A 55420-nucleotide genomic window follows, 5' to 3' on the forward strand; every position below is an offset into this window, starting at 1 on the left:
CACGGCCGCCATCTGGCACAACGACCAGACCGGACAACCGATCCACCGCTCACTGATCGCCTACGATCACTGACCCCTTGGAATAGATCATCTAGAAGAGCGCGCTGTACGCGTTCAGCGCGGGCTGGCCGCCCAGGTGGGCGTACAGGACGGTGGAGTCGCGGTCGATCTCGCCCCGTTCGACCAGGTCGATCATCCCCGCCATGGACTTGCCCTCGTACACCGGATCCGTGACCATGCCCTCGGTGCGGGCCGCGAGGCGCATCGCGGCCAGCGTGGTGTCGTCCGGGACGCCGTAGACGCCCGCGTGGTAGCGCTCGTCCAGTTCGACGTCGTCGACGGTCAGCTCCCGCCGCAGGCCCAGGAGCCGGCCGGTACGGTGGGCGATGCGCGCGACCTGTTCGCGGGTCTCGACAGGTTTGGCCGAGGCGTCGATGCCGATGACCCGGCGCCGGCGACCGCCCGCCTCCTCCAGCGCCGCGAACCCGGCGACCATGCCGGCCTGCGTCGAACCGGTCACCGAGCACACGATCACCGTGTCGAAGAAGACGCCCGACTGCCGCTCCTGCTCGGCCACCTCGTACGCCCAGCCCGCGAAGCCGAGCCCGCCGAGCGGGTGGTCGGAGGCGCCGGCCGGGATGGCGTACGGCTTCCCGCCCGACTCCTCGACCTCCCGCAGCGCCAGCTCCCAGCTCTCCTTGAAACCGATGCCGAACCCGGCCCGCACGAGGCGTACATCGGCTCCGGCCAGCCTGCTGATCAGGATGTTGCCGACCTTGTCGTACACGGAGTCCGGCCACTCCACCCAGCTCTCCTGGACCAGGACGCACTTGAGCCCGGCACGGGCGGCGACGGCGGCCACCTGGCGGGTGTGGTTGGACTGCACCCCGCCGATGGAGACGAGCGTGTCGCAGCCCTTGGCCAGCGCGTCCGCGACCAGGTACTCCAGCTTGCGGGTCTTGTTACCGCCGTAGGCGATCCCGGAGTTGCAGTCCTCCCGCTTGGCCCACAGCGCGGCACCGCCGAGGTGGGCGGTGAGCCGCTCCAGGGGGTGCACGGGCGAGGGGCCGAAGAGGAGGGGGTAACGCTCGTACGAGGAAAGGGACATGGGGCGCCTCCTTGAGGTGCGTTCAGTCGGTGTCGTCGTCTGCCAGGTCCCCGAGGGTGTGCCAGATGTCCGCCGTGACCCGCGCCGCCGCCTCCGCGTCCCCCGCCGCACAGGCTTCGATCAGGCGCTCGTGCAGGCCGGCCGAACGGCAGGAACCGCCCTCGCCGAAGCGACGGCGCTCCAGGCGGCGGATGAGCGGGGTGTAGCGGGCGACGGTGGCGGCGGCCGCGCGGTTTCCGGCCACCCGGACCAGCACGTCGTGCAGGTCGTCGTCGGCACGCAGCGCCTCGTCCACGTCACCTGCCTGTACGGCGGCGGCGAACCGGGCGTTGGACACGCGCATCTCGTCCAGGTCCGCGTCCCGCAGCCGGGGTACGGCGGCCCGGGTGACCAGTTCGTGCATGGCGCCGACCACGGCCGCCGCGTCCCGTACCTCCGCGGCCACCACCGGGGTGACCCGGGTATAGCTCTGCGGCTTGCTCTCCAGGAGACCCTCGTCGACGAGCCGCGAGAACGCCTCCCGTACCGGCGCCCGGGACAACCCGAGCCGCTCCGCGAACTCGGCGTCGCGCACCACCGCACCGGGTTCGATGTCACCGGCGACGATGGCGTCCCTGATCGCGGTGTAGGCACGGTCCCTGAGCAGGGTGCGCGGCAGTGGTCGGAGGGCCATAACTGAAATGTTAGATATCAGTGCCCCGGCAGGGCAAGGGGGCGCGAGGGCACGGCTATGGCCCGCACCCCCCGTGAAGGTGCGGGCCACGTTCACCGGCCGGGGCCGGGGTCAGGCCGCCGCCTCCCACGGCCCGTCGGGGTCCCGGGCGGCTTCGAGCAGCGGCACCATCCGGAAGGCCGCGTCGGAGAGGCCGCGGAAGGTGTGCCGGTTGCCCTTTCCGGAGGGGTCGTGGCCCACCCGGTAGCCGGCCAGGTTCCAGGTGTAGACCGGGACGTGTGCCGGGACCTGCTGGGCCGGGTCGCCGTGCCGGTGGTACGCGTACTGCTCGTCGGTGACGATCAGCACCCGGTCCTGGCCCCGGTAGTGCGAGCGGATCGCCTGGACGTGCACAAAGTTCAGCAGCCCTTCTGGCGCTTCCAGGGTCCGGTGATCGCGAGCATGATGCCCGGTGTCTGGATGTTGGCGTACAGGGTTCGGCCGTCGGGCGAGAAGGTGACGCCGGTGAACTCGCTGTACTCGGGGTCCTCTTCGGTGCCGAGGTTCAGTTCGTTGCGGGCGATCGGGTAGGTGCGGCCGCTTTCGGTGGCGCCGAACAGGTGCTGGAGGCCCTCGCCGTCCTCGGCGATGACGAGACCGCCGTACGGCGAGACGGTGATGTTGTCCGGGCCGTCGAAGGCGCCTTCCGCGGACGGGTCCGGGTTGACGCCGATGAGGACCTTCAGGGTGAGGGTGCGGCGCTTCGGGTCGTAGAACCAGACGGCACCGTCGTGCTGGACGGGGCTCTCCGCACGGGCGTAGGAGGAGACGACGTAGGCGCCGCCGTCGCCCCACCACATGCCCTCCAGCTTGCGGGCGCGGGTGATCCGGCCGGTGCCGAACTGCTTGCGCACGGAGACCGACTTCGCGTCGCGGTCGGGGACGTCGACCCAGTCGACGCCGTAGACCGTGCCGATCTTCGTGGCGCGGGACAGGTCGTCGACGAACTTGCCGCCGGAGTCGAAGCACTTGAAGGCCTGGAGGGTGCCCGCGTCGTCGGCGAGGGAGCGCAGCCTGCCGCGGCCGTGGTGGAAGCCCTGCGGCGGGGTCCAGCGGTAGAGCAGGCCGTTGGGGCCCGAGGCGTCCTCGGTGAGGTAGAGGTGGCCGCGCCCGGGGTCGACGACGACGGCCTCGTGGGCGTACCGGCCCAGCTCCTTGAGGGGCTTGGGGTCGCGGTTGGCCCGGCGGTCCTCGGGGTCCACCTCGAAGACGTAGCCGTGGTCCTTGGTCATGCCGTTGGCGCCGGCCTTGTCCTCGGTCTCCTCGCAGGTCAGCCAGGTGCCCCAAGGGGTACTGCCACCGGCGCAGTTGGTGGAGGTACCGGCGATGCCGACCCACTCGGCGACGTGACCGCCGGGCCGAACCTCGACGACCGTGCAGCCACCGGAGGCGGCCGGGTCGTACACCAGGCCCTCGGTGAGCGGCACCGGGTGGTCCCAGTCGGCCCGCGGGCCCTTCAGCTCGTGGTTGTTGACGAGCAGGGTGGCGCCGCGCGGCCCGGCGAAGGTGGCGGTGCCGTCGTGGTTGGAGGGGGTGAACTCGCCGGACTCCAGCCTGGTGCGGCCGCTGTACGTGATGATCTCGTACGTGAAGCCGGCGGGGAGCGCGAGGATGCCGTGCGGGTCGGCGACCAGCGGGCCGTAGCCGACGCCGCGGTGTCCGTGCGCCGACTCGCCCTCGGCGGAGTCGGAAGCGGCGAGCGCGTTCGGGGCGGTGGCGAGGGCGCCGACGCTGCCCGCCAGCGCGACACCGGCACCGGTGATCGCGGATTTCCTGGCGAAGTCCCTGCGGGTGAGCGACATGGTGTCTCCTGTGACGGTCGGAGTGCCGTGGAGGGTGGCGGACCTCAAGACGGCGCACACGCTCCCGGCCACTTCTGAACGCCGGTTGAACAGCGGGCGACACCGGCTCCGGTTTTTCCATGAATCCGTAAGCACCGGCCCACGGGAGCCAAAAGTCACGCCGCGCAAACCCCTCCCGCTCGCTACGCCCCGTGCTGGGAACGCGCCTTGAAGGCCGCCTTCCTGGCCTCCTTCGCCACCTTCTTGTCCGGGTGCAGCCGGCCCATCGCCTCCAGCACCTCGGCCGTGTCCGGGTGCCCCACCCGCCACGCCTCGGCGAAGAACCCGGCGTGCTGCCGGGCCAGCCCCTCGACGAGGGCCTGGAGTTCCTCCGAGTTCCCCTCGGCCGCGAGCTGCGCGGCCACCGTGTCGATGGTCAGCCAGAAGATCAGGTCCTGGGAGGGCTGCGGCACGTCGGCCGCGCCGCGTTCGGCGAGCCAGACCCGGGCCAGACCGCCCAGTTCGGGATCGTCCAGGACCTCGCGCAGGGCGGGCTCGGCCTCGGGCCCGAGCAGCGACAGCGCCTGCTGGCAGCGCAGCCGCCGCAGCGGGGCGCCCGGGTCGGCGCCACGCGCGGCGGACAGCAGCTCCCGGGCGGCGGCCAGGGACTCACGGCGGGCCAGCCACTGCTCGGTCTCGGCCCGCGCGGCTCCCTGCGGGAAGGCGGCCGTACCGTCGAGCAGCGCGTCCGCGCCCTTCTCGGCGAGTTCGCCGACCGCCGGCGCCTCGAAGCCCGCCTCCAGCAGCCGGGCTCGCAGCCCGTAGGCACCGAGCGGGGTGAGCCGCACCATGCCGTAGCGGGAGACGTCGGCCTCGTCGACCGGTCCCGCCGCCGGTTCCTCGTCGGTGTCGGCCATCAGCGCCTCGTCCACCGGCTGGTACTCGACCAGCCCGACCGGCTCCAGCAGCCGGAACTGGTCGTCGAGCCGCATCATCGCGTCGGAGACCTGTTCGAGGACGTCGTTGGTCGGCTCGCCCATGTCGCTGGGCACGATCATCGACGCGGCGAGCGCGGGCAGCGGCACCGGCGCGGCACCGGGTCCGTCCTCGCTCGCCGTCAGCAGGTAGAGGTTGCCGAGGACGCCGTCGAGGAAGTCCGCCTCCGCCTGGGGGTCCCATCCGAGTGACGAGAAATCGACCTCGCCGCCCTCGTCGAGCGCGTCGACAATTCCGTCCAGGTCGGGCACGCTCGCGTCGGCGATCACGGTGTCGAGCGCCGCCTGCCACACCGCGAGGACGTCGTGCGGCGAGCCGCCGGTGAGCTGCCCCAGCTCCTCCCCCGCCGCCACGGTGCCGTGCTCCTCGTCGAGGATCTCGACCAGCCCGGCGTCCACCGCGACCCGCCAGGCCTCACCGGCGTACGCGGCGGCATCGTCCCCGCTGAGGCCGAGCAGCTCGGCGGCGGCCGGAAGCTGTTCCTCGACCAGTTCGCCACCTGCGTCGACGCGGGTGTCCGGGCCGGCCCAGCGGGCGAGGCGGGCGGCCCGGGAGAGCAGCGGCGTGGACAGTGCGGCGCGCGCCAGCTCCGCTTCGGGGAGCAACCGCACCGGCGGCAGGGGCGAGCTGTCTGACATCGGCTGGTTCTCCTCGGATGCCTGGGCGGTCGTGCGGCGACCTGGACGTCGTACCGACATCCGTACGGCCACCTGGACGCCGTACGGCTCAACCGCTCAGCCTAGACGGATTTCCACCCATGCCGACCGGTTCATCTCCCCGTCCGGTCCCACACATGGCCGAAACCTTGACAACTCCCGCCGCCACACAGGAGATTGACGCGCGTAGAAGTTGAGGGGACACCTGTTCACTCTTTGTCTACGCGTGTCACACCCGCGTCGCGTGTCCCGCACGCACGTGTCATGAACGGCCCACGCTCCCCACCCTCGTCCCGGCACGTCCGCATGTCCCCGGAGGGATCCCCTTGCCGAGCAGGTCTTCCGCGCGTCTCGCCGCGCTCACCGTCGCCGCCGTCTGCAGCGCGGCCTCCGCCGTCGCCCTCACGTCGCCCGCGCAGGCCGACGGGCTGCGCATCCACGACGTCCAGGGCACCACGCGCATGTCCCCGTACGCCGGCCAGAAGGTGACGGACGTCCCGGGCATCGTCACGGGCACGCGCACCTACGGCTCCTCCAGGGGTTTCTGGATCCAGGACCCGACGCCGGACGACAACCCGGCCACCAGCGAGGGCGTCTTCGTCTTCACCGGATCCACCCCGAAGGTCGCGGTCGGCGACTCGGTCACGGTCAGCGGGACGGTCTCCGAGTTCGTCCCGGGCGGCGCCTCGACCGGCAACCAGTCCGTCACCGAGATCACCAAGCCGACCGTCACCACCCTCTCCACCGGCAACCCGGTCCCCGCGCCGGTCGTCATCGACGCGCGGTCGGTGCCCCGCCACTACGCCCCCACGGGTGACGCGTCCGCGAACAACTCGATCAACGGCCTGACCCTCCAGCCGGAGAAGTACGCCCTGGACTACTACGAGTCCCTCGAGGGCATGAACGTCCGGGTCGGGAACGTCCGCGTGATCACCGCCACCGACCCGTACGCCGAGCTGTGGGTCACGGTCAAACCGCACGAGAACGAGACCCGCCGCGGCGGCTCCCTGTACGCCTCCTACGACGACCAGAACACCGGCCGTCTCCAGATCCAGTCGCTCGGCGCGACGGCCGACTTCCCGGTGGCGAACGTCGGCGACACGCTGACCGGCACCACGACCGGCCCGCTGGACTACAACCAGTACGGCGGCTACACCCTCGTCGCGAGCGAGCTCGGCACCCTGAAGAGCGGCGGCCTGCAGCGCGAGACGACGAAGAAGCAGGCGCGCGGCGAGCTGGCGGTCGCGACGTACAACGTCGAGAACCTCGACCCGTCCGACGGCACCTTCGCCGCGCACGCCTCCGCGATCGTGAACAACCTCCAGTCGCCCGACATCGTGTCCCTGGAGGAGATCCAGGACAACAACGGCGCCACCGACGACGGCACGGTCGCCGCGGACGTCACGGTGAACAAGCTGATCGACGCGATCGTCGCGGCCGGCGGCCCGAGGTACGACTGGCGTTCCATCGACCCGGTCAACGACCAGGACGGCGGCGAGCCCGGCGGCAACATCCGCCAGGTCTTCCTCTTCAACCCCCAGCGGGTCTCCTTCGTGGACCGCGCGGGCGGCGACTCCACCACCGCGGTGGGTGTCACCAAGGTGCACGGCAAGGCGCAGTTGACGGCCTCCCCGGGCCGCGTCGCCCCGGCCGACCCCGCCTGGACCAGCAGCCGCAAACCGCTGGCCGGCGAGTTCGTGTTCCGCGGCAGGACGGTTTTCGTGATCGCCAACCACCTCAACTCCAAGGGCGGCGACCAGGGCCTGACCGCGCAGTACCAGCCGGTGGTGCGCAGCTCGGAGACCCAGCGTCACGCGCAGGCGACGCTGGTCAACGCGTTCGTCAAGGACATCCTCGACATCCAGAAGAACGCCGAGGTCATCGCGCTCGGTGACATGAACGACTTCGACTTCTCCGGCACCACCGAGATCCTCCAGAGCGGCGGCGCGCTCTGGTCGGCGATCCAGTCACTGCCCGAGTGCGAGCGCTACACCTACGACTACCAGGGCAACCAGCAGGTCCTGGACCAGATCCTGATCAGCAAGGAGATCCGCCGCAACGGCGATTTCCAGTACGACAGCGTGCACATCAACTCGGAGTTCCACGACCAGATCAGCGACCACGACCCGCAGGTGCTGCGCTTCCGCCCGTGAGCGGCAGCCCCCCTCAGGACTGGCCGAACACTCCGTTCAGCCAGTCCTGCCAGGCCGCCTCGTTCGCCGCGGCGTCGGCGTCCGGCGCGAAGTCGTGGACGCTGATGCCGACCGGGGCGCCCCAGTGGTTGCGCCCGAAGAACCGGACGAGGGCGTCGTCGGTGCGCAGCCCGACGAAGTACCGGTCGCGGTAGTCGACCACCGCGTCCAGGGTCCGCCCGCCGGGGCCGGGTACGGCCGCCTTGGCGCCCTCGGCCGCGTCGTCCGGCAGGCCGAGGGCCCGCACCACCGCGTCGAACGCGTCCGGCGCCCGGGACGCCTCCGGCCCGTTCAGCTGGGCGAAGGTGACCGGGCGGGGCGCGAAGTGGGTGAGGTACTCGCGCAGGGTGTGCAGGTAGAAGCCGGTGTGGCGGTTCGCGCCGTCGTACTGGTTGTCCCAGTCGTCGGTGAAGATCCCGCTGTGCACGTAGCGCACCCAGGCGCGGCGGCCTCCGTCGCGCGGCTCGATGAGGTGCTCCAGCTGGTTGGCGCTCTGCGTCGGGAAGCCGACGTCCTCGCTGCGGGTGACCAGGTGGTGCGGCGGGTCGTAGGCGGTGACGGTCGAGCCGAAGGCCGCCGCGCCGCCGACCCTGGGCTCGGGCGGCTCCATCGGCCACAGGTAGCCACCGGTGCCGTGGGTGATCGCCTCCCACACCTTCGCGGGCGTGGCGTCGACCTCGAACTCACGGATGATCTCGAATTCTTTGGACATGACGGGACTCCTGCTGCCTACTGGCCCGGTTCGAGGGCTGTGGGGGCGGTGGGGGCGGTGGGGCCGGCTGCGGCGGGTGGCCCACCGGTCACGGACCCGTCCGGCCGGCCGTCCGCGGGTACGGGGGCGGAGGGCTCCTCGTGCGCGGGGACGGCTGGTTCCCTGAGTACGGGATGGAGAGCGACGACGATGCGGTGGTCCCGGCCGCCTTCCGCGCCGGGCGCGTCGTACTTGCGGATGAGCGCGCTCACGCCCGCCGTCAGCTCCTGCACGAAGGCCGCGCGGTCGGCGGCGGAGGCGAAGCGGACCTCGCCGTCCAGCGCGTAGGTGGCCAACCGCTTGCGCGCCTTCGCGGCGCCGGTGATCAGCGCGCCGACATCCCGCACCAGACGGGCGCCGAGCGCGAGCAGCCAGCGCGCGGAGAGCTGGTCGCGGAAGCGGTCCGGGTCCGGCTGCACGGCGGGCAGCGCGGCCGGTGAGATGACGTACGACGCGGCGGTCGCCCGCATCAGCCGCTCGGTGACGTTTCCCTTGCGCCGCTCCCCCGCCAGCTCGACCAGGCCGTGCCGCTCCAGCGCCTTGAGGTGGTAGTTCACCTTCTGCCGCGGCAGCCCCACCCTGCCGGCCAGCATCGTGGCCGACGCGGGCGCAGCGGCCAGTTCGGCGAGCAACCGGGCCCGTACGGGGTCCAGCGACACGACCGCCGCCTCGGGGTCCTCGATCACGGTCACATCCAGCATGGCCCCACCCTCCCACCGAAAACTTTTCCTGTCCAGATGGTTCAAGTTTTCGGTAGGAGGATGGGGCCCGAGACTGACGGGGGGACCGGAACCACGGCAGGGTCGGCCCGCCCGGCGAAGGTCAGCGGCGCGAACCGCGGCGCAGCACACCCACGGCCACGCCGGCGGCGGCGAGGGCGGCGCCCGCGATCAGAATCTGCCGGGGGCGGCGCAGCGCGGCGCGTACCGCCATGCGCGCGGGCCGCGCGAGAGGCCCCTGGGCGGCGCGACCGGCCTCGGCGACCTTCTCGGAGGCGAGGTGCCCCGCCCGCCCGGCCTGTTCCTGGACGACGTGTCCGGTCCTGAGCGCCCGCTCCTGGACGGTGTGCCGCGCCTTCAGCATCTGCTCCTGCGCGGTGTGGCCGCCCCTGACCGCTCGGCTCTGCGCCTGGTGACCGGCCTTGGTCGCGCCCGAGCGCAGCTGCACGCTCAGGGCACCGGCCTTGTCCATCAGATCGGCGGCGCGCGCCTGGGTGCGCCCCTTGAGGTCGGCCTTCCCCGCCAACGCGCCCGCGGTGCCGGTCAGTCGAGCCCCCGTTCCGCGTGCGGTCCTCTTCGTCATCGGTGCCCCTCCTGAGTGCCATCGGTTTCCACTCCGTTTGACACCGGGTACCCGGATCAGCGGCGCTCAGCCCTGCGCACGCCAGCGCCGGACAGGGTCTTCGTAGCACTGCTAAGAAATGAACCGGAGAAGAATTAAGTAGAGCTAAGCTGACCGCCGTGCCGAGACTACCCCCATGACGACACCACAGGGCGCCACGCCCTCCCCCTCCCCCTCCCCCTCCTCTGCCCTCGTCCCCGCCCCGCGCCCCTTCGGACGGACCCTGTGCGCGATGATCACGCCGTTCACCTCGGCGGGGGCGATCGACCTGGCCGGTGCCGGACGGCTGGCCGCGCATCTGGTGGCGGAGGGCTGTGACGGCCTGGTGCTGAACGGCACCACCGGCGAGTCACCGACCACCACGGACACGGAGAAGGCGCAGCTGATCGAGGCCGTGCGGGAGGCGGTGGGCGAGCGGGTGCCGCTCGTGGCGGGCGTGGGCACCGCGGACACCCGGCACACCGTCGACCTGGCGCTGGCCGCCGAGAAGGCGGGCGCCGACGGTGTCCTGGTGGTGTCGCCCTACTACAGTCGGCCCCCGCAGGACGCGCTGGAGGCGCACTTCCTGGAGGTGGCGGAGGCGGGCGAGCTGCCGGTGATGCTGTACGACATCCCGGGCCGCACCGGCACCCGCATCGAACCGGAGACTCTTGTCCGCCTCGCCGGGCACCCCCGGATCGTCGCCGTGAAGGACTGCTCGTACGACTTCCTCGGCACCCAGAAGGTGCTGGCACGCACCGGGTTGGCGTACTACGCGGGCTGCGACGAGCACATCCTCGCCCTGTACGCGGTGGGTGCGGCGGGCTGCGTGAGCACGGTCGCGAACGTGGTGCCGGGGCGGGTCGCCGCGATCCTGGACGCCTTCGACGCGGGCGACACCGCCCGGGCGGCCGCACTCCAGCTGCGGGCGGTCCCGCTGATCGAGGCGATGACGGCGGGGATGCTGCCGGGCACGGTCACGGCGAAGGCCCTGCTCACCGCGCTGGGCCTGCCGGCGGGACCGGTACGGGCACCGCTCAGGCCCGCCGACCGGGAGACGGCCGACGGGCTGCGGGCGGTGCACGCGGAACTGGTGTCGACGGGCGGCTGATCAGCGCTCGGCGAAGACCGGTTCCCAGCGGCCGGCGGCACCGTGTCCCGTACGGAAGCCGCTCAGCGGGGCGACCTTGTCGCTGCCGATGGTGACGCCGTACGTACGCCTCGGGCTCGTCGATGTGCTGCCAGCGGTCCGCCGCCTTCATCAGGGCGTTCTGCAACAGGTCCTCGGCGGCGTGCCGGTCACCGCCGGTCAGCAGCACGGCGGTTCTCAGCAGCGCCGTGGACCGGGTGTCCACGAACTCCCGGAAGCTCTCCTGCTGTTCCGCATCCATCGTCACCTTCTCTTCCCCCGGGCCCACCTCGTCTCCGGGCCCCGTACCCGTGCTGACGCGCGCGGGGCGGCGCCACTATGCCTGTCCTGCACGGAAAACCTCCACGTGCCCCGTCCACCCGCTGCCGTACGTTGTCCCCATGAGCCGCCCCCTGCTCTTCCTGGACGTCGACGGCCCGCTCAACCCGTACGCCGCGAGGCCCGAGCGACGTCCTGAGGGCTATACGACGATCCGCGCGGCCGTCCGGCCCGGGCACCCCCTGCGGGTGTGGCTGAACCCGGCCCACGGCCCGGCACTGCTGGCCCTCGGCTACGAGCTGTGCTGGGCGACCACCTGGATGGCCGCGGCCAACCGCTGGATCGCCCCGGTGGTGGGCCTGCCGGAGCTGCCGTACGTCGACTTCGGCCGGGGCCTGTTCGCGGAACGGCCGGACGGGGTGCACTGGAAGACGGAGGCGATCGTGGAGTGCGCCGCCGGGCGGGCGTTCGCATGGGTGGACGACGAGCAGAGCCCGGCGGACACGCTGTACGTCCGCGCCCGCCATCCCGGCCCCGCGCTGCTGCATCACGTGAACCCGGGGGTGGGCCTGCGCGAGACGGACTTCACCGCGCTGGCGCGGTTCCGGAGCGGCCTGCCGCAACCCTGAGCGTCCGACTGCCTGAGCGCCCGCCATGACCGGCGTCGGCAAACCGGCGACAGCTCAGCAGAAGGTCTGGGCAGCGGTGATCGGGGCAGGCGGCCGCAGCTCACGGCCGCCCGTGATCAGTTGTGGCTGTTCTGATTGCCATGCAGGTCAGGGGAACAACTTGCCCCGTGGGCCGTGTCGGGGCCGTCTTCGGTGCTCTCCGGGTCCCGGAACACCCGGTCGACGGCGGCCCGGGTGCGCGCCTCGCCGTTCGGCATCAGGTGCGTGGGGAGTTCTCGGCGGCCGTGCCAGGCTCACCGACCCTGGCTCCGAATGACGCCTCTGACCTGCGGTTTCGCTGCATCAACCGCATCGGATCGCTCCTGGGAGCCCTCAGCCTGCCCGTCCCCTCGGAGACGCAGATGTCAACCTCGGTCCGCTGTCCCCTCCGCAAGTCTCAGCGCCGCGGTGTGCACAGCGGACGGCGAAGTCCTGTCCGGCTTGCCCGCGGGGTCCGCTCAACTCTTCCTAATTCTCATGCGTCTCACTGCGGCACCCTCATACGATCCCTTCGCCGCCCGCACACCAGTGCGCATTCGAGCGCCGCATGCGGGCATCCAAACGGGAGGGACCACTTGACCACGTCTTTCGGCCCGCGCCAGTGTGCCGTCCTCGCCCTTCTGGGAGCCCTCGGCCTGTCACTGGCCGCCGCCGCGTCGCCCGCGAGTGCGGCCGGCGGAACTCCCACCACCCCCACCCAGCTGTTCAACGGCAACCGGACCTGCTCGACCGACGCGGACCGGCCCACGTACCTCTGGGCCGGTAACAACGTTGTCGTCGAGGGCGTCCCCGGGACCACCGATACCACCGACAACTCTTCGGTCAGCGTTCGGTACCAGGTCTGGCCGGTCGCCGACCCGTCGCACACCGATACGGTCACCCATGACCGCGCCATCCCTGGATTCGAGTCCGGCAGTCTCCTGCCCGACGACATGCTCGCCGACGGACAGACCTATGCGTGGCGGGCGCAGACGGTTGCCGGGGACGCGGCCTCGGACTGGTCCGTTCCCTGTTACATCACGATCGACGACACCCGCCCGGCGAGCACGCCCGTCATCACCTCGCCGAACTACCCGCCGAACCAGTGGAACCAGGGCGGCGACCCGGTCAGGTTCACTTTGGACGCCAATGGTGACGACGATGTCACCGGGTTCCAGTACTCCTGGACTCAGCCCGTCCCGGCCATCGTCCTCGCGGACATCGGCGACCACGGCATCCCGCAGCCCCGCGACCTGTATGCGGATTCGGCACACTTCGTGCGCGCGGATGCCCCCGGCGGTTCGGCCACGCTGGACCTGATTCCACCGTACAGCGGCGGCGGGACCCTGTCGGTGCGCAGCCTCGACCGGGCCTTCAACCCGTCGGAAACAACCAGTTACAGGTTCCTCGTCAGCAACACGGCACCCACTATTACCCCGGCCGACCCGTCGCCCGAGTTCGGAGATACGACCACGTTCACGCTCCGGCCCGATGCCGCGCTCCAGGCGAGGAGCCCGGTCGTCAGTTACTCCGTGCACACCTCCGGCGGTCCGGACGGCGACAGGACCTTCGACGTCGCAGCGGCGGCCGACGGCACGGCGACGACAGAACTCACGATCGACGGCATCAACGGCGAGCATCTCGACGTGACAAGCAAGAGCGCCAACGGCTGGCTCAGTGATCCGGCATTCTGGGACATCGACTACGACACGACTCCCACAGTCGCCTCCGACATCTACCCCGAGAACGGTTCCGGCGGTGGTGTGGGCGTCCCCGGCGCCTTCACGTTCACGCCGAAGGTGCAGGGGATCGTGAGCTACACGTACACCATCAACGCGGGACCGGAGGTCACGGTCGCCGCGGGAGCCGACGGCACCGCGAACATCGACTGGACCCCGGACTCGGACGGCTCCTACGACCTCCAGGTCTACGCGACGAGCCGTACCGGCATCCAACTGGCCACCTACGACTACTCCTTCACCGTGGACTGAATCCGCGAACCGACAGCCGCTTTCGGCCACGCCCAGGCCCACCGCAGCCACCGGTGGGCCTGGGAGGCTGTGACACTCTCGTCATCGCGGTGAAGTTCTCGCCGAATACGTCGTCACCCGACGAACGTCGTTGGGGCGGAAGGTCCGGGCGGCGAGGCCTGTGTCCGGCCCAGCGGCTGGGCGGCCCCGTCTGTTCCGGGAGCTGATGGGCCCCGGAGCGCGGGCCATACGCGACCTGTGGGGAGGGAAGCCTCAGGCGATGTCATGGACGTTGTGCTCGGTCAAGTCGGATGCATGCCGGGCGATGGCACGGTAGTCGGCATCGTCGTGGAGCACGGCCAGGCCGTGGTGGGCGGCGGTGGCGGCGATGACGAGGTCCACCGCCGAGGCGCTGCGATGCTCCCCGGCCCGCGCCATACGGTGTTGCACCGCGCTGATCCAACGCCCCGCGTTCTTCGGCACGGCCGCATCGGGATAGAGGTCGGTGAACATCTCCGCGATCTCGTCGTACTCGTGGTTGCTCCGGGCGCTGTACAGGAACTCGGCTCGCTGCACGTAACAGGATGCGATGGCCCCGGCGTCGATCGCGTCGTACCAGGCCGCTTGTAGTTTCGGATCCCGAAGCAGCCGGAACAGGCCGGAGGTGTCGAGCAAGTAGATCACCGGCTGTGCTTCTCCGCCTCATGCAGGCGTTCGGCGTCCTCGACGGCACCCCACTCGCGCGCACGCTCGAAGTGACGGCTGATGCGCGCCGCACGCTCCTGCCGCTCGGCGTAGAAGTGCAGAGCGAGATTGACCGCCTCCTTCTTGGTCCTGACCTTGGCCAGCGCCATGGCCCGTTCCAGGGCGTCGTCATCGATGTCGATCTGGGTCACAGACATCGGGCACCTCCCGCGCAATGTTGGTGATGTACATAGAAGAATATGTCACCAACATGGATGACGCCACATGCCACATCTGAACACCGGATCTGCAATCGCAAGGGACACTCCGGGTCATTCCGGCAGGCGATGCCCGTGGGCGGGTCGGCGCTGAGCACCGTGTGCCGTACGGCTCGGCCGCTGGTGGTTCCCGGTGCCCAGAGCGTGCCCGCAGGAACGGGCGACCATGGTCAACAGCGGTGCGAACCACCCCGTGCGACGGTGCCGGCACGACGAATCCGCTCAGTTCAGCGGCTACCTGGCTCCCCGATCGCCGTCGCTTCCCAAGTTGAGAGCGCGAGTTCGATTCGCAGGTATGCACGCCCCATCCGCTCGGCCGGGCTTCCGGCGCACTCGGGCCAGTGCGATGCCGTGGTGATCGGATCGTTGCCGCACCGCGTACAACCGCGAACAGCTTTCCTCTGTCCCACAGTTGGCCGCTGGCGATGAACCTCTGGCCGGTGCGCTCGGGCGCTCGGTCCAGACTGCAGGGGGAAGGATGGGCTCGAAGATGGGGAAGACGATGTGGAGCGCCGTGGTGGCCGGTGGAGCGGCACTCGTGTTCACATGGGTGGCTGCGGTGCCGGCCGGGGCGGCAGAGGGCGGGGTCTCCTTCAGCCGGGTCACGGTGAACGGCGGGAAGCCGATCGTGATCGGGGTCGAGGAGGAGGTCGAGGTCAGGGCGGCCTTCCGGATGACGACCACGCTCAAGTACGAATTCGGGCCGAAGGCGTTCCCCTACCGAGGGAAGCTCGACTCGGGGGACAGGTTGTACAGCTCCGTCATCACCAGCGACTGCGAGGTCGTGAACAAGGCGAGGGGGATCTGTGACTTCGACGAATGGCTGTACATCGACCCGCGGCACGTCGACTTCGGGAACGAGGACGCCGGCACCTGGAAAACTGCCGCTCAGGTCTTTCTCGCCGGTGACGCCCAGGACACCGACGACGTGAACCTCCCGTTGCAGGTCAAGCGGGCCACACGCGTCACCGTCAACGCCTCGCCGGAGCCGGTCGTGGCAGGAAAGACGATCACCGTGACCGGACGGGTCACGCGAGCGAACTGGGACACCCACACGTACCAGGGGTACGCCGGCCGCACGGTGAGCCTGCAGTTCAAGGCGGCGGACGCCTCCTCGTACACGACGGTCAAGAAGGTGACGTCCAGTAGTACGGGGGCGCTCAAGACCACGGTGAAGGCCACCGGGCCGGGGACATGGCGGTGGACGTACTACGGGAACTCCACCTCTGCGGCGAAGTCGTCGACCGGGGATTACGTCGCCGTGCGGTGAACGACGTGCGCGGACCGCCTCGCCTCACAGAAGCGTCACCACAGTGCGTGGCACAGAACCCTGAGAGCGCTGCTCGGGCAGGCTGGCCGAGCAGCGTTCCTCCGAGCAGACGCCGACCTCCGTCACCGAGGCCGCGCCGCTCGTCACGGGCTTGTCCGCGATGGCGGACGTCGGATCGGCCTCGGCACGCCCGCGAGAGCGACCGGTGGCTCGTGAACCGTGAGTTTCGGGTGGTCGACGTCAGGGAGCCAGTCACGCTGCGGTGTGTAGTCCAGCCAGCGCCGAGTACGGCCGACTTCGGTGAAAGCTCGTAGCACGGTGTCGAGTCCGGGGTGCCGGGAGGACTCGCGCCAGGCCAGCGACCACGCGTACAGCGGTGTCGGGTCGGCGAGGGGAATACAGCGCAGGCCCGCGTGGTCCGGCAGCGGTGCGTCGGCGGGGAAGAGGGTGAAGGCGTCGGGCTCGGTGCGGATGTGCCGCACGAGATGGTCCAGGCCCAGATTGGGGCCGTCGTGCCGGCGCGCTATCCGGAATTCGTCGGAGAAGCGGCGCAGGAAGTCGAGGCGGGTCAGTTCCGCCGGACACCACAGCACGCTGTCGCGCAGGTCCGCAGGGCGCAGTACGTCGGCGACGGCCAGTGGGTGGGACGGGCCGACGACCGCGTCGACGGGTTCCAGTCGTACCAGCCGCTGGGTGAGGCCCGCGGCCCGGCCGTCGAGGAGCGCGTGCACCCGGCCGAATCCCAGATCGGTGTCGCCGCGCAGCAACGCCCCCGCCACCGACGGCCAGTCCCGTCCCGGGCTCGGCTCCCACCGCACCGGGCCGAGTGCCTGTACTGCGTCGGCGACCGTGCGCATCGGCGCGTACAGATGTCCCCAGGCGTCGATCCGTACGACCGGTCCGGCACCCGTCACTGCCGCGATCGCGCGATCGCCCGCAGCGAGCGCCTCGCGTGCGGTCGGCAGAAACCGCTCCCCGGCCTCGCCCAGCCGGACCCCGCCCTGGCGCTCGAACAGCTGCACGGACAGCGGCTTCTCCAGCCGCGCTATGCGCTTGGACAGTGCCTGCTGACTGGTGCCCAGCTCTTCGGCGGCCCTCCCGAAGTGCAGGGTCCGGGCTGTCGCGACAAAGGCGCGGACCAGCGCGAGATCGAGGTCCATGCCATTGACCATATGCGACAACCGGGCGTTGTCGGCCAAGCAGATCCGTTGTTGGCCGAGCCCCGCTCCGCCCGGTCGGATGGTCCCGAAGACACCGCCCCCGAGGGGATGATCACGATGAAGGCATTCATACCGACCGGAGATCCCTCGGAGCCGGTCGTGCTCGCCGATGTCGCGGAGCCGACGCCTAGAGCGCGGCCGAGGCTTGGGCATGGTCAGCGCAATCGCCCATCGCGTCGTCGTCCACGAAAGTGACGGAGGCTACACAGCCACCGCCGAACTGTTCGCAGGCCGACCGACCGGAGGTCAGGCGTGCTGATGGACGAGCCACAGCGGGGCCACTGGTGCGAGTGCTGGACCGAGGACATCACCGACGGGACGGGGTGGCCGGCGCTCCGGGTCTCCTTCGACGCCTACTCCGCGCCCCAGGCAGACAGATGGGTCGCCATCGCACTCCGCACCATCTCACCGGCACTCGACCCCGATGCATCCCAGGACGCGTGGGAGTGGCTGTACGACGGCCGCATAGCGACCAGGAAAGCCCTCCTGCGAGCCGAGCCCTGCACGGTGACAGTCACCCAGGCCAGCACCCGCATCACATGGACGATCCAGCCCGTGATCTTCCTGCCACTGGCACACCGCCAGGGAGCGGAACTCCCATCCTGCACACGGGACTTCAAACCGCACACAGCACCCAAGGCACCCCACGCGCCCGTGTCGGATCCCAGCTGATGCCTGACGTTCTGGTCCCAGGCGATGCTTGACGGTGGGCCTAGACAACGTAGAGAGCCCCGTGGCGCTTGTCCGCTTTCACGGTACGGACCGGGACGTCGGTCGTGTGCCGGATCACCCGGACCTGCCCGTCCAGCTCGACGGTGACCGTGGAGTCCGACGCGTGCACGGGCACGGTCTGAGCTCCGTAGGGGCGGCCAAACAGCCGATGCTCCGGCCGGCACCGGCTCCGCAGGAGATGTAGCGGTAGAGCAGATGGAGTCAGCCGCTGTATCCGAGCTCGCGCCGCTCTGTCCCCGCGCGTGGGTGAACGAGGTCTCCACCTCGAAGGCCGATTGAGTGACTGGGGCGTCACGTTGCGTATGTGGGCGCGCCACATATGGTGCGATGCCCACGTCAAATCCGGTTGGCCGGGCTCGGACAGTGACGCCCGCCCTGGATCCGTGGACGATTGAAGGGAAGCCCATGGTGCTCCGCTTGCTGGCGGCGGCTGGTGTCGCCACATCATTGTTCGGCTCGTCGGCCTTCGGAGCCAGCGCGGCTCCGCCCCCGCCGCCGGACCGGATCGTCATCGACAGTGTGGCGGCCAACGGTACCGGCTGCCCGCCGGGGACGGCCTCCGTGGCCGTCTCCCCTGACAGCACCGCCTTCACCGTCACCTACAGCAACTACCTCGCCCAGGTGGGGCCCGGCTCGCCGCCGTCCGCCTCCCGGAAGAACTGTCAGCTCAACCTGCGCGTGCACGTCCCCGGTGGCCTCACTTACGCGATCGTGTCCGCCGACTACAGCGGCTTCGCGTCACTGGCCCCGGGTGCGTCCGGGACCCAGCGGGCCAGCTACCACTTCCAGGGCAACGCCACCGTCACCAGGACTCATCACTTCACCGGCGGGTTCACCAACGACTGGCAGACGACCGACACCGTGCCCGCCGCCGCCCTGGTCTTCGCCCCCTGCGGGCAGGAGCGCAACCTCGACATCAACACCGAACTACAGGTCGACCCCGGCACCTCGAGCCCGAGCGCCACCAGCTTCATGGAGATGGACTCGACGAACGGCACGATCAAAACCGTGTATCACGTGGCTTTGAAGCAGTGTCAGTGATCTCCTGGCGCTGCGATCGGCGGGTGCGTCCAGGCCAACGGCTCTCGTCATCGGTCCTAGCACCATGCAGTGATCACTGGAGGAGGGAGGCGCCTGCTGAACAGGGGTAACTCGGCTCACCCGCGCATCTCCCTCTTGCTGCATGCGAACCGCCCGGCGTCCCGCCACGCGCCACAACGAGCGCAAAGAAAAGCCGATAACGGCCACTGTCAACCATCAGCTGGGACCGAAGTGTCAAGCATCTACCGGGACCGGACACACCCCCGCCAGGCCACTGCCGAGGAAGCTTCCCTCCTCGGCATCCAGAAGGCCGCGCTCGTCACCCACATCCAGCGGACCTACTACAGCGACCAGGGACGCCCCGTCGAGACCGCGGACATCATCGTGCCTGCCGCCCACTGCGAGATCGTCTAAGAGATCCCCATCAGTCGATAGCTCGCAGCCCTGACGCTGCCGACAAGTTCGCTGCTGCTCCCGTGGATTCTGATGGCGGCTCGGGAGGACACAGGCCGATGTCCCGCCCGGAGGAAGCACGTGAGCGCCCTCCCCCAGGCCGTCCTCGGGCCGTGGAAGGGCGCTCAGCGGTGACCAACGTCGACAGCTGCCGACAGCTCGGCAGCAGGTCAGAGCGATGATCGGTCAGGCGGCCGCAGGTCACGGCCGCCACGCTCAGTTGTGGCTGTGCAGGATCTCGTTCAGGCCGCCCCAGACCGCGTTGTTCGGGCGGGCCTCGACGGCGCCGGAGACCGAGTTGCGGCGGAAGAGGATGTTGGAGGCGCCGTTGAGTTCACGCGCCTTGACGATCTGGCCGTCGGGCATGGTGACGCGGGTGCCCGCGGTGACGTACAGGCCGGCCTCGACCACGCACTCGTCGCCGAGCGCGATGCCGACGCCCGCCTCGGCGCCGATCAGGCAGCGCTCGCCGATGGAGATGATGACGTTGCCGCCGCCGGACAGGGTGCCCATGGTGGAGGCGCCGCCGCCGATGTCCGAACCGTCGCCGACGACGACGCCGGCCGAGATACGGCCCTCGACCATGGACGTGCCGAGCGTGCCGGCATTGAAGTTGACGAAGCCCTCGTGCATGACGGTGGTGCCCTCGGAGAGGTGCGCGCCGAGGCGGACCCGGTCGGCGTCGGCGATCCGGACGCCCTTCGGGACGACGTAGTCGGTCATCCGCGGGAACTTGTCGACCGAGGTCACCTGGAGGTGCAGACCCTCGGCGCGGGCGTTCAGCCGGACCTGCTCGATCTCGTCGACGGCGACCGGGCCGAGGGAGGTCCACGCGACGTTCGCGAGGAAGCCGAACTGGCCCTCCAGGCTCAGGCCGTGCGGCTTGACCAGGCGGTGCGAGAGCAGGTGCAGGCGCAGGTAGACGTCGTGCGCGTCGATCGGCTTCTCGTCGATCGAGGCGATGACCGTGCGGACCGCGACGACCTCGACGTTGCGGCGGGCGTCCGGGCCGATCGCTTTGGCCGCACCCGCGCCGAGGAGTTCCACGGCCCGCTCGGCGGAGAGCGTCTCGGTGCCGGCCGGGCCGGGCTCGGCGACCAGCTCGGGGGCGGGGAACCAGGTGTCGAGAACGGTGCCGTCGGCGGCGATGGTGGCGAGGCCGGCGGCGACGGCTCCGGTGGGGCGAACGTTCGTGTCGGTCATGCTGAGAAACCTAACGTGAGCTGGGCACCCAGAGCGAACCACGTCTCACGTGCCGGTACCGGAAACGGAGACCGGGCGGGTGGTGGTGACGTGGTCCGGGCAGGTACGGGCAGCATGCTCCCGACCGGCGGAGCGATCCGAGCCGGTGCCGGGAGCCAGGTCCCGACCGGCGGAGCGACCCGCGCCAGTGGCGCCGACCGGAATCTCCGCGCCCACCCCAGGAGCGACGAACGCGTCAGTACCGGTGGCGTCCGCGCCCACACCGGTAGCGGCGCCCGCGCCGGCCCCTAAGCGCCGCGTGGGCCGATCACCCTCGCCAGTGCCTCCCTGGCGTACTCCTCGTCGTACTCCGCCCCCGTCAGCAGCACCTGGAGGCAGATCCCGTCCATGAGCGCGACCAGTGCCCGTGCCGTGACCGGATCGGTGCGGTGGGCGAGGCGGTGGGCGAGGTCGTCGGCCCACTCGGCGGCGACGGGGCGCAGGGCGGGGCGGCGCAGGGCGGCCAGGTAGAGCTCGTACTCCAGCTCGACGCCGGTGCGGTCACCGGCCAGCCACTCCCCCAGCCAGCCCGCCAGTTCCGTCGCCAGGTCGGTCCGCGGGTCCTCGAGGCCCCCGCGCGAGGCGATCACCTTGGCGAAGCCCTCGCTGGCCTGGCGCAGTGCGGCGACCATCAGCTCGTCGAGGGTGCTGAAGTGGTAGGTCGTGGAACCGAGCGGCACGTCCGCCGCGGCGGCGACGGAGCGGTGGCTGAGGCCGGCAAGCCCTTTCTCGCCGACCACCCGGATCGCCGCCTCGATGATCCGCTGTCGGCGCTCCGGGTCGTAACGGCGGGGCATCAGTGCGCACCTCCCAGGTTCAGGACCACCACTCCCCCGACGATCAGCGCGATCCCGGCGACCTTGGCCAAGGACAGGCCCTCGCCGAACAGCAGCAGGCCGAGCACGGCGATGGTCGCGGTGCCGACCCCGGCCCAGATCGCGTACGCCGTGCCGATCGACACGGTCTTCAGGGTCTGGGCGAGGAGCAGGAAGGAGACGACGTACCCCAACGCCGTCACCAGCGTCGGCCAGAGCCGGCTGAAGCCGTCGCTGTACTTCATCGCCGTCGTGGCGGCGACCTCGGCGGCTATGGCGCCGGCGAGCGTCAGGTATCCCATGTGTACGAGTGTACGCAACGTTGTGTACGACCGTACACAACCGGCCGTCCGGCACTCGGGCGGCACACCCCACCCCCCAAGTAGGTTCAGAAGCCACGCAGTTGAGGCCCCAGGACAGTCGGCTACGGATGGGTCACGAACTCCCCTGCCGTCACCCGAGGATGTTTAATGCTCACAGAAAACGCTCGCTCAAACGGCTCCCCGCAGCCCCATGGCTCCACTAGTGTGTGCACCTCTGTGATCCACCCTTGCTTCACACCTCACCCACTTCACCCTCACACCCCCGGCTGCCGCTGCCTTGGCGCCGCTGGAGGAATTGCGCATGCCAGAAACCACCCCCCAACCCCCGCCGCACCCCCAGTGGGAGGACGGCTGGGGTCCCGACACATCCCGGGCTCCCGGGACCCGAAGACTCTGGCTGGCCGGGACACTGGCCATCGCCACGGTCGTCGCCTGTGTCACCGCGATAGCCGTCAGCCACCACACCACTGACCAGGCGTCGACTCCGCCGGTCACCGGCGCGGCCCTCGACAACGGCCCCGGTCTGCTCTCCTTCGCCTCGCCGACGACCTCGGGCGAGGCCACCCAGCCGAAGGGCACCTCGGGCATGTCGTCGGCCTCCGCGACCGGCAGCCCGTCCCCCGAGGCGACCGGCGGGAAGCACGGTACCAGCGGCGCGAAGGCCTCGCCGTCCGCCGCGAAGCCCTCCGAGTCGTCGGCCGCGGGGGGAAGTTCCGGCGGCGCGGGCGGCTCCGGCGGTTCAGGCGGCTCCAGCAGCTCCGGCGGTTCGAGTACGTCGACGGGCTCAGGCGGCACCTCGGTCCGCTCGGTCAACTACCCGGACCGCTACTGGCACGTGAGCGGCAGCTACGTCAAGCTGGACCAGCCCCGCGGCTCCGAGTCCCGGCAGGACTCCACTTTCTCGCTGGTCAAGGGCCTGGCGAACAGCTCCTGTTACTCCTTCGCCACGCACGACGGGCTGTATCTGCGCCACCAGAACTTCGTGCTGCGCGCCGAGCGGAACGACGGCAGCGGACTGTTCCAGCAGGACGCCACCTTCTGCCCCCAGAGGACGGGGTTCTCGAACGACGTACTGTTCCAGTCGGTGAACTACCCCAATTACGCCCTGCGTCACAAGAACTTCCAGCTGTACCTGGACCCGTACGGCTATAACACCGCCAACCGCCAGGACTTCTACTTCGACCTGGTGGACGGGCTGAGCTGAGACGCAGAAAAGCGGCGGCTACCCGAGCCGGGTGCCGCCGCCTTCACGTACGCGGGATGCTCAGACGTTGAACCCGAGCGCCCGCAGCTGCTCGCGGCCGTCGTCGGTGATCTTGTCGGGACCCCACGGGGGCATCCAGACCCAGTTGATGCGCAGTTCGTTGACGAGGCCGTCCGTGGCGGACTTGGCCTGGTCCTCGATGACGTCGGTCAGCGGGCAGGCCGCCGAGGTCAGGGTCATGTCGATCGTCGCGATGTTCGCGTCGTCGATGTGGATGCCGTAGATCAGGCCGAGGTTGACGACGTCGATGCCCAGCTCGGGGTCGACGACGTCGTACAGCGCCTCACGGAGTTCCTCCTCCGAGGCGGGCTTCATCTCAACGGTCTCGCTCATGCCGTCCTCCTTTCGGCGTCGGCCGCGCCAGCCAGCGCCTGGGCCGTCGCGTCCTTCCACGCCATCCAGCTCAGGAGGGCGCACTTGACCCGCGCGGGGTACTTGGAGACCCCGGCGAACGCGACGGCGTCCTCCAGGATGTCCTCCATCGCCTCGTCGGGCTCCAGCCTGCCCTTGGACTGCATCAGCTCCAGGAAGGTCTCCTGGATCTGCTGCGCGTCCGCGAGGTCCTTGCCCACGAGGAGTTCGTTCAGTACGGAGGCGCTCGCCTGGCTGATCGAGCAGCCCTGGCCCTCGTACGAGACGTCCTCGATCGTGGTGCCGTCGTACTTCACGCGGAGGGTGATCTCGTCGCCGCACGTCGGGTTCACATGGTGTACCTCGGCGTCGCCATCCCTGAGACCACGCCCGTGCGGGTTCTTGTAGTGGTCCAGGATGACTTCCTGGTACATCGAGTCCAGCTTCACGGTGTCAGCTCACGCCCTTCAGCCGAAGAAGTTCCGTACGTGCTCCAGGCCCTCGACCAGAGCGTCGATCTCGGCCGGCGTGGAGTACAGGTAGAACGACGCTCGCGTGGTCGCAGGAATTCCGTAGCGCAGACAGACGGGACGGGCACAGTGGTGGCCGACCCGGACCGCGATGCCCTGCTCGTCGAGGACCTGGCCCACGTCGTGCGGGTGGATGTCCCCGAGCGTGAAGGAGATCGCCGCGCCCCGGTCCTCGGCCGTGGTGGGGCCGATGATCTTCAGGTCGGGGACCTCGGTGAGGCGCTTGACCGCGTACTCCGTCAGCGCGTGCTCATGGGCGAGGATCTTGTCCATGCCGATGGCGGTCAGGTAGTCGATCGCCGCGCCGAGACCGACCGCCTGGGCGATCGGGGGGGTGCCCGCCTCGAACTTGTGGGGAGCCGGAGCGTAGGTCGAGGAGTGCATCGACACCGTCTCGATCATCTCGCCGCCGCCGAGGAACGGGGGCAGGTCCTCGAGCAGCTCCTGGCGGCCCCACAGAACGCCGATGCCGGTCGGGCCGCACATCTTGTGGCCGGTGAAGGCCACGAAGTCGGCCTGCAGGGCCTGCACGTCCAGCGGCATGTGCGGGGCGGCCTGGGAGGCGTCGATGCAGACGAGCGCGCCGACCTCCTGCGCGCGCCGGATTATCGTCTCGACCGGGTTGACCGTGCCCAGGATGTTCGACACCAGCACGAAGGAGACGATCTTCGTCTTCTCCGTGATGACCTCGTCGATGTTGGACAGGTCGAGACGGCCGTCGTCGGTGAGGCCGAACCACTTCAGCTTCGCGCCCGTGCGCTGCGCGAGCAGCTGCCACGGCACGATGTTGGAGTGGTGTTCCATCTCCGTGATGACGATCTCGGTCTCGTGGTCCACCCGGTAGGGCTCGTCGGCCCAGCCCAGCATGTTCGCCACGAGGTTCAGCGACTCGGAGGCGTTCTTGGTGAAGATCACCTCGTCACGGCTGGGCGCGTTGATGAACTCGGCGACCTTGTCGCGCGCGCCCTCGTACAGCGCCGTGGCCTCCTCGGCGAGCACATGCACACCGCGGTGGACGTTGGCGTTGTAGCGCTCGTAGTACTCGCTCAGGGCGTCCAGCACCTGGCGCGGCTTCTGCGAGGTCGCCGCGTTGTCCAGGTAGACGAGCTTCCGGTCGTCGTGGACCAGCCGGTCCAGGATCGGGAAGTCCTTGCGGATCGCCTCGCCAAGAAGATTGGACTCAGTGAGGAGGCCCGGCAACTGTGTCACTCGGATGCGCCGCCCTTCGTGTGGACTGCGTCCTGCTTCGCATAAGCCTCGTAGCCCTCGTTCTCCAGCTTGTCGGCCAGCTCGGGACCGCCGGACTCGACGATCCGGCCACCGGCGAACACGTGCACGTGGTCGGGCTTGATGTAGCGCAGGATGCGCGTGTAGTGCGTGATCAGCAGGGTGCCGACCTCGCCGGTCTCGCGGACGCGGTTGACGCCCTCGGAGACGATGCGCAGGGCGTCGACGTCGAGGCCGGAGTCGGTCTCGTCGAGGATCGCGACCTTCGGCTTGAGCAGTTCGAGCTGGAGGATCTCGTGGCGCTTCTTCTCACCGCCGGAGAAGCCCTCGTTCACGTTGCGCTCGGCGAAGGAGGGGTCGATGCTGAGGCGCTCCATGGCCTCGCGGACCTCCTTCACCCAGGTGCGCAGCTTGGGGGCCTCGCCGCGGATGGCGGTGGCGGAGGTGCGCAGGAAGTTGGAGACCGAGACACCGGGGACCTCGACCGGGTACTGCATCGCCAGGAACAGGCCCGCGCGGGCGCGCTCGTCGACGGACATCTCCAGGACGTCCTCGCCGTCGAGCAGCACGGTGCCGCCGGTGATCGTGTACTTGGGGTGACCGGCCAGCGAGTAGGCGAGGGTCGACTTGCCGGAGCCGTTGGGGCCCATGATGGCGTGCGTCTCGCCCTGCTTCACGGTGAGGTCGACGCCCTTGAGGATCTCCTTCGTGGCGTTGTCGGCCTCGACGGTGACGTGCAGGTCTCGGATTTCAAGCGTTGCCATGGATTGCCTCAGGACTCCTGGGTGAGGGAGACGAGCACGTCGTCCCCTTCGATCTTTACGGGGTATACGGGGACGGGGCGCGTGGCCGGGAGGCCGGACGGCTTGCCGGTGCGCAGGTCGAAGCTGGAGCCGTGCAGCCAGCACTCGATCTGGCAGTCCTCCACCTCGCCCTCGGAGAGCGAGACGTTGGCGTGGGAGCAGATGTCGTGGATCGCGAACACCTCTCCCTCGGTACGGACGAGCGAGACCGGCGTGCCGTCGAGTTCCACCCGCTTCGGGGTGTCCTCCTCCAGCTCGCTCAGTCCGCAGGCGCGCACGAACGCGGTCGGGGCTGTCATGCGACCGAGGCCTCCAGCTCCTCCTCGATCTTGGCGAGCAGGCGCTCCTCGATGTCGGCGACACCGATCTGCTGGACCAGTTCGGCGAAGAAGCCACGGACGACGAGGCGGCGGGCCTCGTGCTCCGGGATGCCGCGGGCCATCAGGTAGAAGAGCTGCTCGTCGTCGAAGCGGCCGGTGGCGGAGGCGTGGCCGGCGCCGACGATCTCGCCGGTCTCGATCTCCAGGTTCGGCACCGAGTCGACGCGCGCGCCGTCCGTGAGGACCAGGTTGCGGTTCATCTCGTAGGTGTCGGTGCCCTCGGCCCTGGCCTCGATGAGGACGTCACCGATCCAGACGGCGTGCGCCTGCTCGCCCTGGAGCGCGCCCTTGTAGGCGACGTTGGACTTGCAGTGCGGGGCGTTGTGGTCGACCAGCAGGCGGTGCTCCTGGTGCTGGCCGGCGTCGGTGAAGTACAGGCCGTACAGCTCGGCCTCGCCGCCGGGGCCCGCGTAGGACACGCGCGGGTGCAGTCGTACGACGTCGCCGCCGAAGGTGACGACCACGGACTTGAACGTGGCGTCCCGGCCGACCAGGGCGTTGTGCTGGGCGACGTGCACGGCCTTGTCGTCCCAGTCCTGGACGGAGACGACGGTCAGCTTCGCGCCGTCGCCGAGCAGGTAGTCCACGTTGGCGGCGAGCACCGCGTCACCGGTGTGGTCGATGACGACGACGGCCTCGGCGAAGGCGCCCAGCTCGATCACCTGGTGGCCGAAGGCGGTCCCGCCGTCGCCGTGCACGGCGATCCGGATCGGCTCGGTGAGCACCGTCTCCTTGGGGACGGTGACCACGCCGGCCTTCTCGAACGCCGAGTACGCCTGGGCGGCGACGCGGTCCACCGGGGTGCCCGCCCTGCCGAGCCGCGGGTCGTCACGGTCGACGGTCTCGACGGTGACACCCTCGGGGGCCTCGACGGCGACCTTGACGCCCTCGCCGGTGGCGACGGCGGTGCCGTCGTGCAGCCCGCGCAGGCGCTCCAGCGGGGTGAACCGCCACTCCTCCTCGCGGCCGTGCGGGACCGGGAAGTCCGCGACGTCGAAGGACGGCGGCGCGCTCATGCGCGTGGCGACGGTCGACTCGGCGGCCACCGCGATGGCGCCGGCGGTGGTGGAGCCCACCGGGGTGTTCTGAGCCTCAGCCATGGCTGTCGGTCTGCTCGCTTTCTTGCGTAAAAGTGGCTTGACGGGAGGGGGACGGCGTCAGCCGACCGCGCCTTCCATCTGGAGCTCGATCAGCCGGTTGAGTTCGAGGGCGTACTCCATCGGCAGTTCCTTGGCGATCGGCTCGACGAAGCCGCGCACGATCATCGCCATCGCCTCGTCCTCGCTCAGACCGCGGCTCATCAGGTAGAAGAGCTGGTCCTCGGAGACCTTGGAGACGGTCGCCTCGTGGCCCATGGACACGTCGTCCTCGCGGACGTCGACGTACGGGTAGGTGTCCGAGCGGGAGATGGTGTCGACGAGCAGCGCGTCGCAGAGCACGTTCGACTTGGAGCCCGGGGCGCCCTCGCCGATCTCGATGAGACCGCGGTAGGAGGTACGGCCACCGCCCCGCGCCACCGACTTGGAGACGATGTTGGAAGAGGTGTTCGGGGCCATGTGGACCATCTTGGCGCCGGCGTCCTGGTGCTGGCCCTCGCCCGCGAAGGCGATGGAGAGGGTCTCGCCCTTGGCGTGCTCGCCCATCAGGTAGACGGCCGGGTACTTCATCGTCACCTTGGAGCCGATGTTGCCGTCGACCCACTCCATGGTGGCGCCCTCGTAGGCGACGGCGCGCTTGGTGACCAGGTTGTAGACGTTGTTCGACCAGTTCTGGATGGTCGTGTAGCGGCAGCGGGCGTTCTTCTTGACGATGATCTCGACGACCGCGGAGTGGAGCGAGTCCGACTTGTAGATCGGGGCCGTACAGCCCTCGACGTAGTGCACGTAGGCACCCTCGTCGACGATGATCAGGGTCCGCTCGAACTGGCCCATGTTCTCCGTGTTGATGCGGAAGTAGGCCTGGAGCGGGATCTCGACGTGCACGCCCTTCGGCACGTAGATGAAGGAGCCGCCGGACCACACGGCCGTGTTCAGCGCGGCGAACTTGTTGTCGCCGGCCGGGATGACGGTGCCGAAGTACTCCTTGAAGAGCTCCGGGTGCTCCTTCAGGGCGGTGTCGGTGTCGAGGAAGATGACGCCCTGCTCCTCCAGGTCCTCGCGGATCTGGTGGTAGACGACCTCCGACTCGTACTGGGCGGCGACACCGGCGACCAGGCGCTGCTTCTCCGCCTCCGGGATGCCCAGCTTGTCGTAGGTGTTCTTGATGTCCTCGGGCAGGTCCTCCCAGGACTCCGCCTGCTTCTCCGTGGAGCGCACGAAGTACTTGATGTTGTCGAAGTCGATGCCGGAGAGGTCGGAGCCCCAGTTCGGCATGGGCTTCTTCTCGAAGAGCTTCAGGCCCTTGAGACGCAGCTTGGCCATCCACTCCGGCTCGGACTTCTTGCCGGAGATGTCGAGGACGACCTCCTCGCTGAGGCCACGCCTGGCAGCGGCACCGGCCACGTCGGAGTCGGCCCAGCCGTATTCGTACTTGCCCAGGCCTTCGAGCTCAGGGTGGGCAGTCTCCGTGGGGAGAGTCATGCGGGGTTCCTCCCGGCCGTGCTTGCAGATGCGTCAGTGGAAGTCGTGGAAATCTTGGGAATGAACGTCGTGCAGACGCCGTCGCCGTGCGCGATGGTCGCCAGTCGCTGGACGTGGGTACCCAGCAGCTCGGCGAAGATCTCCGTCTCCGCCTCGCACAGCTGGGGGAACTGCTCCGCGACGTGGGCGACCGGGCAGTGGTGCTGGCACAGCTGTTCGCCGACCGGTGCGCTGCGCGCCGTTGCAGCGTACCCGTCCTGGCTCAGGGCCTTGGCCAGCGCTTCCGCGCGCTTGTCGGGGCTCACGCCCTCGATCGCCCTGCGGTAGGCGCTCGCCTGGGCGGTGATCCGGGCCCGCGCGAAGGCGGCGACCGCCTCCTGGCCGCCCTCCTGCTCGGCGATCCAGCGCAGCGCGTCGGCGGCGAGCTTGTCGTACGACTGGTCGAAGGCGTCGCGGCCGCAGTCGGTGAGGGCGAAGACCTTGGCGGGCCGGCCGCGCGTCCGCGCGCCGTACACCCGCTGCTCGCGCGCCTCCACGACGTCGTCGGCGACCAGTGCGTCCAGATGCCGGCGCACGGCCGCCGGGGTCAGCCCCAGGCGCCCGGCCAGCTCGGTGACGGTCGACGGGCCGTGGTCCAGGATCGACCGCGCGACCCGGTTGCGCGTCGAGCGCTCACCGGTCGCGAGCTCTTCCTGCGGGGTCCCCATGGGGGTCTCCCGAGCCTCGCCGACGTTTTTCACAACGCCATTGTTGCGTAATTCCTCAGGGGCAGGCAAGCCGCGTCCGGGGGACGGCGCGGTGCCCTGCGTCACTTAGGTCTACCTAATCCGACCTGCGGAAACGATCTCTGATCGATCGCCCTCGGCCAATCCGGTGGCGCGGCCCGGCACCCCTCCGGAACACTCCCTGACCATGCCCACACCCCCTCCCACCGGCCCCCTTGTCACCCGGGACAGCCTCGCCGGACAGCTGCGCGCGCTCGGCGTCCGGCCCGGCGAGGTCCTCCTGGCACACACCTCGCTCAGCTCGCTCGGCTGGGTCAACGGCGGACCCGTGGCCGTCGTCCAGGCGCTCCTCGACGCCCTCGGCCCGGACGGCACCCTGGTGGTCCCCACCCAGACCGGCGACCTCTCCGACCCGGCGCTGTGGCGCGACCCGCCGGTGCCCGAGCCATGGTGGCCGCGGATCCGCGCGACCATGCCCGCATACGACCCCCGGACCACGCCCTCGCGCGGGGTCGGGGTGCTCCCGGAGACCGTACGGAACTGGCCGGGCGCCGTGCGCAGTGCCCATCCTCAGACCTCCTTCGCGGCCGTCGGCCCGCGCGCCGCCCGGATCCTCGACGGCCACGCCTCCGACTGCCGGCTCGGCGAGCACAGCCCGCTGGCCCGGCTGGAGGCGCTGCACGCGCGCGTGCTGATGCTCGGCACCGGCTACGACACCTGCACCGCCTTCCACCTCGCCGAGTACCGGATCCCCGCCCCGCGGGTCCGGGTCGGCCGGCCCGCCGCCGGCGGCGGATGGGAGGAGGTGACCGAGGTGTCGATCACCTCCGACCGCTTCGACGAACTGGGGCACGACTTCGAACGCGACCGCCCGGTGGTCCTGCGCGGGGCGGTCGGCGGGGCCGGGGCCAGGCTCTTCCCGGTGGCGGACGCGGTCGCGTACGCCGAACGGTGGCTGGCCGTGCACCGTCCCCGTGAGGAGGAGATGTAGCACCCGGCCGTCCGGGTGACGGCAGACGTCCTTAGACTCTGTCACCATGCGAAGTGAGCCCGTGGTCCAGGTGCGGGACCTGGTGAAGCGGTACGGCACGAAGACCGCCGTGGACGGCCTCGACCTGGTGGCCCGGCCGGGCGTGACCGCCGTGCTCGGCCCCAACGGAGCGGGCAAGACGACGACGATCGAGACCTGCGAGGGGTACCGGGAACCGGATTCCGGCTCGGTGCGCGTCCTGGGCCTCGATCCCGTACGGCAGTCCGCCGAGCTGCGCCCCAGAGTGGGGGTCATGCTCCAGTCCGGCGGTGTCTACTCCGGCGCGCGCGCCGACGAGATGCTGCGCCACGTGGCCAGGCTGCACGCGCACCCGCTGGACGTGGACGCCCTGATGGAGCGGCTGGGCCTCGGCAGCTGCGGCCGGACGTCGTACCGCCGGCTCTCCGGCGGCCAGCAGCAACGCCTGGCGCTCGCCATGGCCGTGGTCGGCCGCCCGGAGCTGGTCTTCCTCGACGAACCGACCGCCGGACTCGACCCGCAGGCCCGCCGGGCCACCTGGGACCTGGTGCGGGACCTGCGCACCGACGGCGTCTCGGTCATCCTCACCACGCACTACATGGAGGAGGCCGAGCAGCTGGCCGACGACGTCGCCGTCATCGACGCCGGCCGGGTGATCGCCCAGGGCTCCCCCGAGGAGCTGTGCAAGGGCGGCGCCGAGAACACCCTGCGGTTCACCGGCCGCCCCGGACTCGACGTCGGCTCCCTGCTCAAGGCGCTCCCGGCGGACTCGACGGCGGCCGAACTGACCCCGGGGTCGTACCGGGTCATGGGCAAGGTCGATCCGCAGCTGCTGGCCACGGTGACGTCGTGGTGCGCCCAGCACGGGGTGATGCCGGACCGGATCTCGGTGGAACGCCACACCCTGGAGGACGTCTTCCTCGAACTGACCGGCAAGGAGCTGCGCTCATGACCACCGCGACGGGCACCTACGCCCCCCGGCCGGGAGCCGCCCCGCTGCCCCGCATGATCGCGGCACAGGCGGCCCTGGAGACGCGGATGCTGCTGCGCAACGGCGAGCAGCTGCTGCTGACCGTCGTCATCCCGACCCTCCTGCTGGTCCTGTTCAGCTCGGTGGACATCGTCGACACCGGCGCCGGCAAGTCGGTCGACTTCCTCGCCCCCGGCATCCTCGCCCTGGCCGTCATGTCCACGGCCTTCACGGGCCAGGCCATCGCGACCGGCTTCGAACGCCGGTACGGCGTCCTGAAGCGGCTCGCCTCCTCGCCGCTCCCCCGCTGGGGCCTGATGGCGGCGAAGACGGCGTCGGTCCTGGCCACCGAGGTCCTCCAGGTGATCCTGCTGACGGTGATCGCCTTCGCCCTCGGCTGGTCCCCGCACGGCAACCCCTTCGCGGTGCTGCTCCTCCTCGTCCTCGGCACCGCCGCGTTCTCGGGCCTCGGCCTGCTGATGGCGGGCACCCTGAGGGCGGAGGCGACCCTGGCGGCCGCGAACCTGGTGTTCCTGCTGCTGCTCGTGGGCGGCGGGGTGATCGTGCCGCTGGACAAGTTCGGCGGCGCCCGGCACGTCCTCGCCCTGCTGCCCGTCTCCGCACTCTCCGACGGCCTGCGGGGCGTGCTCCAGCACGGCTCGGGAACGCCGTGGGGGGACCTGGGGATCCTGGCGGTGTGGGGGGTGCTGGGACTGGCGGCCGCGGGACGGTTCTTCCGTTGGGAGTGACCCTCGTGAACGCGTGCACAAGCTGACCCCTACCATGGTGCCCGTGCCAAAGCTGACCCCCACCGACGTCGTTGCGGCCCTGCGCAACCCGCTCGCCTTCATCGCCGCCCGCTGGACCCCGGATCCCCGGACGGTCCGGCGGGCCGCCCTCACCGCGCTCGTCATGTCGGTGGTCATCGTGGTCACCGGGGGCGCGGTGCGGCTCACCGGCTCCGGCCTCGGCTGCCCGACCTGGCCCGAGTGCACCGACGGCTCGCTGACCCCGACGACCGCGCTGAGCTACCACAGCGCCATCGAGTTCACGAACCGCATGCTGACGTACGTGCTGTGCGCGGCGGTCGGCTGGGCGATCATCGCCGCCCGGTCGGAGCAGCCGTACCGGCGCAGCCTGACCCGGCTGGGCTGGGCGCAGTTCTGGATCGTGATGGGCAACGCGATCCTCGGCGGCATCGTGGTGCTCGTCGGCCTCAACCCCTACACCGTCGCCGCTCACTTCCTGCTGGCGACGGCCCTCATCACCGTCGCCGCGGTGATGTGGCAGCGCACCCGTGAGGGTGACGGGGAGCCGCGCCCGCTGGTCGGCAAGGCCGTGCGGCAGCTGGTGTGGGCGCTGGTGGCCGTGTCGCTGCTGCTCATCGCCGCGGGCACGGTGGTGACCGGCGCCGGACCGCACCCCGGCGACTCCGGCGAGGTCGAGCGCATCGACGTCAGCTGGTCGGGCGTCGCCGAGCTGCACGCGGTGTTCGCCTGGATCGTGGTGTCGCTGACCTTCGCACTGTGGTTCTTCCTCAAGGGTGTGGACGCGCCCCGCGGGCCGCGCGACCGGGTCCGCGACCTGTTCCTGATCCTGCTCGGGCAGGGCGTGATCGGTTACGTCCAGTACTTCACCCACCTGCCCACGGTCCTGGTGGGCCTCCACATGTTCGGCTCCTGCCTGGTGTGGATCGGTGTCCTGCGGGTCCTGCTGTCCCTGCGGGAACGCGCCGCCGAGGCCACCGCCGAGCTGCCCGCCCAGTCGTACGACGCGGTGGGCGCGTCGGCCGCCCGCGCCGAGTAGCCCCGGAGCCGTCCCCGGGCACGGCTCACTCCAGCCCGTACACCCGGCGCGCGTTCCCCGCCGCGATCAGCCTGGCCACACGCTGGGCGTCGGCCGGCGACCAGGCGCCCTCGGCGACCCAGGCGCCGATGACCCGGGCGAGGGACTCGCGGAAGAGGCGGGCACCGACGACGTGAAGTTCCGGCAGGCCGTGCGCGCCGCTGGAGAACAGGATCTTGCCGAACGGGGCGAGTTCGAGGATCTCGGCGAGGATCGTGGCGGCCCGGGCCCCGGTGCGGACCAGGGCCGCGCCGGAGTCGGCGAAGACGTGCGGGAAGACCCCGGCGAGATGGGCCGCGTGCCGGTGGTACGGGTAGCCGTGCAGCAGGATCAGGTCGGTGCCGAGGCCCGCGGTGGCCCGGACGAAGTCCGTGAGCAGCACCGGATCCGTACGGTCGATCCGGGCACCGGGCTCGGCGAGGCCCGCGTGCAGTTGCAGGGGCAGTCCGGAGGCCACCGCGATCCACAGCAGGTGGCGCAGGAGCACCGGGTCGGACAGTTCGCCGCCGACCCGGCGGCCGGCCAGCCAGCGGCCCGCGGCACCGCGCACCTCGCCGGGACCGGGCGGCTCGGGGGCCAGGGCCAGGCCGTGCCGAAGGCCCGCGACCGAGGTGAAGGCGACCGCGTTCGCGGCCGCGCCGTGCACCGACTCGGCCAGGTTGGCGAGGAACGACTCGACGGTTCCCGAGGTGTCCGCGACCTGTTCGGCGAGGAGTTCCAGGCGGACGATCTCACGGGCGGTCGCGTCGCCGGTGGAGGCCATCTCGATGGGGCCGGTGAGGTCGCCGGGCAGGCCGGTGTCGACGAGGTAGGTGGTGATGCCGCTGCCGCGCAGGAGCCGGCGGCCGGCCTCCAGGACGCCGAGTTCGCGGCGCCGGGCCAGGTAGCGGGCGGGCGGGCAGTGGGGTTCCAGACCGAGCAGCGGCGGGCACCAGCGGCGTACCGCGAAACCGGTCTGGGTGTCGAAGAGGGTGGTGCCGGGGGCGGGGGGGCCTTCGGTGCGGGCGAGCTGGGCCTCGAAGGTGCCCAGGCCCAGCTCGGTGCGGAGCACTCCGTGGCAGTACTGGTCCACCAGGGACGGCGTGTCGATCATCCGGGCTCCCCGTGGACGACGGTTGCTTAACCGTCTTAACGGGTGAACGGGACCGAAGTCGCGGTTCGGTTCGGGAGTACGGGTCGCGGGGCTGCTGCGGGCCGGGGGTGGCTTGCCGCGCAGTTCCTCGCGCCTCTGACGGGGCGCTCACACCCGAGCGTCGAATCAGCCGCCGATCTGGATGCCGGCCATGCGCTTCCACTCGTACGGGCCCGTCGTCACCTTTGCCGCGAGGTCGCCGTCGAAGGACTCGTGGGCGGTGATGCCGGACTCGGCGACCGCCTGCTCGGCGATCTCGTACGTCGGGGCCACCAGGTCGCCCCAGCCGCCGTCCTCGCCGACGAGGACGATGCGGGCGCCGCGTTCGCCGATGTAGGCCACCTGGCCCTCGGCGCCGCCGTGGGCCCTGGCGAAGGTGCCGATCTGCCTGGCGAGGCGCGCGACCTTGCGCTCGGCCTTCTTGTCCACCTGCTGCGTGTCTGCCATGGACAGGATGCTACCGACGGGTAGATCGATTGGCGACGGAAGGACCGAGTGACCCTTACCTCAGGAAGGGGTCGACCGCCACGGCCACGAAGAGCAGCGAGACGTAGGTGATGGACCAGTGGAACAGCCGCATCTCCTTGAGCTTCCCGCCCGTCACCTCGGCCTTGGCGCGGTTCTGCAGGGCGTGCGCCTCCCACAGCCACCAGCCGCCCGCCACCAGCGCGACCAGCGTGTAGAACCAGCCGGTGTAGCCGAGCGGGGTGAGGAGCAGGGACACGGCGACCATCACCCAGCTGTAGATGACGATCTGCTTGGCGACCACCTTGTTGGAGGCGACCACGGGCAGCATCGGCACGCCCACGCGCGCGTAGTCGTCCTTCACCTTCATGGACAGCGGCCAGTAGTGCGGCGGCGTCCAGAAGAACATGACGAGGAACAGGATGATCGGTGCCCACGACATGGAGTCCGTGACGGCCGACCAGCCGATCAGCACCGGCAGACAGCCGGCGATACCGCCCCAGACGATGTTCTGCGAGGTACGGCGCTTGAGGATCATCGTGTAGACGACGACGTAGAAGAGGAGCGCTCCGAGTGACAGCCAGGCGCTCAGCCAGTTGACGGTGAAACCGAACAACAGGGTGGAGACGACCGCCAGGGTGATGCCGAAGGCGAGGCACTCGCGCGGGCTGACCATGCCGGTCACCAGGGGCCGCTGCGAGGTGCGGTCCATCAGCGCGTCGATGTCCCGGTCGATGTACATGTTCAGCGCGTTCGCGCCGCCCGCGGAGAGATAACCGCCCACGCAGGTGAGCAGCACCAGCGTCAGGTCGGGCACGCCCTGCTGAGCCAGGAACATCACCGGGACGGTGGTGATGAGCAGCAGCTCGATGATCCGTGGCTTGGTCAGCGCCACGAAAGCTTTGACACGGGCCCCGAACGGCCGGTGACTCGGGCTCTCGCTCGCACCGAGTACCCCCGCTGGACGGGATTCGACGGCCGTCACGCACACCCCTGACAGAGACTCCCAGCGAGCCCGCCGTGTGAACCGACGGTGAAGGCTCGCGCGTACCACGCCACTTTAGACGTTGCCCATACCCCGATCTTCGCGGGGGTGGGGTCGTGTTGGCGGGGGACTCGACAGAGGGGTGGGGTGGCTCGATTGAGCAGTCAGATGAGCGGCTCCGTATTCATGTGCCGAACGCCTTCCCGGCCAGTCGGGAGGCGGATCCCCGCCAGGCCCGGCAGTCTGTAAACACTCGAAAAAATGCACGTCCTTACGGGGGTAGGCTCGACAGCGGCCGGTGGGCACCCGGTACACCGGCAGCCGGTGTGGGCGTGTGCCCGTGGACCGGTAACCGAACATGTGGAGAGGAGCCCTGACCCAGGGTGAGCACCAAGCCGACCACCACAGACCTCGACTGGACCGAGTTGGACCAGCGGGCCGTAGACACCGCCCGCGTCCTGGCCGCCGATGCCGTACAGAAGGTCGGCAACGGCCATCCGGGTACGGCGATGAGCCTGGCGCCGGCCGCGTACACCCTCTTCCAGAAGGTGATGCGGCACGACCCGTCCGACCCCGACTGGGTGGGCCGCGACCGCTTCGTGCTGTCCGCAGGTCACTCGTCGCTGACCCTCTACACGCAGCTGTACCTGGCCGGCTTCGGCCTGGAGCTGGAAGACCTCGAAGCCTTCCGTACCTGGGGCTCCAAGACCCCGGGCCACCCGGAGTACGGCCACACCCGGGGCGTGGAGACCACCACCGGTCCGCTGGGCCAGGGTGTCGCCAACGCGGTGGGCATGGCCATGGCCGCCCGCTACGAGCGTGGCCTGTTCGACCCCGAGGCGCCGCAGGGCGAGTCCCCGTTCGACCACTACATCTTCTGCATCGCCGGTGACGGCTGCCTGCAGGAGGGCATCTCCGCCGAGGCGTCCTCGATGGCCGGGCACCAGAAGCTCGGCAACCTGATCCTGCTGTGGGACGACAACCACATCTCGATCGAGGGCGACACCGAGACGGCCGTCTCCGAGGACACCGTCAAGCGGTACGAGGCGTACGGCTGGCACGTGCAGCGCATCGCCCCGAAGCCGGACGGCGACCTGGACCCGCACGCCATCTACAACGCGATCGAGGCCGCGAAGGCGGTCACGGACCGGCCGTCGTTCATCGCGATGCGCTCGATCATCGCCTGGCCCGCCCCGAACGCGCAGAACACCGAGGCCGCGCACGGCTCGGCGCTCGGCGACGACGAGGTCGCGGCCACCAAGCGCGTCCTCGGCTTCGACCCGGAGAAGTCCTTCGACGTGGCCGACGAGGTCATCGCGCACACCCGCAGGGCCGGCGAGCGCGGTGCCGCCGCCAGGGCCGAGTGGGAGAAGTCCTTCCAGCTGTGGCGTGACAACAACGCCGAGCGCGCCGCCGAATTCGACCGGATCGCCGCGGGCGAGCTGCCCACCGGCTGGGAGGAGAAGATCCCGGTCTTCGAGCCCGGCAAGGGCATCGCGACCCGGGCCGCCTCCGGCAAGGTGCTCCAGGCGCTCGGCGCGGTCATCCCCGAGCTGTGGGGCGGTTCCGCGGACCTGGCCGGGTCGAACAACACGACCATCGACAAGCACAGCTCGTTCCTGCCGGCCGGCAACCCGCTGCCGGAGGCGGACCCCTACGGCCGCACCATCCACTTCGGCATCCGCGAGCACTCGATGGGCGCGGAGCTGAACGGCATCACCCTGCACGGCAACACCCGTGTCTACGGCGGTACGTTCCTCGTCTTCTCCGACTACATGCGCAACGCCGTCCGCCTCTCGGCGCTGATGCACCTGCCGGTGACGTACGTGTGGACCCACGACTCCATCGGCCTCGGCGAGGACGGCCCGACCCACCAGCCGGTCGAGCACCTCGCCTCGCTGCGCGCCATCCCCGGCCTGAACGTGGTCCGCCCGGCGGACGCCAACGAGACCGCGATCGCCTGGCGCGAGATCCTCAGGCGCTACACGAAGGTGTTCGGCAAGGGCGCCCCGCACGGTCTGGCGCTGACCCGCCAGGGCGTGCCGGTGTACGAGTCGAACGAGAACACGGTCAAGGGCGGTTACGTCCTGTTCGAGGCGTCGAACGGGACCCCGGAGGTCATCCTCATCGCCACCGGCTCCGAGGTGCACGTCGCCGTCGAGGCCCGTGAGCGCCTCGAGGCGGACGGCGTGCCCACCCGCGTCGTGTCCATGCCGTGCGTGGAGTGGTTCGAGGAGCAGGACCAGGGGTACCGGGACAGCGTCCTGCCGCCGTCCGTCAGGGCTCGTGTCTCGGTGGAGGCCGGCATCGGTCTCACCTGGCACAAGTACGTGGGGGACGCCGGCCGCATCGTTTCCCTGGAGCACTTCGGTGCTTCCGCCGACGGCAAGGTGCTCTTCCAGGAGTTCGGCTTCACTGCCGAGAACGTGGCCGACAAGGCCCGGGAATCCATCGCCGCCGCCCAGCGCTGACGCTCACATACGACCCGTAGGAGATGTAATTCCATGACAGACGCACTCAAGCGCCTCTCCGAGGAGGGCGTCGCGATCTGGCTGGACGACCTGTCGCGCAAGCGGATCACGTCCGGCAACCTCGCCGAGCTGATCGACCAGCAGCACGTCGTGGGCGTCACCACCAACCCGACGATCTTCCAGAAGGCGATCTCCCAGGGCGACGGCTACGACCAGCAGGTCTCGGACCTCGCCGCCCGCAAGGTGACCGTCGAAGAGGCCATCCGCATGATCACCACGGCGGACGTCCGCGACGCCGCCGACATCCTGCGCCCGGTCTTCGACGCGACCGACGGACAGGACGGCCGGGTGTCGATCGAGGTCGACCCGCGCCTGGCGCACCACACCAAGGCGACCGTCGCCGAGGCCAAGCAGCTGGCCTGGCTGGTGGACCGCCCCAACACCCTCATCAAGATCCCGGCCACCGAGGCGGGCATCCCGGCGATCGCGGAGGTCATCGGCCTCGGCATCAGCGTCAACGTCACGCTGATCTTCTCGCTGGAGCGCTACCGCAAGGTCATGGACGCCTACCTGACCGGCCTGGAGAAGGCCAAGGAGCGCGGCCTGGACCTGTCGCTGATCCGTTCGGTGGCGTCGTTCTTCGTGTCCCGCGTGGACACCGAGATCGACAAGCGCCTGAACGACATCGGCACCGACGAGGCGAAGGCGCTGCGCGGCAAGGCCGCCGTCGCCAACGCCCGGCTCGCCTACCAGGCGTACGAGGAGGTCTTCTCCTCCGACCGCTGGAACGCGCTGGAGTCCGCGGGCGCCCGCAAGCAGCGTCCGCTGTGGGCCTCCACCGGCGTGAAGGACCCGGAGTACAAGGACACCATGTACGTCGACGACCTGGTCGCCCCGAACACGGTGAACACCATGCCGGAGGCCACCCTCTTCGCGGTCGAGGACCACGGCGAGATCACCGGCGACACCGTCACCGGCACCTACGAGCAGGCCCGCGCCGTGCTCGACGCCGTCGAGGCGCTCGGGATCTCGTACGACGACGTGGTCCAGGTACTGGAGGACGAGGGCGTCGACAAGTTCGAGGCGTCCTGGAACGACCTGCTCAAGTCGACCCAGGCGGAGCTGGAGCGCCTGGCCCCCTCGGAGGGCTGATCACTTGTCACCCCTTTCCGGTTCCGGAGCGAACCCGCTTCGTGACCCCGCGGACCGACGGCTCCCGCGCATCGCGGGGCCGTCGGGCCTGGTCATCTTCGGCGTCACGGGCGACCTCTCCCGCAAGAAGCTCATGCCCGCCGTGTACGACCTGGCCAACCGGGGTCTGCTGCCGCCGGGCTTCTCCCTGGTCGGCTTCGCCCGCCGTGAGTGGGCCCACGAGGACTTCGCCGCCGAGGTCCACGACGCGGTCAAGGAACACGCCCGCACCCCGTTCCGCGAGGAGGTCTGGCAGCAGCTCATCCAGGGGATGCGCTTCGTCCAGGGCACCTTCGACGACGACGACGCGTTCGAGCGGCTGCGCTCCACCATCGAGGAGCTGGACAAGGCGCAGGGCACGGGCGGCAACTTCGCCTTCTACCTGTCGGTCCCGCCGCGCTCCTTCCCGGTGGTCATCCAGCAGCTGAAGAAGCACGGTCTGGCCGACCAGTCCGGCGGCTCCTGGCGGCGCGCGGTCATCGAGAAGCCCTTCGGCCACGACCTGAAGTCGGCCGAGGAGCTCAACAAGGTCGTGCACGAGGTGTTCGAGCCGGACCAGGTGTTCCGGATCGACCACTACCTCGGCAAGGAGACCGTCCAGAACATACTGGCGCTGCGCTTCGCCAACACCATGTTCGAGCCGATCTGGAACCGGTCCTTCGTGGACCACGTGCAGATCACCATGGCCGAGGACATCGGTATCGGCGGCCGCGCGGGCTACTACGACGGCATCGGCGCCGCCCGTGACGTCATCCAGAACCACCTCCTCCAGCTGATGGCGCTGACCGCCATGGAGGAGCCCGCCTCCTTCGACGCGGACGCGCTGGCCGCGGAGAAGGAGAAGGTGCTCGGCGCGGTCCGGCTCCCGAAGGACCTGGGCAGGTCGACCGTGCGCGGCCAGTACGCGGCCGGCTGGCAGGGCGGCGAGAAGGTCACCGGCTACCTCGAAGAGGACGGCATCGACCCCCAGTCGAAGACCGACACCTACGCCGCCGTCAAGGTCGAGGTCGACAACCGCCGCTGGGCGGGCGTCCCCTTCTACCTGCGCACCGGCAAGCGCCTCGGCCGTCGCGTCACCGAGATCGCGGTCGTCTTCCAGCGGGCCCCGCACTCCCCCTTCGACCACACGGCGACGGAGGAGCTGGGCCAGAACGCGATCGTCATCCGCGTCCAGCCCGACGAGGGCATCACGGTCCGCTTCGGCTCCAAGGTGCCGGGCACCTCGATGGAGATCCGGGACGTGTCGATGGACTTCGCCTACGGCGAGTCCTTCACCGAGTCGTCCCCCGAGGCCTACGAGCGGCTGATCCTGGACGTGCTGCTGGGCGACGCCAACCTCTTCCCGCGCACGGAGGAGGTCGAGCTGTCCTGGAAGATCCTCGACCCGATCGAGGAGTACTGGGACAAGCACGGCAGGCCCGCGCAGTACAAGTCGGGCACCTGGGGGCCCGTCGAGGCCGACGAGATGCTCGCACGAGACGGACGGAGCTGGCGCCGGCCATGAAGATAGACCTCACGGACACCACGGCCGCCAAGGTCAACAAGGCGCTGGTGCAGGGCCGCCGGGCCATCGGCACGCCCGCCGTGGGCATGGTGCTGACCCTCGTCATCGTCACCGACGAGGAGAACGCGTACGACGCCCTGAAGGCGGGCAGCGACGCCTCGCACGAGCACCCCTCGCGCACGCTGGTCGTCATCAAGCGGGTCTCCCGCTCCCCCCGCGACCGCACGGCGTCCCGGCTGGACGCCGAGGTCCGGGTGGGCGCGGACGCGGGCACCGGCGAGACGGTGGTGCTGCGGCTGTACGGCGAGGTCGCCGACCACGCCGACTCGGTGGTCCTGCCGCTGCTGCTGCCGGACGCGCCGGTCGTCGTCTGGTGGCCGGTGAACGCGCCGCTCGACCCGGCGAAGGACCCGCTGGGCGCCCTCGCCCAGCGCCGGGTCACCGACACCTACGCGTCCGAGCAGCCGGTACGGGAGCTGTCCGCCCGCGCCGACGCCTACACGCCCGGTGACACGGACCTGTCCTGGACCCGGATCACGCCCTGGCGCTCCATGCTGGCGGCGGCCCTGGACCAGGTGGCCTGCGAGGTCCGGGCCGTCGAGGTGGAGGGCGAGGAGTTCAACCCGAGCTGCGAGCTGCTGGCGATGTGGCTCGCGGACCGCCTGGACGTCCCCGTCAAGCGGTCGCTCTCCGCGGGCCCCGGTCTGACGGCGGTCCGTATGCAGACGACCCAGGGCCCGATCGCGCTGGACCGCGCGGACGGCTCCCTCGCCACCCTGTCCATCGACGGCCAGCCGGACCGCGCGGTGGCGCTGAAGCGGCGGGACACGGCCGAGCTGATCGCGGAGGAGCTGCGCCGGCTCGACCCGGACGACACCTACGCGTCGGCACTGCGGTTCGGCGTGGAGCGGCTGAACGCGTCCGCGACGGCGGCGCCGGTGGTCCCGGAGCCGTCGCCCAAAGGAGAACCGGTCACCGTCGCGGCGGCTCCCGACGCCGCTGCCGAGGCTCCCACGACAGAAGCGGCGCCGCAGCAACCGGCACCGCTGAAGAAGAGGGCGAAGGCGACATGAGCACCCCCCAGCTGGTCGTGCACCACGACAAGGAGCTGATGGCGCAGGCCGCCGCGGCCCGTCTGATCACGAAGATCGTGGACGCGCAGGCCTCCCGCGGCGAGGCGTCCGTGGTCCTCACGGGCGGCCGCAACGGCAACGGCCTGCTCGCGGCCCTGGCCGCGGCGCCCGCCCGGGACGCCGTCGACTGGAGCAGGCTGGACCTGTGGTGGGGCGACGAGCGTTACCTGCCCGAGGGTGATCCCGAGCGCAACGTCACCCAGGCCCGCGAGGCCCTGCTGGACCAGGTCCCGGTGGACCCGAAGCGCGTGCACGCCATGCCCGCGTCGGACGGCCCCTGGGGTGCGGACGTGGACGCGGCGGCCGAGGCCTACGCGGCGGAGCTGGCGCAGGCCGCCGGCCCCGAGAACCACGGCCCGGTCCCCACCTTCGACGTCCTGATGCTGGGCGTCGGCCCGGACACCCACGTGGCGTCGCTCTTCCCGGAGCTGCCCGCGGTCCGCGAGACGGAACGCACGGTGGTGGGTGTCCACGGCGCCCCCAAGCCGCCGCCGACCCGGATCTCCCTGACCCTGCCCGCCATCCGTTCGGCCCGCGAGGTCTGGCTGCTGGCGGCGGGCGAGGACAAGGCCGAGGCCGTCGCCATCGCCCTCTCCGGCGCGGGCGAGATCCAGGCCCCGGCGGCGGGTGCCAAGGGCCGCAGGCGCACCCTGTGGCTGCTGGACGCGGCAGCGGCGGCCCAGCTGCCGAGGTCGCTGTACCCGCCGGCGTCACCGTGAGGACAGCCGCCTGAGAGAACCCGTACGGCCGTCGGCCGTACGGGTTCTCTCACGTCCGGGGCTCTCCGGGTCTACCGGCCGCGCAGCTCCCGGTACTTGGCCACCAGTGCCTTGGTCGACGGGTCGAGGCCGGGGACGTCCGCGCCCTCGGTCAGGGCCGGTTCCACGCGCTTGGCGAGGACCTTGCCGAGTTCCACGCCCCACTGGTCGAAGGAGTCGATGTCCCAGACGGCGCCCTGGACGAACACCTTGTGCTCGTAGAGGGCGATCAGCTGGCCGAGGACCGACGGGGTCAGCTCGCGGGCCAGGATCGTCGTGGTGGGGCGGTTGCCCTGGAAGGTCTTGTGCGGGACCAGTTCCTCGGCGACGCCTTCCGCGCGGACCTCGTCGGCGGTCTTGCCGAAGGCCAGCGCCTGCGTCTGCGCGAAGAAGTTCGCCATCAGCAGGTCGTGCTGCGCCCTGAGTTCACCGCTCAGCTCGGCGACCGGCTCGGCGAAGCCGATGAAGTCCGCCGGGATCAGCTTCGTGCCCTGGTGGATCAACTGGTAGTAGGCGTGCTGGCCGTTGGTCCCCGGTGTGCCCCAGACGACCGGGCCGGTGGTCCAGTCGACGTCCTTGCCGTCCCGCGTCACGTGCTTGCCGTTGGACTCCATGTCCAGCTGCTGGAGGTAGGCGGTGAACCTGGACAGGTAGTGCGAGTACGGCAGCACCGCGTGCGACTGGGCGTCGAAGAAGTTGCCGTACCAGATGCCCAGCAGGCCCAGCAGCAGCGGCGCGTTGGCCTCGGCGGGCGCGGTGCGGAAGTGCTCGTCGACCAGGTGGAAGCCGTCCAGCATCTCGCGGAAGCGGTCCGGGCCGATGGCGATCATCAGGGAGAGGCCGATGGCGGAGTCGAAGGAGTAGCGGCCACCGACCCAGTCCCAGAACTCGAACATGTTGTCCGGGTCGATACCGAAGTCCGTCACCTTGCCGGCGTTCGTGGAGAGGGCCACGAAGTGCTTGGCGACGGCCTCCTGACCGGCCTTCAGTTCGCCGAGCACCCAGTTGCGGGCCGAGGTGGCGTTGGTGATCGTCTCGATCGTGGTGAACGTCTTGGAGGCGACGATGAACAGGGTCTCCGCCGCGTCCAGGTCACGGGTGGCCTCGTGCAGGTCGGCGCCGTCGACGTTGGAGACGAAGCGGACCGTGAGGTCGCGGTCGGTGAAGCTGCGCAGGGCCTCGTAGGCCATCGCGGGCCCCAGGTCGGAGCCGCCGATGCCGATGTTGACGACGTTGCGGATGCGCTTGCCGGTGTGGCCGGTCCACTCGCCCGAGCGGACCCGCTCGGCGAAGGCACTCATCTTGTCCAGGACCGCGTGCACCCGCGGTACCACGTTCTCGCCGTCGACCTCGATCACCGCGTCCCGCGGGGCGCGCAGCGCCGTGTGCAGCACCGCGCGGCCCTCGGTGATGTTGATCTTCTCGCCGCGGAACATGGCGTCCCGCAGCCCGAACACGTCGGTGGCGGCGGCCAGCTCGCGCAGCAGCCGCAGCGTCTCGTCCGCGACCAGGTGCTTCGAGTAGTCGATGTGGAGGTCACCGACCTGGAGCGTGTAGCCCGTGCCGCGCCCCGGGTCGGCCGCGAACAGGTCCCGCAGAAGGGTGTCGGCGAGCTCCTCGCGGTGCCTGGCGAGCGCGGTCCACTCGGGCGTCTGGTCGAGCCTGGTACGGCCGTCTGCGTTCATGTGCGACTTCAGCCTTCTTCCTTGCACCTGTCCTGTTGCACGGCTGCCCCGTCTGCCGGTCCCAACCTAGTTGATCAGCGCGGGACGCCGCCTGGTGTCGCGCTGTCCTGCGGCGCAACAACAGGTACGTCCGGTCGGCGCACCGGTATCAACGAGGCGACGGCGAGCGTGAAGAGGAGGCCTGCGAGGAGTGCCGGGCCGTTCAGACCGTACGTTCCGGCGACGGCTCCGCCCAGGAGCGCGCCGAGCGGCGCTCCGGACGTGGAGGAGGTGCGGAAGGCGGCGGCGATCCGGCCGGTCGTCGACTCGGGTGCGCGTTGCTGCATCGGCGTGACCTGGTTGACGTTCCACACCATGTTCATCGCTCCGAGCAGGCCGCCGGCGACCTGTTGACCGGTCATCAGGCGGGCGTTGGCGGCGCCCAGGGCCTGGCGCCACCAGGGCGGGCAGCAGGGCCGTGGACGCGTTGTCGAAGAGTGTCTGGAGGGTGGTCAGCGCGAACGCGAGCGCGAGCAGCAGCAGGATGGAGGCGTGCCCCAGCGCCACGGCGAACGCGAAGGCGGCGACGAGCAGCCCCCGTACGGTGTCCACGGCCCACATGGCACGCCGCTGGTCCACCCGGTCCGCGACGGCACCGCCGAGCAGCAGGGCGGCCGTCCACAGCCGTCCGAATCCCCCGCGCCACGCGGGCGCCCGCTCCCCCGTCGTCACCGTCGCCCCCTCACGATTCGCCGATGTGCAAACCGTAGAGGGCACCACTGACAACGGGCCGGGCACCGGCCGCGCAGACGACTCCGGCCGGACGCCCGAAGGCTCCCGGCCGGTACCAACTCCTAGATCTCGCCCCGCAGTTTGGCGAGCGCCTCGGCGAGGATCGCCTCGCCGTCCGCGTCGCTGCGCCGCTCCCGTACGTACGCGAGGTGCGTCTTGTACGGCTCGGTGCGCGGCGGGTCCGGCGGGTTGTCCCGGTCCTGACCGGCCGGGAAGCCACAGCGCGGGCAGTCCCAGGTCTCGGGCACCTGCGCGTCGCTGGCGAAGCTCGGCTGCGTCTCGTGCCCGTTGGAGCACCAGAAGGAGATGCGCAGACGCGGCGCGGACTCGCCGCGCTCGGCCTCGCCCATCGGCCCCGCCCCGACCCGGCTACCTCGGATCGCGTTGCCACTTGCCACGGTCGTAACTCCCTGCGTGATGGTGCCGCGAAGCGAGTCGGCGTGTCGCTTCGTTGCGAGCGCCTCAGTCTACGTAAGGCCCAACGCGCGTCCAGTGTTGGGAGTTACCGTCCCCGCACCTAGACGCAAGCCCCATGATAGGCCGCGCTCAGGTGCGCGTACCGAACATGGGGCCTTACGTGCGGATTGTGCGTGTGCGCGAGTCGCGGATCAGCTGTTCGTCTTCATCAGCAGGCCGAGGACGATGATGCACGCGAACCACAGCAGACCGATCACCACGGTGATCCGGTCCAGGTTCCGCTCGGCGACCGAGGAGCCGCCGACGGAGGACTGCATGCCGCCACCGAACATGTCGGAGAGGCCGCCGCCCTTGCCCTTGTGCATCAGCACCAGCAGCATCAGCAGCAGGCTGAAGACGATCAGGGCGATCGAGAACCCCAAAACCACGGCTGGACCAACTTCCTCGGATACGGATGGACTGCGGGGCCGGGACCGTCACGCGGAGCGTGCAGCGGCTTCCCTTCAGGTCTCGGCCCCGCAAGGGTACGACGGATCGTCGCTAGCGCCTACTCGCGGGTGTGCTCACTGATCGCGGAAACGCACGATCTTGACGAATTCGTCGGTGTCCAGCGAGGCACCGCCGACCAGGGCGCCGTCGATGTCGGCCTGGGCCATGATCTCGGCGACGTTGCCGGACTTGACGGAACCGCCGTACTGGATCCGGACCCGGTCGGCCAGCTCCTGGCCGTACAGCTCGGCGAGCTTGCCGCGGATGGCGGCGCAGACCTCCTGGGCGTCCGCGGCGCCGCAGACCTTGCCGGTGCCGATGGCCCACACCGGCTCGTAGGCGATGACGATCGACTCGGCCTGCTCGGCGGGGAGGTCCTTGAGGCCGCCCTCGACCTGGGTGAGCGTGTGGGAGACGTGGTTGCCCGCCTCGCGGACGTCCAGCTCCTCGCCGACGCACAGGATCGGGGTCAGGCCGTGCTTGTAGGCGGCCTTGACCTTGGCGTTCACCGTCTCGTCGGTCTCGTGGTGGTACTGGCGGCGCTCGGAGTGGCCGATGACCACGTACGTGCACTTCAGCTTGGCCAGCATCGGGCCGGAGATCTCTCCGGTGTAGGCGCCGGAGTCGTGCGCCGAGATGTCCTGGGCGCCGTACTTGATCTTGAGCTTGTCGCCGTCGACCAGGGTCTGCACGGAGCGCAGGTCGGTGAAGGGCGGCAGGACGGCGACCTCGACGGCCTCGTAGTCCTTGTCGGCCAGGGCGAAGGCGAGCTTCTGGACGTGCGCGATGGCCTCGAGGTGGTTGAGGTTCATCTTCCAGTTGCCCGCCATGATCGGCGTGCGGGTGGTCATAACGGGGTCAGTCCTCCAGTGCGGCGAGGCCGGGGAGCGTCTTGCCCTCGAGGTATTCGAGGGAGGCGCCGCCACCGGTCGAGATGTGTCCGAACGCGTTCTCGTCGAAGCCGAGGATGCGCACGGCGGCTGCGGAGTCCCCGCCGCCGACGACGGTGAAGCCCTTGGACTCGACGAGGGCCTGGGCGACCGCCCGGGTGCCCGCGGCGTAGTCGGGGTGCTCGAAGACGCCCATGGGGCCGTTCCAGAAGACGGTGGCGGCGTCGGCGAGCTTCGAGGCGTACAGCTTGCTGGTCTCCGGGCCGATGTCCAGACCCATCTGCCCGGCCGGCATGGCGTCCGCGGGGACCGTGGCGGGGTGGGTGGGAGCCTTGGCCGACAGGTCCGGGAACTCAGGGGCGACCACGGTGTCGACGGGCAGCACGATCTCGACGCCGGTCTTCTCGGCGCGCTCGAGGTACTCGGTGACGGTCGCGAGCTGGTCCTCCTGGAGGAGGGAGCTGCCGACCTCGTACCCCTTGGCCTTGAGGAAGGTGTAGACCATGCCGCCGCCGACGAGGATGCGGTCGGCCTTGCCGAGCAGCTGGTCGATCACGGCGAGCTTGTCGGAGACCTTGGCGCCGCCCAGCACGACGGCGTAGGGCCGCTGGACGTCCTCGGTGAGCTTCTTCAGGACGCCGACCTCGGTGGCGATGAGGTAGCCGGCGTAGTGCGGCAGCCGGGCCGGGAGGTCGTAGACGGAGGCGTGCTTGCGGTGCACGGCACCGAAGCCGTCACCGACGTAGACGTCCGCGAGGGCGGCGAGCCGGTCGGCGAACTCGCCGCGCTCGGTGTCGTCCTTGGAGGTCTCGCCGGCGTTGAAACGCAGGTTCTCGATGACCGCGACCTGGCCGGGCTCGAGGCCGTTCACGGCGTCGTGGGCGGCGGGGCCGACGGTGTCCTGGGCGAACGCGACCGGGGCGGCGAGGAGTTCACCGAGCCGCTCGGCGGCCTGCAGCAGGGAGAACTGCGGGTCCGGGGCGCCCTTGGGGCGGCCCAGGTGGGAGGCGACGACCACCTTGGCGCCCGCGTCGGCGAGGGCCTTGACGGTGGGCAGTACGGCGCGGATGCGGCCGTCGTCGGTGATGAGGCCGTCGGCCATCGGCACGTTGAGGTCGGCGCGGACGAAGACCCGCTTGCCGTCGACGCCTTCGGCGAGGAGTTCGTCGATCGTCTTCATGGTTGGGGACTCCTACTGGAGGGCTCTTGATCGTACGAGGGCTGATCGAACCGTAGACGGCGGGTCGATCCTTACGCGCGTCAGGGCTCGGGCGGCGCGACGGTGCGCTGCCCGAGCCCTGCTACCGCATCGAGGTGCGTGCTCGGTCGATCAGAGCTGGCCGCCGACGAAGACCGTGAGGTCGACGAGGCGGTTCGAGTAGCCCCACTCGTTGTCGTACCAGCCGAGGACCTTCACCGTGTTGCCCTCCTGGACCATGGTCAGGGAGGAGTCGAAGGTGCAGGAGGCCGGGTCGCTGACGATGTCCGAGGAGACGATCTCGTCCTCGGTGTACGCCAGGTAGCCCTTCAGGTCGCCGTCCTCGGCGGCCTTCTTGAACGCGGCGTTGACCTCGTCCTTGGTGACCTCGCGCTGCAGCGTCACGACCAGGTCGGTGGCGGAGCCGGTCGGGACCGGGACGCGCATGGCGATGCCGTCCAGCTTGCCCTTGAGCTGCGGGAGGACCAGCGCGGTGGCCTTCGCGGCACCCGTGGTGGTCGGGATGATGTTCTCGGCGGCGGCCCGCGCACGGCGCAGGTCCTTGTGCGGGAAGTCCAGGATGCGCTGGTCGTTGGTGTACGCGTGCACCGTCGTCATCAGGCCCTTGACGATGCCGAAGTTCTCGTCGAGGACCTTCGCCATCGGCGCCACACAGTTGGTGGTGCAGGAGGCGTTGGAGATGACGTGGTGGTTCGCCGGGTCGTACTTGTCCTGGTTGACGCCCATCACGATGGTGATGTCCTCGTCCTTGGCCGGAGCCGAGATGAGGACCTTCTTGGCGCCGCCGGCGATGTGCTTCTCGGCGTCGGCCTTCTTCGTGAAGATGCCCGTCGACTCGATGACGATGTCGACGCCCAGCTCGCCCCAGGGGATGTCGGCGGGGTTGCGCTCGGACAGCACCTTGATGGTGTGGCCGTCGACGGTGATCGTGTCGGCGGTGTGCGACACCTCGGCCTTGAGGCGGCCCAGGATCGTGTCGTACTTCAGCAGGTGCGCGGTGGTCGCAGTGTCACCCAGGTCGTTGACAGCCACGATCTCGATGTCAGCGCCCTGCTCCAGCAGCGCGCGGAAGTAGTTGCGACCGATACGACCGAAGCCGTTGATGCCTACGCGGATCGTCACGAACCGATCTCCTCGTTGGTACGCCGGCCATGCGGTGCCGGCGAGCTGTATTTGGGATGTCCCCGACCACCCACGACCCTACCTCCCTGAGGCTCCCGTGGTGACATCCAGATGCCCCATACACGGCGAGGCGGTCCGTACCCGCCAGTAGGGGTACGGACCACCTCGGATCGCGGATCGAATTGCCCGGTTCTGACCGGGAATGCCGACCTGCGCTCACCCTTCTTTCACTCGTTCGTGAGCGGGTCGGCTCACTTGTCGAGTGCCGTCAACGCCTTCTTCACCAGAGCGGCACGATCGGCGGCCGAGGTGACCTGTTCCAGACCGAAGCCGAGCAGCACGCTGCGGTCCGTGGTGACCGCGCCGTACGTCCGGAACAGGGCTCCCGTGCGCGTCCAGTCCTTGAGGACGGCCGGGCTGCCCGCGGGCGGCGCGGCGGCTCTCCAGGGGCCGAGGGACGTCTCGAAGCCCTCCGTCTCGGCCGCCTTGCCGTCGAGCACGAGCGAGGCGTCGTCGAGGAGGACGCCGTGCCCGCCGGTGCCCGGGTCGGTGACGTAGGAGACGGAGACCTCGACGGACCTGCCGGCGTACGCGCTCAGGTCGAAACTCGCGGTCTGCCAGCCCGCCGAACTGCCGGTGAAGCTGTGCCAGGCGCCGCTGGTGCCGGTCGCGGCACACGTTCCGTCCCCGATGGTCAGGTAGTGCTTGAGCCACGGGTGCTCGGCGATCAGGAAGCCCGCTCCGCACTCGGACGGTACGACGTCCTTGGCGGCGCCCTCCTTGTCGGGCAGGGTCGTCCAGTCGTCGGCGCCGACCGTGTGAACCTCGACGATCGCGTGGTCGTAGCCCGGTTCGGTGTCCCACAGCAGCTTGGTGCTGAGGGTCGGCCGGTCGGCCGCGGTGACACCGGTGAGGTCGACGGTGCGGGTGAGGCGCTTGTAGGCGTCGTCGGTGTGGACGGCCGCGGCCATGTACGACCCGGAGTACGGCCCGTACGGGTTGACGGTCCCGGCGAACTGTCCCGCGCCCGCGCCGGCGAACTGGGGATGGGTGTCGGCGGCGAGCTCGTCCGAGGTGACGGAGTAGGTGCCGGCCTTGTCGAGGGGGTTGGCGGCGGTGCCGCTCAGCGGGCCGGAGAAGCCGCCCAGCGCGCCGGAGCCGGTGAAGCCGGTGGCCCCCGGCGTCGAGGTACGGGAGTAGGCGCCCAGGTAGTACTGGCTGAAGTCGTCCGACGGGGTGCCGTCACCCAGGTTGACGCTGCCGCCGGCCAGCTCGCCGGCCTCGATCAGCTTGCCGCCCTCGTTGAGGTAGGCGCGCAGCTGGAGCTGGGTGTCGTTGCCGGGGCCGCTCGTGCCGGAGTAGTGCACGACCGTCCTGAAGTGCGCCAGCACGCCGAGCGCGTCGGGCGCGCCCTGGGTGGCGACGTCCCAGACGAGCGCCTTGTGCCCGGCGGCCTTCAGCGCGTCGACGTAGGTGCCCGCCTGGGCCGCCTTGGCCCCCTCCTCGGCGACCACCAGGGTGTCCGCCGCGGGTCGCCGCGCCACGGTGTACGTGAAGTGGCTGCTGGAGACCTTCTTGCCGCCCCTGCTCTCGCCGGTGAACCACACCTCGACCTTGTCGCCCGGCGCGCCGCCCTTCACCCTGGCCCGGTACTCGTCGAAGTAGAGGTCGTCCGCGCCGCCGTAGGTCTCGCCGCCCTTCCAGTGCCTGAGCGCCGTGTCGTGCGTCCGGCCGCCGTTGACGCGGTACCTGAGCTTCTTGTCACGGACCGCCTTGCGGACGACGACGGAGACCTCCTGGTCGGCGCCGCGCGCGTACGAGGTGGTGAACGTCGCCGGGGTGAAGTCGGCGGCGCTCAGCCCGACCGAGGAGCTCGGCCGGTCGGGGTGGGCGGCAGTCTCGGCGACGGAGAGCGCGAACGGGACGTTCTTCGCGAACTCGTCCTGAATCAGCTTCTCGTCGTCCGGGAAGTTGAAGACCGACTGGCAGTCGGCGGCGTTCCAGGCGTCGTTCGGGTCGATGTCGGAGGCCGTCTGGCAGGTCGACATCTCCGGGGTGAACATCGCCATGCCGTTGACGTTCGAGGCGTGGCCGTCCGCCTCGCCGTTGGTGGTGTACAGCTCCGAGGAGACCTGTGAGTGGTAGCCGGGGATCGCCGGGTTGTCCGGGGTGCCGGCGAGCGCCTTGTAGAGCACGTCGTCCGGGGTGGGGGTGGCCACCTGCCAGCCGACGCCGTAGAGGAGCAGTTCGGCGGCCGAGTGGTAGTTGATGCCGTACGTGAACCCGATCCGCTTCTCGAACCCGTCCAGCGCCTTGGTCTCCGGCTCGGACTCGGGGCTCGCGCCGCGGTAGGTCTCGCTGGTGGGGTTGGGGGACGAACCCTCGTCGTCGTAGCCCCACTTGTAGCCGAAGTTGCGGTTGAGGTCGACGCCGTCACCGGTGCCGATGACCCCGTCGCCGTTGACGTCCCGCAGGTTCTTGCGCCACAGGCGGGTGTCGGGGCTCCGGAAGGTGTAGTCGTAGCCGTCGGGGTTGGCCGAGAGGACGAACCACAGCTCGGTCGAGTCGACGATCTTCTTGATGCGTTTGTCGGTGCGGTAGTTGTCCAGGTAGTAGTGCATCAGCCGGCGGGTCATCTCCGGCGTGATCCACTCCCGCGCGTGCTGGTTGGACACGTACAGCACGGACGGCTTGGAGCCGTCCTTCGACTTCTTCGCGCCCTTGGTCAGTTTGAGCGCGAGGATGTCCTGGCCGCCGATCGTCTTCCCGATGGACTCGACCTTGGTGAGGCCGGGGTTGGCCTGGGCGGTGCGGAGGATCTCCTCCTTCAGCCCGCCGCTGCCGCTGTAGGGGCGGAAGACGCCCTGGGCGGCGTGGTCGACCCGCGCCTCGGCCCTGGCGGAGAGTGTGTGCTCGGTGAGGGCGACACCCTGCTTCCGCAGCTTCCCGGCCTGCTGGTCGGTGAGGTAGAGCTCGACTTCCGTCTTCCCGGATCCGGTGACCTGGTCGCCGAGCTCGTTGCCGTCCTGGCCGGCCTCGAGCAACAGGGGAATCTGCTTCTTGGTGACGTCGGCGTGGAAGACCTTCACCTCGTCCGGGCCGGTGGTGCCCGAACCCGCGGTCTGCGCCTGGGCCATGGGTGCGAGCGCGGCTCCGCCGATCAGGAGCGCGCCGACAGCGAGGATCGATCTCGCTCTGTGTCTCATGTACCCCCCTAGCAGTGGTCCGCCACGGCGGCGAACTCATGCCAGGCTCATGACACTTCATGATCGAGTCAAGGGCGACTCACGGACAGCCCACCGGGAGTACACAAGCGGACCACGGGCTCGCAAACGCCGGTGCCGACGACCACCTCGGCACCGGCGTCTCGACGCTCTCTCAGACCGCGAGGTTGTCGGCCAGTTCCTCGGAGAGGTTGGCCTCGGTGCCCGGGATGCCCAGATCCGAGGCGCGCTTGTCGGCCATCGCGAGCAGCCGGCGGATCCGGCCCGCCACCGCGTCCTTCGTCAGCGGCGGGTCGGCGAGCGCGCCCAGCTCCTCCAGGGAGGCCTGCTTGTGCTCCATGCGCAGCCGGCCGGCCGCGGCGAGGTGCTCGGGGACCTCGTCACCGAGGATCTCCAGGGCACGCTGCACCCGGGCGCCGGCGGCGACGGCCGCGCGGGCGGAGCGGCGCAGGTTGGCGTCGTCGAAGTTGGCGAGGCGGTTCGCGGTGGCGCGCACCTCGCGGCGCATCCGGCGCTCCTCCCAGGCCAGCACCGACTCGTGCGCGCCGAGCCGCGTCAGCAGGGCACCGATCGCGTCACCGTCACGGACGACCACCCGGTCCACCCCGCGTACCTCGCGGGCCTTCGCGGCGATGGACAGCCGGCGGGCCGCGCCGACCAGCGCGAGGGCGGCCTCCGGGCCGGGGCAGGTGACCTCCAGGGAGGAGGAACGGCCGGGCTCCGTCAGCGAGCCGTGCGCCAGGAAGGCGCCGCGCCAGGCCGCCTCGGCGTCACAGGTGGCCCCGGAGACCACCTGCGGGGGCAGGCCCCGGATCGGCCTGCCCCGGCCGTCCACGAGCCCGGTCTGGCGGGCCAGCTGGTCGCCGCCGGCCACCACCCGTACGACGTAGCGCGAGCCGCGGCGCAGTCCGCCGGGCGCCATCACGATCAGCTCGGAGGAGTGGCCGAAGATCTCCAGGATGTCCCGCTTGAGGCGCCGGGCGGCCATCGCGGTGTCCAGCTCCGCCTCGATCACGATGCGCCCGCTCACCAGGTGGAGGCCGCCCGCGAACCGCAGAATGGCGCTGACCTCCGCCTTCCGGCAGCAGGTCCGGGTGACGGGTAGCCGGGAGATCTCGTCCTTCACCGCTGCCGTCATCGCCATGGGCCGATCCTTCCATGCATCCGAAAAATACGGTCGTACGCGGCGGCCAACAGCTCCGGGTCATGCCGGGGTGAACCGTCGGTCCGGGCCACGGGGCCCAGCTCGACCGCGGCTCCCAGCCGCTTGGCGGCTTCGGTGAGCGAGTCGCGGTCGGGCACAGCGGCCTCGTCGGCCAGCACCACGTCCAGGGCGAGTTTAGGGGCGTGTCGCCCCAAAACCTCCAAATGACGCTGCGGGGAGAAGCCTTCGGTTTCTCCCGGCTGCGGTGCCAGGTTCAGGGACAGGACCTTACGGGCTTTCGTCTCGGTGAGCGCGTCACTCAGCTCCGGGACGAGCAGGTGCGGGATCACCGAGGAGAACCAGGAGCCGGGGCCGAGCACCACCCAGTCCGCGTCCAGGACCGCCTCGACGGCCTCCGGCACGGCCGGCGGGTCGTGCGGCACCAGGTGCACGGACTGCACCTCACCCGGCGTCAGGGCCACGGTGGCCTGGCCCCGGACGATGTCCACCTCGTCCGGCCGCTGTGGATCATGCCCCTTGACCAGGGCCTGCAGCTCCAACGGCACGGCGGACATGGGCAGCACCCGTCCGTGCGCGCCGAGCAGCTTGCCGACCAGGTCCAGGGCCTGGACATGGTCGCCGAGCTGTTCCCACAGGGCGACGATCAGCAGGTTGCCGACCGCGTGCTCGTGCAGGTCGCCCTTGGACTGGAAGCGGTGCTGGATGACCCGGGCCCAGGTCTGGCCCCAGTCGTCGTCCCCGCACAGCGCGGCGAGCGCCTTGCGAAGATCACCCGGGGGGAGCACACCCAGCTCGTCGCGGAGCCGCCCGCTGGAGCCGCCGTCGTCGGCGACGGTGACGACGGCGGTGAGGTCGCCGGTGATCCGGCGCAGCGCGGCGAGCGAGGCGGACAGGCCCATGCCGCCGCCCAGGGCGACCACCTTGGGCTGGGTACCCCGGCGGCGCGGCCGGGCGCCACGGACCTCGACGGGACGGCCCGCGCGGCTCTCCGGCACCATCCGGCGCAGCCTGCCCAGCCGAGGAGAACGTCCGGTCACTCGCGCCCCATGTCCCGGTGCACGACTACGGTCTCCACTCCCTCGGCGGCCAGACGGGCGGCGAGCTTCTCCGACACGGCGACCGAGCGGTGCTTGCCGCCCGTGCAGCCGATGGCGATGGTCACGTAACGCTTGCCCTCGCGCCGGTACCCGGCCGCGATCAGCCGCAGCAGCTCGGCGTACCGGTCGAGGAACTCCTTGGCGCCCGGCTGGTTGAAGACGTACGCCGACACCTCCTCGTTGAGCCCGGTGTACGGGCGCAGCTCCGGAACCCAGTGCGGGTTGGGCAGGAACCGCATGTCGGCGACCAGGTCGGCGTCGACCGGCAGGCCGTACTTGAACCCGAACGACATCACCGTCGCCCGCAGCTCCGGCTCCTCCTCGCCGGCGAACTGGGCGTCCATCTTGGCGCGCAGCTCGTGCACGTTGAGGCTGGAGGTGTCGATCACCAGGTCGGCGTCACCGCGCAGCTCGCGCAGC

52 protein-coding genes and 5 pseudogenes (1 of these 57 cut by a window edge) are annotated in these 55420 nt (G+C 70.2%); 19 read left to right on the forward strand and 38 right to left on the reverse strand.

Going from position 1 to position 55420, the window contains the following annotated elements:
* Window positions 1–91 precede the first annotated feature (91 nt).
* The 5 genes and pseudogenes from ACZ3KP_RS25960 to ACZ3KP_RS25980 all read right to left on the reverse strand — a co-directional run bounded on the left by ACZ3KP_RS25960 (window position 92) and on the right by ACZ3KP_RS25980 (window position 5235).
* A complete protein-coding gene (locus ACZ3KP_RS25960) occupies window positions 92–1108 on the reverse strand; it encodes a 1-aminocyclopropane-1-carboxylate deaminase (RefSeq protein WP_360560222.1) in 1017 nt (338 codons plus the stop codon).
* A 22-nt stretch (window positions 1109–1130) separates the two neighbouring features.
* Complete coding sequence (locus ACZ3KP_RS25965; RefSeq protein ID WP_467502036.1) at window positions 1131–1781, reverse strand: GntR family transcriptional regulator; 651 nt, start codon at window positions 1779–1781, stop codon at window positions 1131–1133.
* A 111-nt stretch (window positions 1782–1892) separates the two neighbouring features.
* Window positions 1893–2165: pseudogene (locus ACZ3KP_RS25970) on the reverse strand (TROVE domain-containing protein); the annotation flags it as partial.
* A gap of 14 nt (window positions 2166–2179) precedes the next feature.
* Complete coding sequence (locus ACZ3KP_RS25975; RefSeq protein ID WP_467502038.1) at window positions 2180–3622, reverse strand: alkaline phosphatase PhoX; 1443 nt, start codon at window positions 3620–3622, stop codon at window positions 2180–2182.
* 182 nt (window positions 3623–3804) lie between these two features.
* Window positions 3805–5235, reverse strand: coding sequence for a hypothetical protein (locus ACZ3KP_RS25980; RefSeq protein WP_467502039.1), 1431 nt, complete (start codon window positions 5233–5235; stop codon window positions 3805–3807).
* 344 nt (window positions 5236–5579) lie between these two features.
* On the opposite strand from ACZ3KP_RS25980, the gene ACZ3KP_RS25985 reads away from it, so the two are divergent.
* Window positions 5580–7406, forward strand: coding sequence for an endonuclease/exonuclease/phosphatase family protein (locus tag ACZ3KP_RS25985; RefSeq protein ID WP_467502041.1), 1827 nt, complete (start codon window positions 5580–5582; stop codon window positions 7404–7406).
* Window positions 7407–7419: 13 nt separating this feature from the next.
* On the opposite strand, the gene ACZ3KP_RS25990 is transcribed toward ACZ3KP_RS25985, so the two are convergent.
* The 3 genes from ACZ3KP_RS25990 to ACZ3KP_RS26000 all read right to left on the reverse strand — a co-directional run bounded on the left by ACZ3KP_RS25990 (window position 7420) and on the right by ACZ3KP_RS26000 (window position 9498).
* On the reverse strand, window positions 7420–8157 hold the full coding sequence (locus ACZ3KP_RS25990) for an SRPBCC family protein (RefSeq protein ID WP_467502042.1): 738 nt from the start codon (window positions 8155–8157) through the stop codon (window positions 7420–7422).
* Window positions 8158–8174: 17 nt separating this feature from the next.
* The gene (locus ACZ3KP_RS25995; RefSeq protein ID WP_467502044.1) at window positions 8175–8897 is read right to left on the reverse strand and encodes a helix-turn-helix domain-containing protein; all 723 of its coding nucleotides are present in this window, start codon (window positions 8895–8897) and stop codon (window positions 8175–8177) included.
* Between the two features lie 121 nt (window positions 8898–9018).
* Complete coding sequence (locus ACZ3KP_RS26000; protein ID WP_467502046.1) at window positions 9019–9498, reverse strand: DUF3618 domain-containing protein; 480 nt, start codon at window positions 9496–9498, stop codon at window positions 9019–9021.
* A 175-nt stretch (window positions 9499–9673) separates the two neighbouring features.
* On the opposite strand from ACZ3KP_RS26000, the gene dapA reads away from it, so the two are divergent.
* Window positions 9674–10627, forward strand: coding sequence for a 4-hydroxy-tetrahydrodipicolinate synthase (gene dapA, locus ACZ3KP_RS26005; RefSeq protein WP_467502047.1), 954 nt, complete (start codon window positions 9674–9676; stop codon window positions 10625–10627).
* A gap of 70 nt (window positions 10628–10697) precedes the next feature.
* Here dapA and ACZ3KP_RS26010 read toward each other — a convergent pair.
* Window positions 10698–10913 (reverse strand): annotated as a pseudogene (locus ACZ3KP_RS26010) (SigE family RNA polymerase sigma factor); the annotation flags it as partial.
* A gap of 133 nt (window positions 10914–11046) precedes the next feature.
* Here ACZ3KP_RS26010 and ACZ3KP_RS26015 point away from each other — a divergent pair.
* A complete protein-coding gene (locus ACZ3KP_RS26015) occupies window positions 11047–11553 on the forward strand; it encodes an HAD domain-containing protein (RefSeq protein ID WP_467502048.1) in 507 nt (168 codons plus the stop codon).
* Window positions 11554–12167: 614 nt separating this feature from the next.
* Complete coding sequence (locus ACZ3KP_RS26020; protein ID WP_467502050.1) at window positions 12168–13562, forward strand: hypothetical protein; 1395 nt, start codon at window positions 12168–12170, stop codon at window positions 13560–13562.
* 252 nt (window positions 13563–13814) lie between these two features.
* Here the strand turns inward: ACZ3KP_RS26020 and ACZ3KP_RS26025 are convergent, their stop codons facing one another.
* Window positions 13815–14225 carry a PIN domain-containing protein gene (locus tag ACZ3KP_RS26025; protein ID WP_467502052.1) on the reverse strand — a complete coding sequence of 137 codons (411 nt, stop codon included), beginning with the start codon at window positions 14223–14225 and terminating at the stop codon, window positions 13815–13817.
* Window positions 14222–14443 (reverse strand): type II toxin-antitoxin system VapB family antitoxin, encoded by a 222-nt coding sequence (locus ACZ3KP_RS26030; RefSeq protein ID WP_467502054.1) that lies wholly within the window; start codon window positions 14441–14443, stop codon window positions 14222–14224. The genes ACZ3KP_RS26025 and ACZ3KP_RS26030 overlap by 4 nt, the downstream gene beginning before the upstream one ends.
* Before the next feature lie 550 nt (window positions 14444–14993).
* Here ACZ3KP_RS26030 and ACZ3KP_RS26035 point away from each other — a divergent pair.
* Window positions 14994–15773, forward strand: a complete 780-nt coding sequence (locus ACZ3KP_RS26035; RefSeq protein WP_467502055.1) for a hypothetical protein — start codon at window positions 14994–14996, stop codon at window positions 15771–15773.
* 143 nt (window positions 15774–15916) lie between these two features.
* Here ACZ3KP_RS26035 and ACZ3KP_RS26040 read toward each other — a convergent pair whose 3' ends face one another.
* Window positions 15917–16933, reverse strand: a complete 1017-nt coding sequence (locus tag ACZ3KP_RS26040; RefSeq protein ID WP_467502057.1) for a LysR family transcriptional regulator — start codon at window positions 16931–16933, stop codon at window positions 15917–15919.
* A 190-nt stretch (window positions 16934–17123) separates the two neighbouring features.
* Between ACZ3KP_RS26040 and ACZ3KP_RS26045 the strand changes: the two are divergent.
* Both ACZ3KP_RS26045 and ACZ3KP_RS26050 read left to right on the forward strand, forming a co-directional pair.
* Window positions 17124–17252, forward strand: a pseudogene (locus tag ACZ3KP_RS26045) (ATP-binding protein); the annotation flags it as partial.
* Window positions 17252–17665, forward strand: coding sequence for a hypothetical protein (locus ACZ3KP_RS26050; protein ID WP_467502059.1), 414 nt, complete (start codon window positions 17252–17254; stop codon window positions 17663–17665). The pseudogene ACZ3KP_RS26045 and the gene ACZ3KP_RS26050, both read left to right, overlap by 1 nt.
* 40 nt (window positions 17666–17705) lie before the next feature.
* Here ACZ3KP_RS26050 and ACZ3KP_RS26055 read toward each other — a convergent pair whose 3' ends face one another.
* Window positions 17706–17840 (reverse strand): hypothetical protein, encoded by a 135-nt coding sequence (locus ACZ3KP_RS26055; protein ID WP_467502431.1) that lies wholly within the window; start codon window positions 17838–17840, stop codon window positions 17706–17708.
* Between the two features lie 290 nt (window positions 17841–18130).
* Here ACZ3KP_RS26055 and ACZ3KP_RS26060 point away from each other — a divergent pair, with 290 nt between their 5' ends.
* Both ACZ3KP_RS26060 and ACZ3KP_RS26065 read left to right on the forward strand, forming a co-directional pair.
* Window positions 18131–18766 carry a DUF4360 domain-containing protein gene (locus ACZ3KP_RS26060; RefSeq protein WP_316784629.1) on the forward strand — a complete coding sequence of 212 codons (636 nt, stop codon included), beginning with the start codon at window positions 18131–18133 and terminating at the stop codon, window positions 18764–18766.
* 249 nt (window positions 18767–19015) lie between these two features.
* Window positions 19016–19180, forward strand: a pseudogene (locus ACZ3KP_RS26065) (UTRA domain-containing protein); the annotation flags it as partial.
* A 255-nt stretch (window positions 19181–19435) separates the two neighbouring features.
* Here the strand turns inward: ACZ3KP_RS26065 and dapD are convergent.
* The 3 genes from dapD to ACZ3KP_RS26080 form a co-directional block, all read right to left on the reverse strand.
* Window positions 19436–20422, reverse strand: a complete 987-nt coding sequence (dapD, locus tag ACZ3KP_RS26070; RefSeq protein WP_467502062.1) for a 2,3,4,5-tetrahydropyridine-2,6-dicarboxylate N-succinyltransferase — start codon at window positions 20420–20422, stop codon at window positions 19436–19438.
* A 287-nt stretch (window positions 20423–20709) separates the two neighbouring features.
* Window positions 20710–21258, reverse strand: a complete 549-nt coding sequence (locus ACZ3KP_RS26075; protein WP_467502064.1) for a TetR/AcrR family transcriptional regulator — start codon at window positions 21256–21258, stop codon at window positions 20710–20712.
* The gene (locus tag ACZ3KP_RS26080; protein ID WP_358981065.1) at window positions 21258–21578 is read right to left on the reverse strand and encodes a DMT family transporter; all 321 of its coding nucleotides are present in this window, start codon (window positions 21576–21578) and stop codon (window positions 21258–21260) included. The genes ACZ3KP_RS26075 and ACZ3KP_RS26080 overlap by 1 nt, the downstream gene beginning before the upstream one ends.
* Before the next feature lie 322 nt (window positions 21579–21900).
* Between ACZ3KP_RS26080 and ACZ3KP_RS26085 the strand changes: the two genes are divergently transcribed.
* Window positions 21901–22803 (forward strand): AbfB domain-containing protein, encoded by a 903-nt coding sequence (locus ACZ3KP_RS26085; RefSeq protein WP_467502066.1) that lies wholly within the window; start codon window positions 21901–21903, stop codon window positions 22801–22803.
* Between the two features lie 60 nt (window positions 22804–22863).
* Here the strand turns inward: ACZ3KP_RS26085 and ACZ3KP_RS26090 are convergent, their stop codons facing one another.
* From ACZ3KP_RS26090 to ACZ3KP_RS26125, 8 genes are read right to left on the reverse strand one after another with little or no spacing between them, the layout of a single operon-like run.
* Entirely contained in the window at window positions 22864–23196 is a 333-nt protein-coding gene (locus ACZ3KP_RS26090; protein ID WP_037743875.1) for a metal-sulfur cluster assembly factor, read from the reverse strand.
* Window positions 23193–23663: a Fe-S cluster assembly sulfur transfer protein SufU gene (sufU, locus tag ACZ3KP_RS26095; protein ID WP_467502069.1), complete on the reverse strand. Its 471-nt coding sequence runs from the start codon at window positions 23661–23663 to the stop codon at window positions 23193–23195. Before sufU ends, ACZ3KP_RS26090 begins: the two co-directional genes overlap by 4 nt.
* Before the next feature lie 18 nt (window positions 23664–23681).
* Window positions 23682–24953, reverse strand: coding sequence for a cysteine desulfurase (locus tag ACZ3KP_RS26100; RefSeq protein WP_467502071.1), 1272 nt, complete (start codon window positions 24951–24953; stop codon window positions 23682–23684).
* Window positions 24950–25735: a Fe-S cluster assembly ATPase SufC gene (gene sufC, locus ACZ3KP_RS26105; RefSeq protein WP_387153965.1), complete on the reverse strand. Its 786-nt coding sequence runs from the start codon at window positions 25733–25735 to the stop codon at window positions 24950–24952. Before sufC ends, ACZ3KP_RS26100 begins: the two co-directional genes overlap by 4 nt.
* A gap of 8 nt (window positions 25736–25743) precedes the next feature.
* On the reverse strand, window positions 25744–26073 hold the full coding sequence (locus ACZ3KP_RS26110; protein ID WP_132886100.1) for a non-heme iron oxygenase ferredoxin subunit: 330 nt from the start codon (window positions 26071–26073) through the stop codon (window positions 25744–25746).
* Window positions 26070–27254, reverse strand: a complete 1185-nt coding sequence (sufD, locus tag ACZ3KP_RS26115) for a Fe-S cluster assembly protein SufD (RefSeq protein WP_467502074.1) — start codon at window positions 27252–27254, stop codon at window positions 26070–26072. The genes ACZ3KP_RS26110 and sufD overlap by 4 nt, the downstream gene beginning before the upstream one ends.
* A 57-nt stretch (window positions 27255–27311) precedes the next feature.
* A complete protein-coding gene (gene sufB / locus ACZ3KP_RS26120; RefSeq protein WP_360512565.1) occupies window positions 27312–28733 on the reverse strand; it encodes a Fe-S cluster assembly protein SufB in 1422 nt (473 codons plus the stop codon).
* Window positions 28730–29473 carry a helix-turn-helix transcriptional regulator gene (locus ACZ3KP_RS26125; protein ID WP_132886102.1) on the reverse strand — a complete coding sequence of 248 codons (744 nt, stop codon included), beginning with the start codon at window positions 29471–29473 and terminating at the stop codon, window positions 28730–28732. The genes sufB and ACZ3KP_RS26125 overlap by 4 nt, the downstream gene beginning before the upstream one ends.
* Before the next feature lie 172 nt (window positions 29474–29645).
* Between ACZ3KP_RS26125 and ACZ3KP_RS26130 the strand changes: the two genes are divergently transcribed.
* Genes ACZ3KP_RS26130 through ACZ3KP_RS26145 form a run of 4 tightly spaced genes read left to right on the forward strand, consistent with a single transcriptional unit; the run spans window position 29646 to window position 33243 of the window.
* Window positions 29646–30449: an AAC(3) family N-acetyltransferase gene (locus ACZ3KP_RS26130; RefSeq protein ID WP_467502076.1), complete on the forward strand. Its 804-nt coding sequence runs from the start codon at window positions 29646–29648 to the stop codon at window positions 30447–30449.
* A 46-nt stretch (window positions 30450–30495) separates the two neighbouring features.
* Window positions 30496–31419, forward strand: a complete 924-nt coding sequence (locus tag ACZ3KP_RS26135) for an ABC transporter ATP-binding protein (protein ID WP_358981082.1) — start codon at window positions 30496–30498, stop codon at window positions 31417–31419.
* A complete protein-coding gene (locus ACZ3KP_RS26140; RefSeq protein WP_467502078.1) occupies window positions 31416–32186 on the forward strand; it encodes an ABC transporter permease in 771 nt (256 codons plus the stop codon). The genes ACZ3KP_RS26135 and ACZ3KP_RS26140 overlap by 4 nt, the downstream gene beginning before the upstream one ends.
* A gap of 34 nt (window positions 32187–32220) precedes the next feature.
* Entirely contained in the window at window positions 32221–33243 is a 1023-nt protein-coding gene (locus ACZ3KP_RS26145) for a COX15/CtaA family protein (RefSeq protein ID WP_467502080.1), read from the forward strand.
* Between the two features lie 25 nt (window positions 33244–33268).
* On the opposite strand, the gene ACZ3KP_RS26150 is transcribed toward ACZ3KP_RS26145, so the two are convergent.
* The 3 genes from ACZ3KP_RS26150 to ACZ3KP_RS26160 all read right to left on the reverse strand — a co-directional run bounded on the left by ACZ3KP_RS26150 (window position 33269) and on the right by ACZ3KP_RS26160 (window position 35870).
* Complete coding sequence (locus tag ACZ3KP_RS26150; protein WP_467502082.1) at window positions 33269–34375, reverse strand: amidohydrolase family protein; 1107 nt, start codon at window positions 34373–34375, stop codon at window positions 33269–33271.
* A gap of 165 nt (window positions 34376–34540) precedes the next feature.
* Window positions 34541–34861 (reverse strand): hypothetical protein, encoded by a 321-nt coding sequence (locus tag ACZ3KP_RS26155; RefSeq protein WP_358981090.1) that lies wholly within the window; start codon window positions 34859–34861, stop codon window positions 34541–34543.
* A gap of 55 nt (window positions 34862–34916) precedes the next feature.
* A complete protein-coding gene (locus ACZ3KP_RS26160; protein ID WP_165939220.1) occupies window positions 34917–35870 on the reverse strand; it encodes a heme o synthase in 954 nt (317 codons plus the stop codon).
* A gap of 377 nt (window positions 35871–36247) precedes the next feature.
* On the opposite strand from ACZ3KP_RS26160, the gene tkt reads away from it, so the two are divergent.
* From tkt to pgl, 5 genes are read left to right on the forward strand one after another with little or no spacing between them, the layout of a single operon-like run.
* The gene (tkt, locus tag ACZ3KP_RS26165; protein ID WP_467502085.1) at window positions 36248–38335 is read left to right on the forward strand and encodes a transketolase; all 2088 of its coding nucleotides are present in this window, start codon (window positions 36248–36250) and stop codon (window positions 38333–38335) included.
* Window positions 38336–38368: 33 nt separating this feature from the next.
* Entirely contained in the window at window positions 38369–39487 is a 1119-nt protein-coding gene (gene tal / locus ACZ3KP_RS26170; RefSeq protein ID WP_467502086.1) for a transaldolase, read from the forward strand.
* Window positions 39488–39491: 4 nt separating this feature from the next.
* Entirely contained in the window at window positions 39492–41030 is a 1539-nt protein-coding gene (zwf, locus tag ACZ3KP_RS26175; protein WP_467502088.1) for a glucose-6-phosphate dehydrogenase, read from the forward strand.
* On the forward strand, window positions 41027–42103 hold the full coding sequence (gene opcA / locus ACZ3KP_RS26180) for a glucose-6-phosphate dehydrogenase assembly protein OpcA (RefSeq protein WP_467502090.1): 1077 nt from the start codon (window positions 41027–41029) through the stop codon (window positions 42101–42103). The genes zwf and opcA overlap by 4 nt, the downstream gene beginning before the upstream one ends.
* Entirely contained in the window at window positions 42100–42882 is a 783-nt protein-coding gene (gene pgl / locus ACZ3KP_RS26185) for a 6-phosphogluconolactonase (RefSeq protein ID WP_467502091.1), read from the forward strand. The genes opcA and pgl overlap by 4 nt, the downstream gene beginning before the upstream one ends.
* Window positions 42883–42953: 71 nt before the next feature.
* On the opposite strand, the gene pgi is transcribed toward pgl, so the two are convergent.
* From pgi to rapZ, 11 genes and pseudogenes are all read right to left on the reverse strand, one after another.
* Window positions 42954–44606 (reverse strand): glucose-6-phosphate isomerase, encoded by a 1653-nt coding sequence (gene pgi / locus ACZ3KP_RS26190; protein WP_467502093.1) that lies wholly within the window; start codon window positions 44604–44606, stop codon window positions 42954–42956.
* A 74-nt stretch (window positions 44607–44680) separates the two neighbouring features.
* Window positions 44681–45317: pseudogene (locus ACZ3KP_RS26195) on the reverse strand (hypothetical protein).
* A 122-nt stretch (window positions 45318–45439) separates the two neighbouring features.
* Window positions 45440–45775, reverse strand: a complete 336-nt coding sequence (locus ACZ3KP_RS26200) for an RNA polymerase-binding protein RbpA (RefSeq protein ID WP_003976875.1) — start codon at window positions 45773–45775, stop codon at window positions 45440–45442.
* Window positions 45776–45985: 210 nt separating this feature from the next.
* Complete coding sequence (gene secG, locus ACZ3KP_RS26205; protein ID WP_189942979.1) at window positions 45986–46216, reverse strand: preprotein translocase subunit SecG; 231 nt, start codon at window positions 46214–46216, stop codon at window positions 45986–45988.
* Window positions 46217–46357: 141 nt separating this feature from the next.
* Complete coding sequence (gene tpiA / locus ACZ3KP_RS26210; RefSeq protein WP_467502094.1) at window positions 46358–47134, reverse strand: triose-phosphate isomerase; 777 nt, start codon at window positions 47132–47134, stop codon at window positions 46358–46360.
* Between the two features lie 7 nt (window positions 47135–47141).
* Window positions 47142–48353 (reverse strand): phosphoglycerate kinase, encoded by a 1212-nt coding sequence (locus tag ACZ3KP_RS26215; RefSeq protein ID WP_358975342.1) that lies wholly within the window; start codon window positions 48351–48353, stop codon window positions 47142–47144.
* 150 nt (window positions 48354–48503) lie between these two features.
* On the reverse strand, window positions 48504–49514 hold the full coding sequence (gene gap / locus ACZ3KP_RS26220) for a type I glyceraldehyde-3-phosphate dehydrogenase (protein WP_358975344.1): 1011 nt from the start codon (window positions 49512–49514) through the stop codon (window positions 48504–48506).
* A gap of 251 nt (window positions 49515–49765) precedes the next feature.
* Window positions 49766–52720: a M14 family metallopeptidase gene (locus tag ACZ3KP_RS26225; RefSeq protein WP_467502097.1), complete on the reverse strand. Its 2955-nt coding sequence runs from the start codon at window positions 52718–52720 to the stop codon at window positions 49766–49768.
* 172 nt (window positions 52721–52892) lie between these two features.
* Window positions 52893–53882 (reverse strand): DNA-binding protein WhiA, encoded by a 990-nt coding sequence (gene whiA / locus ACZ3KP_RS26230; protein ID WP_132886120.1) that lies wholly within the window; start codon window positions 53880–53882, stop codon window positions 52893–52895.
* The gene (locus tag ACZ3KP_RS26235) at window positions 53873–54940 is read right to left on the reverse strand and encodes a gluconeogenesis factor YvcK family protein (protein WP_358975351.1); all 1068 of its coding nucleotides are present in this window, start codon (window positions 54938–54940) and stop codon (window positions 53873–53875) included. The genes whiA and ACZ3KP_RS26235 overlap by 10 nt, the downstream gene beginning before the upstream one ends.
* Window positions 54937–55420, reverse strand: the final stretch of a protein-coding gene (rapZ, locus tag ACZ3KP_RS26240) for an RNase adapter RapZ (RefSeq protein WP_467502101.1). 557 nt of this gene lie beyond the right edge of the window; only the last 484 of its 1041 coding nucleotides appear in the window; its start codon lies beyond the right edge, outside the window; its stop codon occupies window positions 54937–54939. Before rapZ ends, ACZ3KP_RS26235 begins: the two co-directional genes overlap by 4 nt.

The organism is Streptomyces sp. NPDC020958 (assembly GCF_055562175.1).

Excerpts from the sequence above, each read along its gene's own strand:
- ACZ3KP_RS25960 (WP_360560222.1), bottom strand. The coding sequence starts at position 1,108 with ATGTCCCTTTCCTCGTACGAGCGTTACCCCCTCCTCTTCGGCCCCTCG.
- ACZ3KP_RS25965 (WP_467502036.1), bottom strand. The coding sequence starts at position 1,781 with ATGGCCCTCCGACCACTGCCGCGCACCCTGCTCAGGGACCGTGCCTAC.
- ACZ3KP_RS25975 (WP_467502038.1), bottom strand. The coding sequence starts at position 3,622 with ATGTCGCTCACCCGCAGGGACTTCGCCAGGAAATCCGCGATCACCGGT.
- ACZ3KP_RS25980 (WP_467502039.1), bottom strand. The coding sequence starts at position 5,235 with ATGTCAGACAGCTCGCCCCTGCCGCCGGTGCGGTTGCTCCCCGAAGCG.
- ACZ3KP_RS25990 (WP_467502042.1), bottom strand. The coding sequence starts at position 8,157 with ATGTCCAAAGAATTCGAGATCATCCGTGAGTTCGAGGTCGACGCCACG.
- ACZ3KP_RS25995 (WP_467502044.1), bottom strand. The coding sequence starts at position 8,897 with ATGCTGGATGTGACCGTGATCGAGGACCCCGAGGCGGCGGTCGTGTCG.
- ACZ3KP_RS26000 (WP_467502046.1), bottom strand. The coding sequence starts at position 9,498 with ATGACGAAGAGGACCGCACGCGGAACGGGGGCTCGACTGACCGGCACC.
- dapA (WP_467502047.1), top strand. The coding sequence starts at position 9,674 with ATGACGACACCACAGGGCGCCACGCCCTCCCCCTCCCCCTCCCCCTCC.
- ACZ3KP_RS26015 (WP_467502048.1), top strand. The coding sequence starts at position 11,047 with ATGAGCCGCCCCCTGCTCTTCCTGGACGTCGACGGCCCGCTCAACCCG.
- ACZ3KP_RS26030 (WP_467502054.1), bottom strand. The coding sequence starts at position 14,443 with ATGTCTGTGACCCAGATCGACATCGATGACGACGCCCTGGAACGGGCC.
- ACZ3KP_RS26035 (WP_467502055.1), top strand. The coding sequence starts at position 14,994 with ATGGGGAAGACGATGTGGAGCGCCGTGGTGGCCGGTGGAGCGGCACTC.
- ACZ3KP_RS26040 (WP_467502057.1), bottom strand. The coding sequence starts at position 16,933 with ATGGACCTCGATCTCGCGCTGGTCCGCGCCTTTGTCGCGACAGCCCGG.
- ACZ3KP_RS26050 (WP_467502059.1), top strand. The coding sequence starts at position 17,252 with ATGGACGAGCCACAGCGGGGCCACTGGTGCGAGTGCTGGACCGAGGAC.
- ACZ3KP_RS26060 (WP_316784629.1), top strand. The coding sequence starts at position 18,131 with ATGGTGCTCCGCTTGCTGGCGGCGGCTGGTGTCGCCACATCATTGTTC.
- dapD (WP_467502062.1), bottom strand. The coding sequence starts at position 20,422 with ATGACCGACACGAACGTTCGCCCCACCGGAGCCGTCGCCGCCGGCCTC.
- ACZ3KP_RS26075 (WP_467502064.1), bottom strand. The coding sequence starts at position 21,258 with ATGCCCCGCCGTTACGACCCGGAGCGCCGACAGCGGATCATCGAGGCG.
- ACZ3KP_RS26080 (WP_358981065.1), bottom strand. The coding sequence starts at position 21,578 with ATGGGATACCTGACGCTCGCCGGCGCCATAGCCGCCGAGGTCGCCGCC.
- ACZ3KP_RS26085 (WP_467502066.1), top strand. The coding sequence starts at position 21,901 with ATGCCAGAAACCACCCCCCAACCCCCGCCGCACCCCCAGTGGGAGGAC.
- ACZ3KP_RS26090 (WP_037743875.1), bottom strand. The coding sequence starts at position 23,196 with ATGAGCGAGACCGTTGAGATGAAGCCCGCCTCGGAGGAGGAACTCCGT.
- sufC (WP_387153965.1), bottom strand. The coding sequence starts at position 25,735 with ATGGCAACGCTTGAAATCCGAGACCTGCACGTCACCGTCGAGGCCGAC.
- ACZ3KP_RS26110 (WP_132886100.1), bottom strand. The coding sequence starts at position 26,073 with ATGACAGCCCCGACCGCGTTCGTGCGCGCCTGCGGACTGAGCGAGCTG.
- sufD (WP_467502074.1), bottom strand. The coding sequence starts at position 27,254 with ATGGCTGAGGCTCAGAACACCCCGGTGGGCTCCACCACCGCCGGCGCC.
- sufB (WP_360512565.1), bottom strand. The coding sequence starts at position 28,733 with ATGACTCTCCCCACGGAGACTGCCCACCCTGAGCTCGAAGGCCTGGGC.
- ACZ3KP_RS26130 (WP_467502076.1), top strand. The coding sequence starts at position 29,646 with ATGCCCACACCCCCTCCCACCGGCCCCCTTGTCACCCGGGACAGCCTC.
- ACZ3KP_RS26135 (WP_358981082.1), top strand. The coding sequence starts at position 30,496 with ATGCGAAGTGAGCCCGTGGTCCAGGTGCGGGACCTGGTGAAGCGGTAC.
- ACZ3KP_RS26140 (WP_467502078.1), top strand. The coding sequence starts at position 31,416 with ATGACCACCGCGACGGGCACCTACGCCCCCCGGCCGGGAGCCGCCCCG.
- ACZ3KP_RS26145 (WP_467502080.1), top strand. The coding sequence starts at position 32,221 with ATGGTGCCCGTGCCAAAGCTGACCCCCACCGACGTCGTTGCGGCCCTG.
- ACZ3KP_RS26150 (WP_467502082.1), bottom strand. The coding sequence starts at position 34,375 with ATGATCGACACGCCGTCCCTGGTGGACCAGTACTGCCACGGAGTGCTC.
- ACZ3KP_RS26155 (WP_358981090.1), bottom strand. The coding sequence starts at position 34,861 with ATGGCAGACACGCAGCAGGTGGACAAGAAGGCCGAGCGCAAGGTCGCG.
- tal (WP_467502086.1), top strand. The coding sequence starts at position 38,369 with ATGACAGACGCACTCAAGCGCCTCTCCGAGGAGGGCGTCGCGATCTGG.
- opcA (WP_467502090.1), top strand. The coding sequence starts at position 41,027 with ATGAAGATAGACCTCACGGACACCACGGCCGCCAAGGTCAACAAGGCG.
- pgl (WP_467502091.1), top strand. The coding sequence starts at position 42,100 with ATGAGCACCCCCCAGCTGGTCGTGCACCACGACAAGGAGCTGATGGCG.
- pgi (WP_467502093.1), bottom strand. The coding sequence starts at position 44,606 with ATGAACGCAGACGGCCGTACCAGGCTCGACCAGACGCCCGAGTGGACC.
- tpiA (WP_467502094.1), bottom strand. The coding sequence starts at position 47,134 with ATGACCACCCGCACGCCGATCATGGCGGGCAACTGGAAGATGAACCTC.
- ACZ3KP_RS26215 (WP_358975342.1), bottom strand. The coding sequence starts at position 48,353 with ATGAAGACGATCGACGAACTCCTCGCCGAAGGCGTCGACGGCAAGCGG.
- ACZ3KP_RS26225 (WP_467502097.1), bottom strand. The coding sequence starts at position 52,720 with ATGAGACACAGAGCGAGATCGATCCTCGCTGTCGGCGCGCTCCTGATC.
- whiA (WP_132886120.1), bottom strand. The coding sequence starts at position 53,882 with ATGGCGATGACGGCAGCGGTGAAGGACGAGATCTCCCGGCTACCCGTC.